Below are 57,671 nucleotides of genomic sequence, written 5' to 3' on the forward strand. Positions count from 1 at the left end.
CATTATTGATGTTGGAGGGGGCTATTATAAGCTTATTTCAAAAGTGAGCGGATTAGCCATGGATGTATCCGGAGCATCAACAGCCGATGGTGCAGCAGTTCAGCAGTGGACGGATAACGGGAGTGATGCTCAGAAATGGTTTTTTACAAAAGTGAACTAAAGAAATGCCGCCCCATATCAAATGGGGCTTTTTCTAATCGGTCTAATCGGTCTAATTTGTTTTAAATCGGCTAAAAGAATAGGGGTTAAGTTCAACTGAACAATTTTTATTTTCTGCTTGTTTCTTTTTCGGGTGAGGTGTGGTTTTAAAGGGCTGCTTTTCCGTTTTCTTCGTCTGATTTTGGCTCTGGTGATTCTCCAAGGGGTTAGCTTTAGGAATTGCTGATATAGGGATGAACCTGCGGAATCTTTATTCCAGCATTTATCATCTCCGGCAAAATGGATGATTTTGTTAGTGAAATCATGGTCCGGAATGTTTGTGTTGAACGAATTAAAACGGATATCAAGGGGGAGGTAATTCCCACCAAAAACTGCATTCAGAACATCCTGATCTGGCATGGTGACATCAGGAAAGGTACGTAGGAAGGTTAGCATTTCTTCGTACCAGTTGGTATTCTGGCGGATATTATGCAAAGAAAATAAAATCACTCCGGAATTAAAATAAAGATCAGGATTTAATCCCTTAGCGCTCACAATATGAGCAACCTCTCTAATTCCCTGGTCCCAAATTGCGGCCAAATACTTGTCATTCAGTTCAACCTGCCATAATTCAGTAATGTCCATATTCACTAATACATCGCAGTCCAGATAGATGATTTTGTCCACGGGTATTAGTGCAGGAAGAAGCAATCGATACATACATGCCTGCGTCCATACATTAATGGAGTTAACATTGGCTAGCACCTGAGTTAGATCATCGGGCATAGTGATTGAATAAAAGCTAAGGGTATGATTATGTTTTGTAGTTAATGCGCTAAGCCTGCGCTTATTAGTTTCACTTAAAGAAACATCATGTAAAATATGAATATGAATTGGGGAACTCGTATGATGAAAAATTGACGCTAGAACGACTCCGGCATGTTCAGCATATTTCCCATCCTTATCTTGAAAAGCCAAGGCGATATCGATCATTTGATTTATCCTCTCTTCACGTTTGTGTACGAATGTACCACAGTATACGTTCGCCTTGATCAGAGGACAGAGACATTAAACCCAGAATATTCACCCAATTTCATGTGAACACCAAAAAACCAAGTGCTGAATCTCAGCAACTTGGTCGGCTAAGGACTTCAATCTTTATTTTCGCAGCTTAATTTGATCTACGTGATGATTGTTGTCCTTATGCATTATAAGATCGGCACGATTTCGGGTGGGCAGAATATTTTGCTGCAAATTAACGTAGTTTATTTCTTTCCAGATCCGCTTTGAGATTTCAATAGATTCCTCTAGAGACAGCTGTGCATATTTTTTGAAATAAGATTGTTCATCTTGGAAGGCAGTATCTCTGAGTTTAATAAACCGATCAATGTACCATGTCTCGATATCGTTCACATCGGCATCCACATAAATAGAAAAATCAAAGAAATCAGATACAAAATAGTTAGGCATATTATGATTATTTGTAATCGCAGTCTGAAGAACATTTAAGCCCTCAACAATTAGAATATCCGGATTCTCAATCGTAATATATTCATCTGGCACAATATCATAAGTTAAGTGAGAGTATACAGGGCTTTGGACCCGCGGCACCCCAGACTTCACATCCGTTAAAAAAGAAATTAAACTACGTGTGTCGTAGCTTTCAGGAAAGCCCTTTTTCGTCATTATACCGCGCTTTTCCAGCTCTGCGTTGGGATGTAGAAACCCATCAGTCGTAACTAAATCCACTTTTGGATGGGAAGGTAATTGTGAGAGGAGTTTTTGTAGGAGTCTGGCCGTAGTGCTTTTACCAACAGCGACACTTCCCGCGATACCTATGATAAATGGACCTTTTTTTAGATCATTGTTTAGAAAGTGATTTATAGACTCATTAAATTTATGAGCAGATAGAAGTTGCAGATTTAGTAAATTGGACAGAGGAAGATAGACTTCGTTAACATCCTCGCTGGAGATTTTTTCATTAATACTTTGGACTTCCATAAGTTCTTCTTCTGATAATTGGATAGCGGTGAAATCGCTTAGTTTTTTCCAATCCTCACGTAAATAAAGTGTATATGCTGAATTATTCACCATTAAATTTTCCACATCCCTGAAGTTTTTAGAGATTTCTTATGCACTTAGGTATTATAACCGTTCATACAGCTTCATTCCATTCATTGTAATCGACATTATTATGGACATTAAGGAGATTGCATTTCAGTAAATGGGAAAATCAATTAAAATATAGAATATTAGGAAAAATGGGGTGGGGCAATGGGAGTTTTTCGAAAAGTTGAATTATTGAAGGATTACACACGCAAGGAAACGTTCCAAGATGAGTCAGAGGGAAGGAAAATAGTTATAAGTATTTATTATCCGGATACAGAGGGTTTATTAAATAAAACCGCATCTGCAATGAAATATATGGAGCTTTTCGGGCCCTGTGAACAACAGGCGAGAGAGCTTCTACAAGATATTGGTATGAACATGGAAATCATAAATACATTATCTACCTCAATCAGCGATCGGACCTTTCAAAGCAAATCTAAACGCTCCTATCCAGTCATCATCTACTCACCTGCATTAGGTTTAGATAGAGATATGTATATTTATAATATAGAAGCGCTGGCCAAGCAAGGTTTCATAGTGGTAACGGTCAGTGCTGCGTACGAAGCTATGTTTACTGTTTGCCCTAGTGGAGAATTTATTAATCAATCCGAAGCCATGAGGCAAATAAAAGCTGCGGATTATACCGATTTACATAACTTAATTTCCATTCGAAAAAAAGATATTCAATACGTTCTGGATCACCTGTCCACGCTTAATTCTATGGATAAAGATGTGAAGGGCTTATTTGATATGAATAAGATTGGTATTATCGGCCATTCCATCGGCGGTGCTACTGCATTAGATTTAACTATGGAAGACGATAGAATTAAAGCTGCTATTTTATTAGATGCAAGCATGCACTTATATATTGAGAATGAAGAGAAGAACAATACTGTGCCGCTTCTTGTATTAAGGCAAAAGGCCTCCACCTTAGAATCCTTAAGTAATATATTACAGGAGGAACTGGCAAATGATTTCATCAAAGGACAAGAGGCGCTTTTTCAGAATTGGAACGGATATAAATCTTTTCTGAAAATACGAAAGGCTACACATATGTCATTTAGCGATCTGCCCCTTTATGAGGAAGGAGAGACTTTAAAACAAAGAACCTGTGAAATTCATACTTGCCTAAATGAGCTTATAAGTAAGTTCCTTTTGGAGCATCTTTTAGATCAGGGGCAAGGTTATTCGGCATTAATTAGTAGGGTTCATAAAGATTTTTGTGAGATCCATGGTAGTGGAGAAGAAATTCTGTGAATTAGCAATAAACTCTCCTTTGTTTATACCGATAAACATATATAAGGGAGGGAATTATGAATGCATTCTGCTCAGTCTAATGAGAAAATATGTAATCATATTGAAAAATACATAGGTGTTATTGATAATGTTTTTAAAGAAATTATTTCAGGTGTTCTGTCGATAGATATTCTAATTCTTGATCCGACGCCTGAGCGGAACTTCTATACTTTAATTACCTCTGGAATGAGCGAATTACCGATGACGGTGCCAGAAGGTGCAGAAGAATATCAATATGCTGAACTAATGATTTGTCTCCCTCCTACCTGGAAGCTGTCGGATGAGGCTTTTAAGGATGAACGGAATTATTGGCCGATTCGAGCCCTGAAAACAATGGCTAGGTTTCCGCATGAATATAATACATGGCTTTATATGGGGCATACGCTTGTGAACGGTAATCCCGCCCAGCCTTATAGTGAGGATACAGGATTTCAAGGGATGTTCGTTTGGGTTCCAGATGTAAAAGATAAAGCCGGTTTCTTTAATTTAGAAATGAGCCATGAGAAAGTGGTGCACTTTTATACGTTAATTCCGCTCTATGGGGAGGAGTTAGATTATAAAATCAAGCATAGCGAGGAAGAGTTACTACACAAGTTAAATAAGATTGGGGTTACGGATGTTTTGGATCCTTCCCGTAAAAATAGTTGTAAGAAGTTATGGGGACTCTTTTAAATACAAGAAAAAACGGCTGAGAGCCGTTTTTTTATTTTTTGATTCCAAAAGCAATCCAGCGACCATCCACATCTTCAATCACAAATTCCTTGTTATTATAATCGGTGTTTGATAAAGAACGAACAATATGAACACCGGCGGCTTCGAACTCCTTCTCCAACTCTTCTTGCTGCTTCGTAATAAAATAGGCATCGTATCCATAACCGTACAACTCTCGATTGGGAATGACCTTTTGTCCATGGGATTGCGTAAGGATAATCTCTGTATCGTCACGATACAAACAAAGATGTGGTTCTTGTGTATCTAAATAGGGCACAGCTTTAAAACCTAAGTACTGGCTGTAGAAGGCAGCGGTTTGCTCAATATTCAACGTAGGGAAAATACTATGTGATTGTAAGAGCTTTTTGTCCACGAGTGAGGTCATCCTTTCAAAGAAAAAATATATATCCATATATTACCTTAAGATAGAAGTTCCAACAATACACGGAGTTTCCATTTAGCAGAAGATTATTCACGGTTGACATCATCGCTATTCTATAATAATATACATGCATGAGCATGCATTTATAAATATTTTATATAAGATGAACTTAGAAACTCATGTTCACTGGAAGCATTGATCATACTATACTTAGTTTTTTATAAAGAGGAGAGATATCATGAAGGACTTATTCACCCCGTATGAATTGAAGGATTTGAAGCTGAAGAACCGCGTGGTTATGCCTCCAATGTGTCAGTATTCAGTGTCTAACAAAGACGGAATTGCTACGGATTGGCATTATAATCATTACGTAAGCCGCGCTGTTGGCGGAACTGGATTAATTATTATTGAAATGACGGACGTGGAGCCTGATGGCCGGATTACTGATTTTGATCTTGGTATTTGGTCTGATGAGCAAATTCCTGCACTGGCTAGAATCGTTGAAGCTTGTCATTCTTATGGCGCTAAAGTAGGTATTCAAATTGCACACGCCGGACGTAAAGCAGAAGATGCAGCAGTTCCTGTATCCTCCTCTAACGTTCCTTTTGATGCTGACTCCAAAACACCACGTGCCTTAACAACTGAAGAAGTGAAAGCTATGGTTGAGAAATTCCGGTTGGGCGTGAAGCGGGCGATACAAGCGGGATTTGATGTTATCGAGCTTCATGGAGCGCATGGTTACCTTATTCATCAGTTCCATTCCCCTCTAACCAATCAAAGAACAGATGAATATGGCAAGGATTTAACACTGTTTGGTACAGAAGTCATTCGCGCAGCAAAAAGTGAAATGCCGGAAGGAATGCCATTGATTATGCGCATCTCCGCTCAAGAATATGTTGAGGGCGGGTACGGTATCAAAGAAAGCTTGGAATTTAGTAAAGCTTACAAAGAAGCAGGCGCAGATATTTTCCATATCAGTGCAGGTGGTGAAGGTCCTATCGCAGCTGCCGGGAAACCAGGGACGCATGCAGCTTATCAGGTTCCTTTGGCCAGAGAAATCAAATATGGCTTGAATGTTCCGGTTATTGCGGTTGGCAGATTGGATGAGCCTGTACTTGCTAATGCCGTGATTGGGAATGAGGAAGCTGATCTTGTTGCCGTGGGCCGGGGCATGTTGAGAAATCCATACTGGACGCTGGAAGCAGGGGTCGAGCTTCAGAAAGATGCGGGTATTCCCAGACAATATTCTTTCGGGTTTCCAAGAATTAATGGATAAAGATTAATTTAAATGGTGTGAAGTCTAAACAAAATAATTGTAAAGTGTGGAGGGGCCGGCTTCTTGGAGAAACGGTCTCTCTTCTTTTTTAAAATAAAATAAAGTATAAGTATCGAACCTATACTTTATGTATGGTTGTGGATTGTAGTACTATTATATAGAAGGAAAAAATCATGAAAAGCCATACACCCGGGAGATGAATAATAAAATGGGCGACATTCTTAACAATGAACTTATAACGAGTTGGTTGACGTTAACGCATATACAAATGAATGTGACGAATGAATTGGAAGCTAATCTACAAGCCAAACATGGCTTATCCTTAAAAGAATTTTATTTGCTGTTATTTTTGTCGGAAGCGCCGGAGAAGAAACTGAAATTGCAGAAACTCGAAGCTATGGTGGGTTTAAGCCAGAGTGCAGTTTCCCGACTGGTTAGTCGGTTTGAGGCCAAAGGCTGTGGCGCTTTAGAAAGAAAAGCGTGTGATGCTGATCGCAGAAGTATCTATACTGCCTTGACTGCCATTGGCGAAGACAAGCTCCTCCGTGCACAAGATACCTTTCAAGAGACCCTGCTTGCAGCTTTTCCAGAAAAAGATGTGAAAGAGCTTTTGGATCAAATGCTTCGCATGAAGCAACAGTCATGAATTCACAATAAAACCTCTGTTTTGGTAAATGGATCGAATCTCCATTTCCCATACAGAGGTTTTTTAGTGTGGGGCGCTATTTACATCCTACCTGTTCATTCCACTGTTGCTGGGAAAGCCGGTAATAATTATAGTCTTCATGTTCAATTGTAATCTCATCAAGAAGCTCGAAACCACATTTTTGAATGACTCTATTAGATGGGATATTGTGTTTCAGAGCAATGGCGTTTAATACATCGGTAGAGCTATTATCAAACAAATACTTAATTAATCCCTTGGCAGCTTGAGTAGTGTAGCCTTTACCGCGATGATCCTTGGATATGGCATACATAATCTCTCTGTTGGGAACGGGCAATTCATCCTTAATTCCTGTACAACACCAACCAATGAACTCACCGGACTCTTTTAAAATAATGCCTAAACGAAGACGAAGCTCTCCGATATCTCCGCCCGCTGAGATCGCTTGAAGAAACTGCTGGTTCTCTTTTATTTCATAGTTTATTAACCAGTCCAACCGTTGTTCTTTAGGAACATTCCAATCCGGCAAGAATTCAATAATTTCAGGCTGTAGAGTAAGTGCATGAAACTCCTCTAAATCCTCCACGCTATACTCCCGCAGAAAAATATCTTTACAATCAATCGTAAATAAATCACTAGAATTGGCCTTATCATTCGCAACCTCGCTCAACTTGTACCACTCCTTTATTAACTAACAGATATTTTACCATGAAACAAATGATTGATTTGGTAATATTTGATTATAAAAATTGTTTTCTTTTATTTCACATAAATATTAATTGGTTAATATATTAATTGACTATAAAATATGTTATTATGTTTCGTATAAACGGCAATGAACTAATTTGGTTAGGTTTTTAAGATTTCTACTATAAAGATAACAGGTGATCTTCTATGAAAAATGACAACGGTAACAAATTTATTAATGGTAGTCTAATTGCGCATTATAAGTTTGATAATCCAGAGGATGTAGGTCAAGATTTCTCGGGGAACGGCAATGATGGAACCGCTTCAGGTACGAAGCTGCCGGCTATTAAATCCGTAGCAGGTAGACAAGCTGTTGCGCTTGCTGGGGGAGAACATGGCACATCCTATATTTCATTACCTAACGATCTGCTTAAAGAGGTCAGTGACCATACAGGAATTACGATTTCGACCTGGATGTATGTAAGCAAAGCTTCAAGCTTATGGGAAAGAATTTTTGATTTTGGTAAAGGTGAAACAGGACCTTATCTTTTTGTAACCCGCAATTTACGGGGCACTTGTTTTGCAGGGGAAGACTTAATTGCAGATCCAGGGAAATCCTTTGCGACTGATGAATGGGTACACGTTTCCTTTGCAGTTACAGGCACAAAAGGTGGAACACTAAGCAGTGCAGGTCCTGTGATGTATGTAAATGGTGAAGTAGTTGCGGATGGAATGATCAGCCAAACCTCGAGTGGCACATATGCTAAGCTGCGCACATGGTTTGCTACTTTTGAAGACCAACTGAATTATAGCAATAATACAATCGGGAAATCCCAGTACGCGGCAGATGTTGATTTTGGCGGCTATATTTCGGACTTCCGTGTATATAAAGCAGGCTTAACTCAAGATGAAGTGATTGAAATTATGTGCGAATCTTTGACGGATGAAGATATCGTTAAGCTTGCAAAAGATAAATACTTAACCTTCCCAAGCTCGATTATTACCAAAGATATCGAATTGCCAGCTTCGCTGATGGGCGAGAAAGTTGACGTATCTTGGGTATCCAGCGATACCAAAGTCATTTCTAATGAAGGCGTTGTGAATAAAGGAGTTCAATCTGCTCAAGGCGTAACACTTACAGCACATTTGAAAAAGGGAGCTAGTACAGTAGAAAAGTGCTTCACTGTGTCTGTGCTTCCGGAAGATTTGCCACCTTACACCTTAACGATTGACGGCAATCAGGAGATTTTGGATGTTAGCCAAATTCTATATGGTTTATTCTATGAGGACATTAACAATGCAGCAGACGGTGGGATCTATGCAGAGCTAGTGCAGAATCGCTCCTTCGAATCTTTTGCTTTTGACAGCTATTCGCATGTATGTGGTGTACATGGTGCTTCCACTGGAAGAAATTATACACCTCTTCACGCATGGTCTGGGGATACAGACCAAATGACTGTCCATAATACAGGCGGATTAAACGATTTCTTCGGCATCGATGATAAAGATATGAATGCGCATTATGTGACGGTAGCGGATGGCGCGACGATTAATAATAGAGGTTTTGCCGATTCCAATCAGCACTGCTCGATGTTTATTCAGGAAGATGCCAAGTACAACTTCACGATTTGGGCGAAGGCAGAAGCAGCGGGCACAATTACCTTGCAATTGCTCGACAAAGACGGTAAAGCCATCAGCGATACTGCAGTTGTTGAAGTAAACGGTGACGGCAGCTGGAAGAAGTATGGTGTCGATTCAAAGCTTGTATTAACAGGATCTGAAACTGTGCTTGGTCAGCTGGCTTTAACCTTTAACGGTGAGATCTCCATTGATATGGTTTCCTTAATTCCTGATGACGTTTGGGGCGCTGGTGAAGAGGAACGTTCTGCTACAGCTCATGCTAACTATAAAGGAAATTCAAACTATAGATTGCGAAAAGACTTAGTGAATGCACTCGTTGATCTTCATCCTACCTTCCTGCGTTTCCCTGGGGGTTGTATTTCTGAAGGTTCTCACATTTGGGAGAACGTGTACGATTGGAAAGAGTCCGTCAACGATATCGAATTGCGCAAAGAGAACTATAACGTATGGGGCTACATGATGACCATGGGTCTTGGATATATGGAGTATTTCCAATTAGCCGAGGATTTGAACGCAACACCACTTCCGGTTATGGCCTGCGGCGTACTCTGTCAAGCTCGTTCGGATTATGCGAATCCAGCTGGCGGTGCGTTAAGAGATTATTATGTGAAGAACTTTACGGATCTGATTGATTTTGCGATTAGCATGGATTTTGACAATAATGAGTGGGCTGCATTGCGTAAAAAGATGGGCCATGAAGCAGCGTTTGATCTGCGTTATTTGGGTGTGGGGAATGAAAACTGGGGTACAGAGTTTTTCGCCAACTTCGAATATTTTAAAACAGTGATTGATGAGTATATGGTGAAGAACTATCCTGATCATGAATTGACTATTCTCTCTACCGTGGGTGCACAGGCAGATGATGATGCTTACCAGCAAGGTTGGAAATTCCTAAGCGGAAATTTACAGGGCTCGGAAAAAATCAGCTTTACGGATGGTACATCGAGCATCGAAGAGACTGTTACCTGGTACGAAAAACAAAAGAACTACATGGATACCATTGCGGATGAGCATTACTACCGTTCCAATGAATATTTGTTAGAGAATGCTGATCGTTACAACTACTATTACAGAGCCTATAAGGAAGACGGCAGCTTGGATGAGGCTGAAACTTCAAAGGTTTTTGTGGGTGAATATGCTTCCACAGATAAAAACACATTGGCAGGAGCTGTTGCTGAGGCGGCGATTATGTCCAGCTTCGAGAATAACTCTGATGTGATTAGATTGGCGGCAACGGCACCGTTGTTCAACAAGGTTCTGACAGATGGCACCTATAGATGGACACCGGATTGCATCTGGTTCGATGATGAAACCGTATGGTACACACCGAACTATTATGTTCAGCAGCTGTATGCTAAATACCTGGGAACCAAAGTGGTTGGCACCTCATTTTCGACTTATCGCAACGGGGAGAAGGTAGACCTCATTCCTCATGGAGGAATTGAAGTGGCTGCCGGGAAATCAGCTGTGATCGTGAAACGGGTGAAAGTGACTTCGAATGTAGATGGCAGTGTATGGTTGGATCAAGATTTCACGCAGCCGCTGGATGAAGCTTGGAAAGTGATTCCTGGCTCTGCCGGATATACGATGGATCCTTCCAAAGGTCTGGTATTGAAAGCGCAGAATGGCGGATTGAATGGATTGTATATCCTTAATGATGCGTGGACTAATTATAAAGTAGAGGTTGTAGCTGAAAAAGCTTCTGGCGAAGATGGCTTCTATGTAGGCGCAGGTCTGACAGAAATCTCACCGGAAAATAAAGATGTTATCGAATATGCAATTGGCTATAATGGCGATGCCACAGGAGTCAAGGTGTACAAGCAAGGGATTGAGGCTTATACTCTCGGCGATTATTCCTCTAGTACCGCTGCTGGTAACCTTAGAGCCAGTTGCTATGAAGAGCTTGCGGATCATACGGAATATACCATCACCGTTAATTATGGCGGAGCAGATGGCAAACATTTGATTTGCTCTTATACAGATGGCAAGGTAACAAGCAAAGTACTGGATTATAAGCTTGAGGCTTATAACAGAGAGGTATACAATTCCGTAACTAAAGATGATAAGCATCTCTATGTGAAGCTTGTAAATGCGGATGGTGTAGAAAAAGCAACGAAGCTTGATCTAAAAGGCTTAAAAGTAGCTGCTACGGGTAAACGGATTACCTTAACCGGAGACGCCTCGCTGGTTCACACACCTAATGTGAACAGAAAAAATGATGAGAAGGTTACACCAGTTGAAACGGAAATCGTAATTGATAAAGACACGGCAATTGTGAAGCTAGCTGCCAATTCCGTGAATGTGATTGTTCTGGATCTGATTTAATAGAGAATATGCTGTTCAACACGCGCCGATCTTTTTGTTCGGCGCGTGTTGTTGTTTAACAAGCCTCTAAATCGGTTGATGATTATATAGAGAGAACTGCCCACTTGCTTGATGAATCTCAGAATCTATCTTACACTGGTGAAAGTACAATCACCGACTGACCCTCCAGCCCGCGATCCTCCCAGATGTTTTATCCACAGTTGCCTTCATTACTCCAGAATACAGTGCATACCCTAGCCCCTAAAAAGGAGAACGATAAAATGATGAAATCATTCAAAACGGACTGGAAAGCAAATCTGAAAAATCCTCAAACGATTATGGCCTTGTTTACTTATCGTTATGGAAATTGGGTGTATTATCGAGTGAAGAATGGCATCGTGCGAAAACCTTTGTGGCTTTTGTATCGGATAATGGATGTGCTTTTTGTCCGTATTCTTGCGAATGGCGAGCTTCACGCTCAAGCTCAAATTGGTGACGCGCTTCATTTACCGCATGGTTTAAATGGGATTATCATTAGTCCTAAAGCGGTGCTTGGAAGCCATGCTACTATTTTTCATCAAGTGACTATTGGCGGGAGAAATAACTTAGGAGAGCCAGTGATTGGAGACAGAGCTTTTATTGGAGTAGGCTCCAAGATTCTTGGACCGGTTGTCATTGGTAACGATGTTAATATCGGGGCCATGTCTGTCGTGGTAAAGGATGTGCCGGATAACGCTTCGGCTGTAGGTATTCCTGCTAAAAATATATTGCGGAGTGAACCGAAACCAGAGAATACAAGATAAAGACGTTAGGTTCTAGTACATAGGGTACGCGTGCGCTTTATTTTAATATCTTACAGGGTATAATTAAAGCATCCAAGTAATCTTGTAATAACCTTCTAGAGATCGGAGTAATGAAATGAAATATAGCAATTTAGAAGAGTGTGTTAATGATTTAGAGAAACACGGACATTTAGTTCGTATTCATGAAGAAGTGGACCCTTATCTAGAGATGGCGGCGATTCACCTAAAGGTTTATGAGGCTGGTGGACCTGCATTATTATTTGAAAATGTAAAAGGCTCGAAGTTTCGGGCCGTATCTAACCTTTTTGGAACGATAGAGCGCAGTAAGTTTATCTTTCGGCGTACTTGGGACTCCACACATAACGTAATTGCCCTTCGCAACGATCCCGTAAAAGCACTCAAAAATCCATTTAAATATGTTGGTACCGGATTATCCGCGAGAAAAGCATTGCCTGTTAAAAAGCCAGGGGGTCTGCCAAGCGGTTTTCAGGAAATTAGTATCTCTGATCTTCCGCTAATCACACATTGGCCGGGAGATGGTGGTGCTTTTGTAACCTTGCCGCAGGTGTATTCAGAAGATCCGGACAAGCGGGGCATTATGAACTCCAATCTGGGAATGTACCGTGTGCAGCTGACTGGAAATGAGTATGAATTAAATAAAGAAGTGGGCATTCATTATCAAATTCATCGCGGCATTGGCGTACATCAGGAAAAAGCGAACCGCCAAGGACAACCGCTTAAAGTGAGTTGTTTTATCGGTGGACCACCCGCTCACTCTTTATCGGCGGTTATGCCTTTGCCTGAGGGAATGAGTGAGATGATCGTTGCAGGATTACTTTCAGGACGCCATTTCAGCTATAGCTATGTGGATGGTTATTGTATAAGCAATGATGCGGACTTTGTAATAACAGGTGAAATTCACCCTGGTGAGACGAAGCCGGAGGGGCCTTTTGGCGACCATTTAGGCTATTATAGCTTGGTTCACCCTTTCCCAGTAATGAGAGTACATAAAGTGTACGCCAGAAAAAATGCAATCTTTCCATTTACGGTTGTCGGCCGGCCGCCACAAGAGGATACCGCGTTTGGTGAGTTAATTCACGAGCTGACAGGTGGGGCTATCCGCCAAGAAATTCCGGGCGTCAAAGAAGTTCATGCAGTCGATGCTGCGGGTGTTCATCCCCTGCTGTTCGCCATTGGCAGTGAACGTTATACGCCTTATCAGCAAGTAAAGCAGCCAGCGGAAATTCTGACCATTGCTAACCGGATTTTAGGGACGGGTCAGCTTAGTTTAGCTAAGTTTTTGTTTATTACAGCAGAAGAGAATCAGCCTATCAGCACACATAATATCGAGGATTTCTTGACGTATATCTTAGAGCGGATTAATCTTCATAGAGATATTCATTTCTATACCAATACCACGATTGATACACTTGATTATTCCGGCACAGGATTAAACAGCGGAAGTAAAGTGATCTTCGCAGCAGTAGGGGATAAGAAAAGAGAGCTATGTACAGAGGTGCCAGGCCTGCTGAAAGAATTACAGGGATTTGAACATGCACGAATGGTGATGCCTGGTCTTGTTGCCCTTCAAGGCGCTAAATTCACAAGCTACGCTGAAGCAGCACTGGAAATGAACAAGCTTAGTGAAGCTATTCAGGAGCAAGGGTCACTTCCTTCTTGCCCAATGATTATTTTGTGTGATGATAGCGAGTTTTTGAGTGAAAAGATCGACAATTTCCTATGGGCGACGTTCACCCGAAGTAATCCATCTCATGATATCTATGGAGTGAACAGTTCTACTGAGTATAAACATTGGTCCTGTGACAACGTGATTATTGATGCTCGGGTAAAACCCCATCAAGCCCCGCCACTGATCCCGGACCCAACCGTTCAGAAGCATATCGAACGATTATTTGCGTCAGGTGGCAGTTTAAGCAGAGTTAAGATATAGAGAAACATTCATCGGCCTTCTTGGGAATCCAAGGAGGCCTATTTGCTGTTTGTGAAATGATTTTGCTCATATGAAATAAAAAAGGAATAGGGGTATTATGGGGTGTATGGTATATATTTACTATTAATATTGGGGAAGTGTTGTTCTGATGGAAATTATGGAAACCGAACGTTTATGGATTAGAAGGTTCTCAGCAGAGGATTGGAAAGACCTTCATGAATATTTGTCGCAAGAAAGTGTTGTGAAATATGAGCCCTATTCCGTGTTTAATGCAGATGAATCTCGCACTGAGGCGCTCAGACGGTCATCGGACCGTGCTTTTTGGGCAGTCTGTCTTAAATCTACGACAAAAATGATCGGCAACTTATATTTTCAAGCGAGCGAACCAAAGGTTTTTGGCGTTTGGGAATTTGGATATGTTTTTAACCCTGATTTTCAGGGAAGCGGGTATGCTACAGAGGCTTGTAATCAATTGTTAAACTATGGCTTTGATAATCTGAAAATGAGACGTGTGATTGCGAACTGTGATCCCGAAAATACACGCTCATGGAAACTGCTTGAACGATTGAAGCTTCGTCGAGAAGGACATTTTTTGCAGACGGGTTATTTTAAATATGATAGTAATGGAGAGCCAATCTGGCATGATACTTATTCCTATGGATTGCTCAGAAGCGAATGGTTAAGGATGAAGGAATAGCAAAACTGTTGTCGTGATCTCAAAAGCGGGTGTCCCCTCACTGATTCTTCTGTCCTAACTTCTTCCCAAATCGTAGGTTTTTATAACTATAGGCGAAGAAATTGAACGGTTTAGTGTATGATAAAATCTGTTTTTTAAATGTTCAGAGTGACACTTAGGTGGTAGTATCGTGTTGGATATGAGTGAAACTGGAATCATCTACCATCCAGCTGCCTGAGCAAAGAGGAGGGGATACGCGCACGAAGTGAACTTATATTTGAAGAACGAATGACAACGAAGCTTATTGTAAGCGTTTACTACAACGGGGCTAGATGCGTACTAAGTTCTTTCAATCATAAGAAAGCGGGTGAAGCACGGAAGATGAAGAGGAATAAGCTTGGAAATAAAATATTTATGGTGTTATTGTCGTGGATCTTCATTTGTTCATCAATACTTCCATCTACAACATTTGGGGGGCAACAGGCCAGTGCAGCTTCAGGCCCAATAACCTTGCAATATGATTTTGGAACAGCAACAAGTCCTGTTATGAGTGGTTATACAGGCGTGCATGAATCTGAATTATATACGAATGAGCTAGGGTATGGTTTAGATCAGGCGGTTGCTTCGAGGAATCGCTCGGGTGGAGACGATATGACCAACGATTTTGTATTGGGACTGTCCTATTCTTTTTTGGTGGATCTTCCTAATGGGGATTACGATGTGACTGTATACTCAGGAGATTTACTAGCGGGTACAAGTACAACCAAAACTACGATTACTTTGGAAGGTAGTACGGCTGGGTCGATAAGCAGCAAGCAAGCTGTAAATCAAGCTACCTACCGGACGACTGTTCAAGATGGTCAACTGACCGTCGGCATTACGGGTACAGGGGTTGGCGGATATTTAAATGGACTAATTATTCAGCAGATTGTACCAGGTCCATTGAAAGCCCCTGAGGGATTAGTGTTTCATAATATCACTCCCACTGAGGTATCTCTGGGGTGGAGCAGCGTGACAGAAGCAGTCTATTACAATATTTATCGAACGGTTCTTTCTAGTGGAACCCTTCAAGCCATAGGTCAAGCTGCTGCTAACAGCTACGTGGATTCAGATGTAAATGAAGGCAGTGGTTACATTTACAATGTGTCAGCTGTAAATGGAAAGGGTGAGGAGTCTGCTTTGAGCGCATCTGTGACCGTAGACAAAATTCCGGGGGTAGAGGTTCCCGCAGCACCAACCGGTCTTTCAATTGTCAGTGTCGGTGTAAGTTCTGTTCAACTGAATTGGAACAGTGTGGCTGGAGCTAGCCGCTATACGATCTTAAGGTCTGATTCAGCAGATGGAACATTCCATGAGATTGGTCAGTCAGAGAAGACGACATTTACGGATGCCTCAGCGGACACCTCAAAACAGCAATATTATGGGGTGAAGGCAGCCAATGACCAAGGCGAATCAGAGCTATCTAACAAGGTGGAAAGCGCCGTGTATACGCCTCCTGGAACTTTGCCAGAAGGGGATGTTTATTCCTTTGATTTTGGTCCGGGTGCTGTGGCTGAAGGTTATCTTAAGGTAGATGCAGGGGTATCTTATTCCTCTGAGGTTAAATATGGATTTACAGATATATCGAGAGTAACTGGGGTAGACCGAGGAACCTCAGATCCTTTGCGATCAGATTTTGTGGTTCCTAAGGATGCAACTTTTAATGTAGATTTACCGAATGGCGATTATACAGTGTCACTTATCGCTGGTGACAGCGCCGGAGATACAGAGATTGGCATCAAAGTCGAATCCATTCAAAAAGTTCAACAGACGAGCAAAACAGCAGGCCAGTATTTGGAAATGAGCTTTGACATTGCTTTAGTGGATGGACAAATGAACTTGGTGTTCTCTGGCACTAAGCCAAATATCAATGCACTGGTGATTACTAAGCAGCCAGACCGTCCTGCTAATGAATTGCCAACGGTTTATATTGCGGGTGATTCAACCGTGCAGACTTATGATCCTTATTGGATACCACAAGCAGGCTGGGGACAAATGATTCCTGATTTCTTTAGTGAGGAAGTAACGTTTAAGAATCACGCTATCGGAGGCCGCAGTTCTAAGTCATTTATTGTCGAGGGAAGGCTGGATGAAGTGCTGCGTAAGATCCAACCGGGTGATTATTTCCTGATCCAGTTTGGTCATAATGACGCAACGATTAGCGTTCCAGACCGATATGCTTCTCCAGCCGATTACAAAGTTTATTTAAAAACATATGTCAATGGAGCTAGGCAAAGAGGAGCAATTCCGATTCTGGTGACCCCCATGGGGCGCAGAGATTATAATGCTGCGAGCGAAAAATTCAATGTGAGCTTTCCAGAATATGTGCAGGCTATGAAAGAGGTAGCAAGTGAACTTGATGTTGATTTGGTCGATCTTAGCGCACTCAGTGTAGCTTTTTACAATTCTATCGGTTTTGCAGCTACACGCTCTGTATTCCTTCACCTCGATGCAGGGATATATGGTGCTTTCCCAAATGGCTCGACAGACGATACTCACTTTCAAGAATACGGAGCCATTCAAATGGCCCGTCTGCTGGCCAAAGGAATAGGGGAATTAAATATTCCACTCTCCAGCTTTGTGCAGGACATCAAACAGCCGGAAACGGTGCCTGTGAAGCCTGAAGGTCTTGTAGCTGGGAGTATCAGTAATGCAGGTGCAGTATTGAAATGGAATAAAGTAGAAGGTACAGATATCTATAAAATCTATCGTAAGCTAGCGGTAGAAGCCGAATCTGCTTATACATTAGCGGGAACTTCAACTGTCCCTTCATTGACATTAAGCGGGTTGGTTGAAGGTCAAAGCTACTCGGTAAGAGTGACTGCAGTGAACGGGCTAGGAGAGTCTGAGCCTTCAGATGAAGTGAAGCTGACTACGAAATCCGCTCAGTATCGTTATGATTTTGGACCTGTTGGTTCACCCGTTGCTGCGGGTTATACGGAAGTGAATGTGAATGTCCTGTATACCCCAGAACGTGGATATGGTTTGACCTCGAGTGCAGGGATGATTGATCGGGATCGGGGAAATGCGACGGACGATCTGCGCAGAGATTTTGTGATTTATTTTGGAGGATCGTATGAATTCAAAGTTGATTTACCCAATGGTTATTACTCTGTTAAGACCTATACAGGAGATTGGATTGGATCTGCCAAGACGAATGTAGCCATTGAAGGCAAAGATTACGGAACAGTCTCCTCAGGTAAGGAAAATATTGCTGAGAAGCTGTATAACCAGATTGCTGTCAAAGACGGGCAGATGAATCTTGTCTTTAGTGGCACAACCGCTCATCTCAATGGGCTGGAGATCACACCGTTATTATTAGCCCCAACGAATCTGAAACTGGGTAGCCTGGATTTAAACAGTGAGCCTATCACTGCTAATCTTTCTTGGGATAGTATGGAGGGTGCGCTGAAATACCGTGTATATCGTCAGGCTACGGTTGCGAATAGTGCAGAGCTGCTGGGCGAAACAACAGAGCCGCTCTACACAGATACCACTGCGGATATTGGTATGGAATATATCTATACGGTAACTTCGGTCGACAGCACGGGACTGGAATCTGTAGGCTCCAATGCGCTAAAAGTGTCTATGATTGACCCCTCCGTAGCAAAAGCAGCCGTACCTAGTGGTCTAGCGGTACAATCTACGAACAAAAATGATGTGACCTTTACTTGGAATGAGGTACCGGATGCACGGATGTTCAACATTTATCGTGCGAAATCCGCAGACAGTGAGTTCATCCTGATCGGCAAATCATTCGAAGCTTCGTACACAGACACGACCGTTCTGACTACCATTCCTTACTATTACAAAGTAGCCTCGGTAAATGCAGGCGGCATCTCTGATCTATCCGCTACGTTGGAAACCTCAGCGGTGACAACATTATACCGGAAGATGGAGGCGCTGGATCGTGCGCCTGTAGCGGTTAAGACAGATGAGGGTGTTTATATCAGCTGGCGGATGTTAGGTCTGGATCCGGAAACGATAGGATTCAATCTGTATCGTGGCGATAAGAAACTTAATGATTCGTTGATTACTCAAAACACGAACTATCTCGATACTAAAGGCACGGAGGATGCCAAATATAGAATCACATCAGTAATCAATGGAGTCGAGAAATCTGCTTCGGAACCATTCAGCGTATGGCAGAAGCAATATCTATCGATCCCTTTGCAAAAGCCAGCAGATGATTACACCAAGGATGGTCAACCGTATACGTATAGTGCGGGAGATGCAAGTGTAGGTGATTTGGACGGTGATGGTGTATATGAAATCATCATGCTGTGGTCACCTTCGAACAGCAAGGATAACTCTCAAGCTGGGTATACTGGACTTGTCTATATGGACGCTTATAAATTAGATGGAACTCGCTTATGGCGGATTAATTTAGGGCCTAATATTCGTGCCGGCGCACACTATTCTCCATTCCTGGTATATGATCTGGATAGTGATGGACGTGCCGAAATTATGATAAAAGACGGCAGATGGCACAGTGGATGGTCAAGGAAAAGTCATCGGCAATGCCAGTGCAGACTATCGTAACAGTTCGGGTTATGTGCTGCTGGGCAATGAATATTTAACGGTGTTCGAAGGGGCAACAGGCCGGGCATTGGATACCGTTGATTATGATCCGCCACGTGGAGATGTTGGCGCTTGGGGGGATACCTATGGTAACCGTGTAGACCGCTTTTTGGCAGCTGTAGCTTATTTAGACGGCGAGCAGCCAAGCGTGATTTTTAGCCGCGGTTATTATACTAGAACCGTACTTGCAGCTTACAATTATCGCGAGGGCAAGCTCGAGAAAGTATGGCGTTTCGATTCTAATGATGAAGGATATGGAGACTACGTTGGTCAAGGAAACCACAATCTTTCTGTAGGCGATGTGGACGGCGACGGCAAGGACGAAATAACCTTCGGCGCGATGGCAATCGACGATGACGGATTGCCGCTGTATAATACAAAGCTTGGCCATGGTGATGCAATTCATTTCGGAGACCTTGATCCTACCAGACCCGGGCTGGAAGTCTTTGATGTTCATGAGCATACCGATTCGAAGTATGGGATTGAAATGCGTGATGCAGCTACAGGAGAAATATTATGGGGTGTATTCACGGGGATTGACACTGGGCGGGGAATGTCAGCAGATATTGATCCGCGATATGCTGGCGAAGAGGTATGGGCTGCAACGATCACCAATGAGGAGCATATACCTGTTACGGGCCTATACAGTGCGCAAGGGGAACTAATCACTAAAAAACTGCCTTCCTCCACGAATTTTGGTATTTGGTGGGATGGTGATCTTTTACGTGAATTACTGGATGCGAATCGAGTGGATAAGTGGGACTATACCAATCAGACAACGGTTAACTTATTCACGGCTGTAGGTGCTTCTTCAAATAATGGCACCAAGGCGAATCCAAGCTTGCAGGCAGATCTGTTCGGGGATTGGCGTGAAGAAGTGATCTGGCGGGCAACGGACAGTTCTGAACTACAGATCTACACAACAACGGATATGACAGATTATCGTATTCGCACATTGATGCATGATCCGATCTACCGCCTGGCAGTAGCTTGGCAAAATGTAGGCTATAATCAACCTCCGCACCCTGGATTCTTTCTTGGTGAAGGGATGGAACAACCAGCGGCTCCAAAAATTCAATATGTAGGCTCACCGGGAGAAACTGAAGATACTACACCACCTACGATTTCTGGTTTACCTTCTGCTCAAATGAGTGAAACGGATGTATTGAAGGTGCAGGTCGTAGCGGAAGATCCAGAGTCTGGTATTCGCAGTCTGGATATTACTTTTGATGGTAAACCTGTCGTTTATGGAGATGAGATTCCACTCACAGGGCTTGCGGGAGCGCATACGTTCATCGCAACAGCCATTAATAACGCTGGACTTTCGACGACAGAACAAGTGATTGTGTTCGTAAGTGGACCTCAGAAGGCTACAGGTGTTCCGGGGCAATGGGTTCTATCCAATAATAATGGGCAGGATACAGGACTTTTGGACGGGGATTACCAAATCACAATGAATATGTGGTGGGGCAATAATGGTACGGTCTACAAGCTATATGAGAACGGTGCCTTAATCGACACGCAAACCTTACGTGATGATTCCCCAGCTGCACAGACTGCAGTGACTAATATTACCGGAAAAGAAAACGGAACCTACACCTATACGGCTGAGCTAACCAATTCTTTTGGCACAACGGTGTCTGCTGCTCATGTGGTTATCGTGAAGGATGCTGCACCAGCTAAGCCGGTGTTGTCCAATGACAACTGGGATGGTGATGGAGAGTATAAAGTGACTATGAATTTATGGTGGGGGATGAACGGCAAAGAGTATCGCTTGTATGAGAACGGAATACTGATCGATACTCAGACTTTAACAGCGGGTACCCCAAACGCACAAACGGCTTCTACTTCTATCACTAACCGTTCTCCAGGCATCTATGAATACCGGGCTGAACTGTTGAATGATCAAGGGGTAAATGAGAGTGCGATCATGAAAGTTACGGTAAAATAACTGAATATTTGTTAAAAAAGCGCCTAAGTCGGTAATATCCGGCTAGGCGCTTTTTTTAGATTATCTAAGATTTAAAGGATTCTGCAAGACTAATTCTCCTATCAGCCTCATATGAATCTAAACAACGAATGATAGGGGGGATTGTAAATATGGATTTGACGCATATGATCTCAAAGCTTGTGGTAGTTATACATGTTATAGCATCCATAGTGGGAATTGGACCAGCTTTTGTGCTGCCAATACTGACAAGCTCAGCCAAGACAGGCAGTCAGCTTCGTTTTGTATTTGGTCTTATGAAGAAAATAAACAGATTCCCTAAGACAGGTGGGATCACCCTGATCGTTACAGGTATTTTGTTAATGATCATAGATAAAATGGGCTTGTCGGTGTTGTGGTTAAATCTGTCGTTATTATTTTTTATCGTGATCGAAGTGATTATTATTGGAATGGTTGAGCCCCGATTGAAAAAGCTAACCCAGCTCGTAATGACCAGCGAAGGGGAAGAAATTCCTGATGGTTACACTACCGCTATGAACAAGATCGCTCCGCTAGAAGCGGCAGTTCATGTACTTACTATCGTCATTATTATATTAATGGTAGTAAAGCCGGTATAAGATCATAACGCCTATTCTCAATGATCTCTTCATAATCGCGGATGAGTCCATCAAAAATATTCTCCCAAGAGCGGCCGAGTGCCAGCTGTCGACCTTCATGCCCCATAGCAGCTAGCTTTTGAGGGTGCTCTACATATGCACAAATCTCACGAATAAAAGCATCCGGGCAGCGGGGCTCGACAATTACTCCTGTGCGGCCGGGTGTGACCAGATCCTTCACCCCACCTTCATTTACTGCGAGGACAGGCAGTCCTGAGGCCATAGCCTCTAAGACAACATTACCGAAGGTTTCTGTACTGGAAGGGAAGATGAACAGATCTGCGGAGGCATATAATTGGGCAAGCTCGTCACCATGTTTATAGCCTGTAAACGTGACATTATGCGGCGCCTGTGCCCGCATTTCCGGCAGAAGGGGACCGTCTCCAACGACCAGCCAATGAACCTGAGATTGCGTAGATTCGGGCAATTGCTGCATGGCGAGAGCAAGCGTCTGTATATCTTTTTCAGGGGCGATTCTTCCCACATATAGAAGCAGTAACGGTGCGGTAATTCCGTAGCGCTCACGGACCTCATGGCTGCGTTTTTTGGGGGTATACTGCTGGCAGTCGATGCCTCTGGACCATAGCTTCAGGCGATGAAAGCCTTGAGCTTGGAGGGAATCGAGGGTTTCGTAGGATGGTGCAAAGGTGGCATCACAGGAGCGGTGAAACCACTTCATGTATTTCCAATAGAGCGGAGCGATTTTTTTCATCCGGTAATATTCAAGATAGCGGTCAAAATGGGTATGATAGGAGGCGACATGGGGCAGATCATGTTTGCGCGCATAACGAAGGCCGCAGAGACCGATATTGAACGGAGTTGCCATATGAAGCAGATCGGGACGAAAAGCTTTCAGCTCTGATTGGATAGAGGACATATTGGGCAGTGCGAGTCTACATTCAGGGTATAAGAAAAAGGGGATGCTGGTAATGGGACGTATGGGATCGGCATAACTGTCTTCAGGAGCAGATTTTGGTGAGAAAAGCAGATGTTCAATACCGCGCTCTTTCAAATGGGTGGTTAATCGTTGAAGCGTACGTGAAACTCCGTTGGTTTGCGGAAGAAATGTGTCCGTGAATAAAGCAAGACGCATGGAACCCCTCCCAGGTACTCTTGATGCCCTGATCATAACAGGCGATTATTTGATGGAGGTCAAACGGATGTTAAACAGAATATAAAAATCCACTGCACCAGGTAAGATAAAGAGGTGTGCAGTGGATTTATTAGTTTTAATGGGATGAAGCCCTACAAGGATTCGTATATCTGTTGCAAAAAGGTAATGCTTTCTCCTAAATGTGACTCAGGAGTGCTTTCCAGGATTCCTTGAATATGAGGACGTTCATATTTCATATAACGAAGGATCGGCTCAAACTCTAGCCACCCTTGACCTACAGGGACTATTTTTATGGCTCCTTCTTGGACGATAAAGTCTTTTAAATGAATGACAGCAATTCGATTTCCTAGAAGCTTCAAAGCCTCCGTAATAATAGCTTCTTGATGCAAGTAATTTGTAGGCGACATTAGATTTGCGCAATCCAATATGACCTGAAGATTGTTAGAAGGGACTTCATCCAGAAGTCGGCGGGTTAAGGGCGCGGTGTACAGCGGATGATGAAGTCCTGCTTCGATTCCTACCGTCACACCAAAACGTTCGGCCTCCGCCACCATGGCCTTAACTGATGCCACCACCTCTTGGAAGGCTTCTTCTGTAAAATTATCTGTGGTATACCCAAGTCCCACACTTCCGGTTTCCGTACCTACCAGACTAGCGCCGAAATCCCGGGCCAAGCGCAGATGGGTATTAAATGCGGCTAACGCTTGCGCCCGTTTGTGAGGATCGGTGTCTACAATATTTACATAGCAGCCCAGAACCGCAATCTGAATACCTGCCTGTCTAAAGGCATTGCCATAATAGCTGGCTGTTCCAGGGCTTATAGCCGTCAGGCTAGGGGCACTATCAGGAAAAGATTTCTTAAGTGCGAACTGGATATGAGTGAAATGATAGGACTTAATCTTCTCAATTAACTCTTGCAATGGAACTTGTGTGAAATCATGTGCTCGAACACCTAGTTGAAGGGGAATGCTCATATGATCGATCGCTCCTATTAGTATTGTTGTTTGTGAGGTGCTAATTTGTCCCAGTCAAAGGTAACACCAGTGCCCGTTACTTCTGGCGCAACTGCCATCCCATTGTCTTTATTAATCACTAGCGGACGTGTAGTGTATTGATCGATAGGGAAGCTATGCATTTCGAGATAACCTGCATTTGGCATAGCTGCTAACAAACTAACGTGCAATTCCTGCATTCCATGTGTGGAAACGGAAAGGTTATAGGCTTGTGTTAAGTGAGCTACCTTTAACCAGCCCGTTATCCCGCCTATATTGGAAGCATCAGGTTGAGGAAAATCAACATGACCATATTGCAGCATGTGATGGAATTCGGTTAATGTGCGCAAGTTCTCTCCGCCTGCAACGGCCATTCCTGTTTCTTCAGCAATCCGTGCATAGCCGACATAATCTTCCGGAATCGTTGGTTCTTCTAAAAAGAGAATGTCGTATTTCAAAAATTCACGTGCGGCTTTTATCGCTTTTTCCACACTCCAGCTCATATTGGCATCGACCATAAAGGCTACATCCGGGCCGACCAATTGGCGTACCGCAGCCACTCGTTCCACATCTTCAGCTAATGTTTTTTGGCCTAGTTTAATTTTGACAGCCTGGAGGCCCATATCTAAGTATTTTTGATTGTTGCGCAGGAGCTTTTCTAATGGGAAGTTTAAATCAATCGCTCCACCATAACATTTGACCTCATTGCTTGCGCCACCCAGAAGTTTGTAGAGAGGTTCATCTGCTTTCTTTGCACGTAAATCCCATAACGCAATGTCACATGCCGCAATGGCGAAGCTAGCCAAGCCCCCGCGAGCAACATAATGTATTCCCCAGTTCATCTGCTCCCAGATACTTTCCACACAGCTGGCGTCTTTGCCAACTAAGATATGTGTTAATTCATTAGCAATTAGTGAGCAGATCGCTTTGCCGCCAAATCCGCCAGTATAGGTATAACCTACACCTTCACGACCGTCATCCGTTCTAATTTTGACAATGGGAACTTCAAAATGAGTATGCAAGCCATGTTTAGCATCCTCCATGATTTCTGGCAAAGGGATACGATAGTACTCCGTAATAACTTCTTTAATTAGAGACATCTTTGATCACTCCTTATAAAAGTTGTTGTAAGTTTGATAGAGATGAGGCTGTATTTTGTTTAAGAGCTTGAACCACAAGTTTAGCAATTTCCCGGGCACCTTCATCTGAGAAATGAGTATCATCCGTAACCCCATTTGGGTAATTGGGATGTGTTTTCGCTGGCAAATGCATGAATAACTTCTTGGATTCCTCTTCGCCTAATGAACGATAGAGCGCTTGCGAGGCTGGGAAAATATCAAGTAGCGGAGTGTGCGTTTCTTCAGCCACTTGTCTCATTACCTCGGGATAAGCACCTACAGCAAACGGGTCCAGCTCTCCATCGGCGTTAAAGCGGCGGCGACTTACAGAGGTTAACAGAACCGGAGTCCCCCCTAGCTGCCTAGCAGCATCTATATATTGAATGAGATTATGGCGATATTCGGTTTCAGGATCGGTGTAACGTAATGGATCCTCTTTTTTCTCATCGTTATGTCCAAATTGAATAAACAGGTAGTCGCCGGGTTGGAAGTCTTTTCTGATAGCATCGAGGCGGCCGTCTGTTATGAACGATTTGGTGCTTCGACCATTAATTGCACGATTCTGGATTTGAATAGAAGTCCGAAAATAACTTTGCAGGTATTCTCCCCAGCCGGTCATAGGTTTTTCTCCAGCGCCTTTAATGGCCGCAGTGGAATCGCCTGCAATAAATAGTTGTTGTCTCATAAGGTCTTCTTCTCCTTTAACGTATTGGCGTTCCCTTAACCAATTCTCAGCAAGGGAAAGCCATTGCTGGCAATGAGGGTGTTCTTTTGCAAGCCCTAAACCATGCCGCCCTTCTTCAAAGATATGTAATTCAAAAGGAATTCCCTGATTAGACAGGGCAGAGGCGAACAACAGACTATTCTCCACGGGAACGCTGGCATCGTTCGCTGTTGTCCAGATAAAGGTTGGAGGTGTGAGTGAATCCACCTGGGCTTCTGAGGAAAAGGAGTCAAGCTCCGCTTGTGATGGGTCGTCTCCAAGAAAATGTAGCCGGCTTCCCTTGTGCGAATGGGGCTCTTGGAAAGTGATTACAGGGTAACCTAATAGAAGAAGGTTTGGTTTCTCTGCTCTAGTGGTAGAAAAGATAGAAGCTAAGTGTCCTCCTGCCGAGAATCCAATCATCCCTACTTTGTCTGAGATCAAATTCCAAGCTTTGGGTGCTTCCCTAATCCATTTGAGAGCTTCCTCAACATCATTTAACAAAGAAGAGACGTTGAAATCTCCGACCTGATAATCTAGTACACCTGCATGAATACCTAGACTGTTTAGCCATTGAGCCACAGGTTCTCCTTCATGTTTGGCTAAGTGCTGATAACCTCCACCAGGCAATACCAATATAAAAGGACGGGGGTGATCCGTCTCGAGCGGATAGAGGGTGAGTAGTGAGGTTTCCTGAGAAATCGCATCTTGTTCTACACGGTTAGTATTTAGACGAAAGTTCAACATTGCGTTCAAATTCCTCCCTAAATGGTTATATGCACACGTTAACATATTTTCCGAAAAAAAGAGAGACTCTTTTTTTTTAGATTCGGCCTTGAACGATTTTTTTGTGATTTTTACATAGATTCGTCAAATGTTGGTTTGGATTTAGTGCCTGTGTTGTTATCCCGGTACTGTCCAGGGGTCATCCCTTCCTGTTTACGGAAAGATCGAATGAAATTTTGAGAATTGTTGTATCTTAATTTGGCTGCAATATCTTTGATCGGCATATCGGTTTCCTGCAGCCATTTTTTCGCCATTTTAAATCGGTACATCGTTAAATATTCGCTGAAATAGTATTGGGTCTCCTTACGGAAGACACTGCTGATATAGTTGGCGTTGTAATGCAGCCGTGAAGCGCATTCTTCCAAGGTTAGATCCGTATCATATTCATGTTGGATCAGATCAATGATTTTCTCAGAGATGTTTTGGTATTGGGCATTTTGCCTGCTGATAAAAATTTTGATCATCGGGTAAATGACCATGCTCCAGAACCAATCCTCAATCTCAGCCACGGTATGAAGGTCATGTAATTCCTCAAAAATAGAGCCATTAGCATGATAGATCTGATTTAAGCTAATGCCCGATTCCTGCATCATAATGAGCAAGTTATTGAGTAAGCGGGTCAACGGGATTTGATATTCCTGTGGTGAAAGCTCAAGGGCAAAGATAGATTTAAAAAGCAAATGAATCAGTTCCTTGGCTTTATCCGTTTCAGCCAGCTTGATCGCATCCATTAGATCGTTTTCTTTATGCGTAGGGTAGTTCAAGTTCAGATAATGTTTGCCGGAGTTAATGTTCTCATATTGAATAATAACGCCTTTGCCAAGCTTAATGCGATGCTTCAGTGCTTCAAGACCTTCTCTGTAGGCGATGGCTAGTTTATCGAAGGCGTTGAAGGGCAGGCTCAGCCCAATACTCACCTGCACCTTTAGATAATTATTTATTTCTTGCTGCAGCTTCTCCGTTAACGAATACAGTGTCTTATGAAAAGACTGGGTATCGCAGTCTGGACTGCCCAATAATACGACTACCGCATGGTCCATGATCACTGGAGCCAGCCGTTGTTCAGGACAGATTAACTCTTCGATCATATTGTGGGCAGCGAACAATAAGAGGCTGAGATCTTTTTTCTCATAGCTGGAATCCTCGGCATAATCAATAGACAACGTAATTACTGCCATGGTTTTCCATTCTTCAAGCTGGGTTTGGTAGCCGAATTGCCCTAATTCTTCGAGCAAATCACGTTTTTTAACATTGCCGTGGAAGGCATTGATCAGAAAAAATGTACGAACCTGCTGAAAGTGTTGCCGGACTTCTTTTTCCAGCTGTGATTTGGATTGGAACAAAGAATGAACTTGTTCTCCTATAATCTGAAATTCATTGCGATGTCTCGATTTAATATCCGGTTTGCGTTGGCCCATCTGATTAAGCAGTCTTTCGATAGGGGTGTACATACGTCTGGAACCGATCCATGCTAGAAGAATGGAGAACAAGAGCATAATGGTGCACACGATTATCGTAAACATCCCGATTTTATTGGACTCCTTCGTCAAGCTTTCCATAGAAGTAACCGATAGATAAACCCAGCCATTTAACTGAGAACGCATGAAAGTGACGGAGTAATTCTTTTTATTAATCACAGTCTTGAACTGTCCGGATTGTTTAGAAGGATCAGAGATTAAAGGGACTTCTTTAAATCCGCCTTGCTCTTTAGGTTTTCCGATTAAGCTGGTATCCGGATGGAGCAGGAAGCGGCCAGCTTGATCCAGAACGATAATGTCATCGAGTGGCTGCACATCTGAATTAATGAAATCCTGAAGACTGCAGACCGGAATATTAGCTAGGGCAAGCCCATATTTTTGCAGCTTATTGGTGGGAAGCTTTTTGATAAGACTGATGCTGTAATTGCAGCCAGTGACGTTAATGCTCTCCTCGCTATAAAATAAGGACGATGGATTCAAAATCCATGAAGTATCGTCAGCTATATTCATTAGATTAGAGAGTTGCGCGTGGTTTTTGTATTCATTCAGACGGTAGACGCCTGAATTTTTGATCATCCAGTTCTGCTGCTGATTGAGCAGGATGACATCCTCAAGTTTCGTATCGAAGGATTGCATATTGCGGATTTCGTTTCTTAAATCATTATATAAAATGAAATCGGTTTCATTTAAAGGGTTATTTAGTGCTTTTTTTAATACACTAGAGTTGATTACTTGGTTTAATGTTTGATTGACAGTTGTTAACTTATGTTCTACATTTGAGGTGATTTGTAATATAAGTTCCATTTTACTGTTGTTTACGTTCTTTTGGATCTCATTAGATGATGTGAAATAGGAAAAAGAACCGATGAATATCACCGGCAACGTGCTAATTACAAAGGCAAAAATCGTTAATTTACTTAAAAAGCTTAATGGTCTCACGGGACTCAGCACCTTTACTTATGTAGAAGTAGACACTTGTTCTTAGTGTATGAAACCTGGTGGAAAATAACAATAATCATCTCGTTCTGCAATAATCATTAACCCTAATTATGACTACAAAATGGAAAATCTTCAAGCTGTAGGGTGAAAATCCTTACAATACCTTAGGAGGCTGTAGAAATGTTTAGACAATTTTTGTGTAGAAGGGCAACGTTATGTTGCTGCTTATTTTTCATGCTTGTTTTCCCTATGTTAAGCGCTTGCAGTGATGGAAAGTCAGCTGGTTCTGTACTGCAAGAAGCTCGCCCGAGCATCTCCATCTTGGCACCCCTTCATTTTCCACAGCAGCCTTCAAAAAAGATTATGGCTGAGATTGAAAGATTAACAGGGGTGGAGCTTGATATCACGTGGGTGCCTGAGGGTGTTTATACCGATAAAATGAATACAGCGTTGACCACTAATTCCTTGGGAAAAGTCACCTTTGTGAAGTTCTCAGACTATAATCTGGTGAAAAACGCCATCCGTTCTGAAGCATTTTGGGAGATCGGCCCATATCTTCAGGAGTTCCCCAATCTTAAAGCACTGGACCCCGCTATTCTTAAGCAGACCGCTGTTGATGGTAAGATCTACGGCCTGTATACAGAACGCCCTTCCTCCAGACAGGGTGTCATAATACGTAAGGATTGGCTGGACACTCTTCATTTAAGCAATCCACAGACCTTAGATGACCTATATGAAGTAATGAGGCAATTTACATATAACGATCCGGATCAGAATGGCAAACAAGATACCCTTGGATTAGTCGATCGTAATGATCTTGTTTATGGTGTATTTAAGACACTAAGCTCTTATTTTGGCACACCAAATAATTGGAAGCTAGAGAATCATCAATTTGTTCCGGAATTCGTAACAGCGGAGTATATGAACACAATGAATTTTATGAAGAAATTATATGATGAAAAAATCATAAATCAGGACTTTGCTCTTACCAGTAAAGAGGTTCAACGCGATAAATTCATTAACGGTATCGCTGGTGTGTTTATTGGCAGCATGACTGATGTGCAGCGGTTGTCAATTGAAGCTCAAGCATACAATCCAAAGGCTGAACTTACGCTGATCAATCGTATCGAGGGGCCTGATGGATATAAAGTGTGGTCTATCCCCAATTACAACGGACTGTATCTCTTTTCCAAAAGGTCCATTGCCACAGAGGAGGAGCTTCGGCAGGTGCTTGGATTTTTTGATCGGACCATGGATAAAGATGTAGCCAATATAATGATGTATGGCTTTGAGGGGCGGCATTATAAGCTTGAAGGCGGCAAAATTATCCTTCCCGAGGAAACCTCACAACTGCGGGTACAGGAAGTGAATCCGCTATATGCTTTAATGATTGCGGACATTAGTAATAAAAACATTATGGAAGTGGCTCAGAAGGAGCAATTAACCTCTCTAGCAGATCAGCTGAGTAAAGATAATGAATCTTTTCTGGTTGATGACCCGACAGTTTCTCTTAGCTCATCTACTTTTGATGAGAAGAATATGGAGTTATCTACAATCATTGTGGATGCTACATATAACTATATATTAGGTAACATTACCGTCGAGGGATTCCAGCAAGAGGTTGAGAAATGGAGAGCTCGTGGAGGCAATCTTATTATTAAGGAATATGCTGAGGCTGAGTTTGGGACAGAAAAGTAAATAGGTTAAAAAGGTTTTGATCCACTGCGGATAATGCGGTGGATTTTTTTTGTGCTGCGATATCCCGATAATCATTTGCTCAGATCCCTTTCAGAAGGCGCCGTTATGGGGAAATGATTGTTTTCGTAACCTTGCCGACGATGTAACGTGGAACTCGTAACCAATACAAATTATGGAGGTCAAAATGGTATGAAGAAGAAATCCTTCACCATGTTGTTAACAGCACTGTTAACATTCAGCACATTGTTAGCTGGATGCGGTGGTAACAACAATAACAAAGAAGAAGCAGCAGCCCCAACTACAAGTGCAGAGAACACTACGAAGGTGGAAGAGACTGAAGCACCTAAAGAGGAACCTACAGAAATCAAAATCATGCTTCCATTGAATACATCAGAGACTCCGCCTGATACGATTAAGAATGAACTTGAGAAATTGACCAACACGAAGCTGACTTATCAATTTTTTCCGGCTGATACTTATGAAGAAAAACTGAATTCATCTTTTGCAACGGGTTCATTGCCGCAAGTAACATATTTGAAGAATCAGACAACCTTCATTCAGATGAAAGAAGCGATAAAAGACGGACAATTCTGGGAAATCGGTCCACTATTAAGCGAATTTCCGAATTTGAGCAAATTGAAACCAGAAATTCTTAATAACACGAAAGTAGATGACAAGCTTTATACCCTATATATCGGGCGTCCACTTGCACGCCAAGGGATCATTTACCGCAAAGACTGGGCAGATAAATTAGGACTTGCTGCACCAGCTAATGTAGATGAATTATTTGAAATGGCTAAAGCCTTCACAGAACAAGATCCAGACGGTAATGGAAAGAAAGATACTACCGGTATTATTGACCGTAATGAGTTGACCTATGGAGCTTTCAAAACTGTTTCGTCTTGGTTCGGAACACCGAATACCTGGGGTGAGAAGGATGGCAAATTAGCGCCTGAATTTACCTTCGATGAATATTTCGACACAATGGATTTTTTCAAAAAAGCTCGTGATGGCGGATACATTAATCAAGATTTCGCTGCCACCAGTAAAACGGATGCAGTAAATATGTTTAAGGCTGGAAAGGGTGGACTCTATATTGGGGGCTCCATGCAAGATATTGATTCCCTCAATAAAGATACTATTAAGAATAACCCTGACGCTGTTTTGGATGCGCATAGTATGGTTGCAAGTCCAGAGGGAAAATATGCTCAATGGATGATTCCAGGCTATAACAATGTTGTCTTGTTCCCGAAATCTGCTGTCAAGGATGAGGCAGAGCTGAAGAAGATTCTTGCTTTCTTTGATCAAATGATGACCCCAGAAGTAGCTAATTTGATGTATTGGGGAATTGAAGGTACTCACTATACCGTTGAAGACGGTAAAGCCAAAGCTACTGATGACAAAGAATTGATTGAACGTGAAGTAAAGGGATATAAGGACAGTGTTATCGGCGAAGCTGAAACCAATGGAATGTACGAGAACTATAACACGCTGCCAGGAAGAATTCATGCAGATCAATTGGTTCTTGAGAATGTCAAAGTTGGTGTAGCGGATCCAACAGCTGCTATGGATTCGGCTACCTATACAGAAAAAGGCGTAGAGCTTCAACAGATTATTACAGATGCAACCTATAAATATATTTATGGTCAGATTGACAAGGCTGGATTTGAGAAGGAAGTAGAGAACTGGAAGAGCCGTGGTGGAGATAAGATTATTGAAGAATACAACGCGTTATACAAAAAATAGTAACCCGTACTCGAATAGTTAAGCGACAAATTGTAGCTGAAAAGGTTGTTGATCTTGTTTCAACAACCTTTTCTATTCCTCACTGGGTTCAGAAATATCGTGTTTGAATAAAGAAGGAGAAAGGAAGAATATCATGCAGGAAGTCACCGCACAGCCCAGCTCAGCTCCTCAAATGAATCCTAAGCCTGAAATTTATAAAAGCAGCAGCGAACTGAAAAAGCGGCTGTGGAGAAATAAATGGCTCTACGTCATGCTAACTCCGGGAGTACTGTATTTTTTGATTTTTAAATATCTTCCAATGTACGGATTAATTATCTCATTTCAGGATTACAAACCCTATCAAGGGATCAACGGTAGTGACTGGGTAGGGATGAAACATTTCAGCAGGTTGTTCACAGAGCCGGATTTCTTAAATATATTAGTGAACACACTTATTCTTTTCGGATTAAATATTCTTATCTATTTCCCGATGCCGATTATTCTTGCCCTGATGTTAAATGAACTTCAAGGCAGCTTTTTCAAAAGAACCTTTCAGACGATCTTCTATTTGCCCCATTTTCTGTCATTGGTTATCATCGTCTCCATTTCTTATGTAATGGTCACGATGGATGGAGGGATTATCAACGAGCTGCTTGTCTATTTTGGCTTTGAACCAATCAATTTCCTGCTTAATCCAGGGTGGTTCAGGCCCATGTATATTATTCAGGTGATTTGGAGAGAAGCAGGTTGGGGAACGATTATTTATCTAGCTTCCATAGCTGCGATTGACCCAGGGCTTTATGAAGCATCGCGTATGGACGGAGCTGGAAGACTTAGACAAGTCTGGCATATCACTCTTCCAGCGATTAGAGGCGTAATTATTACATTATTTATTCTGAAAATTGGTTCCGTTCTTGATCTTGGATTTGAACATGTATATCTGCTACTTAACTCCATGAATCGAGAAGTTGCGGAAATTATCGATACGTATGTATATACTGCTGGTTTGAGACAGGGGCAGTTTAGTTACAGTACAGCTATTGGATTCTTTAAATCGATTGTAGGCTTTGTAATGGTGATGATGGTGAATAAATTATCCAAGAAAATGGGAGAAGAAGGCGTTTATTGATATTTTGTGGGAGGAATCGAAATGGTAGAAGATAAAACAATCAGTGGTAGAATCTTTTCTGCTATAAACTTTACGCTGCTTGCGATCATTGCTTTAATTACTGTGCTTCCCCTTGTTCACGTTGTAGCAGGCTCTTTCACAACGAGTGCAGAACTAGCTTCTAGCAAATTTGTACTGATTCCAAAGGTATGGAGTCTGGAAGCGTACAAGTTCATCTTTTCGACGAATACAATATTTAAAGCCATGGGTGTTTCCATTGGTGTCACGGCAATTGGTTCTATTTTTAGTTTGTTTATAACTTCTTTGATGGCCTACGCTCTTACCAGAAAAGATCTGGATGGTCGTAAAGTGGTTAACTTCATGGTTGTGTTCACCATGCTTTTTCATGGTGGGATGATTCCAACGTTCCTCGTGGTGAAGGAATTAGGACTAATTGACACGTACGCCTCACTGATTCTACCGTCAGCGATTAGTGCCTTTAATATGATCATTTTGAGAAACTTTTTCCAAAATATACCTGAAGGTTTGGAGGAATCGGCCAAAATTGATGGTTGTAATGATTTTGGAATATTATTTCGGATTGTATTGCCACTATCCTTACCTGCGTTAGCGACTATCGGATTGTTCTATGCGGTAACGTATTGGAATACCTACATGAATGCGATTCTGTATTTGAATGATAGTGCGAAATGGCCAATACAGGTTCTGCTCAGACAAATTGTCGTCCTTGCCAGCGGTATGGATCACAGCGCTACACTGGATGCTGCTGTTCCACCGCCAGATCAATCAATTAAAATGGCTGTTATCGTTGTAGCTACCTTACCAATAGTTTGTGTGTATCCGTTCCTGCAAAAGCATTTTGCCAAAGGTGCCATGTTGGGTTCTATGAAGGGCTAGCAAGAAAGAGAGAGACTATACTTAGGGGAGGAGCTTCGAGATGACTGTACAGATACCTACAACGCCGATAGAGTGGGCAAAAAAAGCTTGCGATTCACTAATGGATACTTACAGGGCGGGAGAGCTTCCCCCCGCGCATCGATGGCACTATCATCAGGGTGTATTTCTGTGTGGCATGGAGCTTTTGTGGAATGCTTATCAAGAAGACCGTTATATCAACTATATTCAGGAATATGTAGATGATTTGGTGGATGAATACGGGAACTTTTATTTTGCACGTGATGAGCTGGATGCGGTTCAAGCAGGACAGCTACTATTCACTCTTTATGAACGGACAGGCAAACTTAAGTATCGTATTGCAGCAGAGAAGCTAAGGAATTTACTGCTCACACTAAATAAAACCTCTGAGGGCGGGTATTGGCACAAGGATAAGTACGCCAACCAAATGTGGTTGGATGGACTTTATATGGCAGGCGTATTCTCCTTGAAATATGCGAATGTCTACGATGAACCAAGCTTGCGTGAAACGGTCCTTCATCAGGAAATGTTAATGCGCAAGCATATGAAGGATGAGACAACGGGTTTGTTATACCATGCCTGGGATGAGAGCCGGCGGATGCCTTGGTCGAATCCGGAGACGGGTTGTTCACCGGAGTTCTGGAGCCGATCATTAGGATGGTATGGTCTCGCCTTATCGCAATTTCTGGATCTGTTACCTTCCCATGATTCAGCCCGGACAGAGCTTTCTACTACGCTGAGAGATTTTGTGGATGCACTTATTCGTTACCAAGATCAAAAAAGTGGACTTTGGTATCAAGTCGTAGATAAGGGACATGAGCCAGATAATTGGCTGGAGACTTCAGGGTCATGTTTGTTCGTCTATACGATTGCCAAAGCCGTGAAGCATGGCGTTGTAAGTGATGTGACTATCGCTACAGCTGCCGCTAAAAAAGGATATGAAGGGTTAACCAAAGTAATCCAGTGGGATGAGCATAACCGATTAGTTCTGCCGGACATTTGTATCGGTACCTCAGCTGGAGATTACGAGAGTTACGTGACTCGGCCTAAGGTTAAAAATGATCTGCATGGTGTGGGCGCATTGGTGATGGCTTGTGTTGAAATACAGTCAATGCTTCAAGAGTGAATCGCTCCGTATCCTTACTAAACAATGACTTGATTCTCTGAGATTTCGGAGAATCAAGTCGTATTATTTTATGTGCAAAGAATCCTTAAATCGGCTGAACCTATTTTTAGTTTTTGAGCTCTTAAATTTATAAATATTTTGGGGGTTGGGATGAAGAAATCACAGTGGGCAATTCAAACGGCAGACTCTATTATGGCGCGGACACCGAAGCTTTATGAAGATAAAGGCTACAAAGGAAGCTGGACCTACGATTATGGCGTGGTATTGAACGGTTTTGAATGGCTTTGGAAGCAGACCGGTGATTCGAAGTATCTGCAGTTCATTCAAGATAATATGGACTACTTTATTCAGGAAGATGGCAGTGTCAAGGGCTACCACCTAGAGGAGTATAATATCGATCATATTAACAACGGAAAATTATTATTGACTCTATATAAAGAAACGAAGCAAGAAAAATACAAAAAAGCGGCTGCTTTACTTAGAAAGCAACTTGAGACCCATCCGCGAACCTCGGAAGGTGCTTTTTGGCATAAAAATATATATCCCTATCAGATTTGGTTAGATGGACTTTATATGGGCGCTCCTTTTTATTTAGCCTACTTGCTAGCTTTTGAAGAAGGGCAGGGACTTGAGGATGTAATCAAACAATTTATCTTGTGTGAGAAGCATACGAAAGATCCGGTAACAGGTCTGCTATATCATGCATGGGATGAGCAGCGTATTCAACCTTGGTGCGACCCTGAAACAGGACTTTCGCCTAACTTTTGGGCCCGTTCACTTGGCTGGTATCTCATGGCTTTAGTTGATGTTCTGGAATTGCTGCCTAGTGAGCACTCAGATTATCCAGAGCTGGTACGAATACTAAATGATACCTTAACTGCGGTGAAGACATATCAGGATAAGGAATCCGGGGTCTGGTATCAAGTGATGAATCTAGGGGAACGCAAAGGAAATTATCTTGAGGCCTCTGCTTCAAGTATGATCGTGTATGCCATGGCTAAAGGTATCCGATTAGGCGTGTTAAACGCTGGATGGTACGAAACATTAGATCTGGCTCAACAAGGACTTATCTCGGAGTTTGTACTAGAAACCAAAGAAGAATGGGTCAATTTAAATAAGAATTGCCAAGTAGCCGGATTAGGTGGAGTGGACCAACGTGACGGTACTTTCGCTTATTACATTAGCGAGCCTATTGTCACTAACGACCAAAAAGGTGTGGGTGCTTTCCTACAGGCTTGTGTGGAATATGAACAATTAAGAGGCTGGATCTGATATAGAACAGGGGGGATATGAATGTTGATCTACAATATTGAGGATTTTGGAGCGCTTAAGAATAGTAAAAAGTTAGCGACGGAAGCGATAACGCGTGCGATTGAAGCGGCAAATAAAGCCGGTGGAGGAACCGTTTATGTACCGGCTGGTACGTTCTTAACCGGTGCAATTCATATGAAAAGCAATATCGAATTGAATTTAAATCCTGGTGCCATTCTTTCATTCAGTACGAACCCGGAGGATTACCCTGCAGTGGAATGCAGATGGGAAGGAGTGAAGCAGCAGGTTCATTCACCTTGTATTTATGGAAGAGAGTTAGTTAATGTATCAATCACTGGCAGCGGAAGGATTAACGGAAATGGTGAACTCTGGTGGGATAAGTTTCGGAACCGCCGGGAAGAGCTTCAGTATCCCCGGCCGACTCTAATCGGCTTGGACAGCTGTCAGCGGGTAACCCTTAAAGATATCGCGCTGGTCAATTCTCCAAGCTGGACCGTTAATCCGATAGGCTGTTACAATGTGACTATTGATAATATTTCCATTCTGAACCCGGCGGACTCTCCGAATACAGATGGCATTAATCCAGAGTCTTGCACCAATGTGCGAATTAGCAATTGCAATATTGATGTCGGTGATGACTGCATTGCGATCAAGGCAGGAACTGAGGATACTAAAGAACGAGTTCCTTGTGAGAATATCACGATCACCAACTGCACTATGGTACATGGACACGGGGGTGTCGTACTCGGTAGTGAAATGAGTGGAGATATTCGTAATGTCACGATTAGTAATTGTGTGTTTAAACAAACCGATCGTGGAATCCGGATGAAATCAAGAAGGGGACGCGGGGGAACGATTGAAGATATTCGGATCAGCAATATTGTAATGGAGGATGTTATTTGTCCGTTTACTCTAAATCTATATTATTTCTGTGGACCACGCGGGAAAGAAAAATATGTGTGGGATAAAAATCCTTATCCGATTACAGAGGAAACGCCGTGTTTTAGACGCATTCATTTTGCCAATATTACCGCACGTAATGTTCATGCCGCAGCGGGTTTCTTATACGGGCTTGCGGAGCAGTATGTATCCGAGATTACGTTTACCAATGTGGACATCTCCATGGCGACGAATGCAATTCCCGGCCATCCAGACATGATGACAGGGATCGAAAACATGAATAATCGCGGGTTTTTCCTCGGGAATGCAAGAGATGTTCAATTTCATCAGGTGACGATTGAGAACCATGAAGGGCCTGCTTTTTACATTGAAAATGGAGAAGCTGTAGAGATCATAAATTGTCGATCAAAAAACACGAAGAAGCCGGAAAAATTAGTAGAACAAGCTACAGTGTCACCTGAAGAACAGAATGTCAGTCCATAAGAGAGAGTCATCAATTTATTGAGAGGAAAAGAATCCACTATGCTTGTTGTAGGAAAAGAATCCTTTTGCGCTTATCACACGATTCAAGAGGCGGTAGATTCACTAGAGCAGGGGCCATCCGGTCAAGCGGATACGCTTTATATTTTGTCAGGGGTCTATAAAGAGGCAGTGCGGATTTATCGTTCTAATCTTACGATCATAGGGATTGGCTACGTGGAGATTGTTATGAATCGTTACGCGAAAGAGCGTGATGAAGCGGGCGAAGAAATCAATACATTCTCTACACCAACGTTATTTCTGGGCGGGAGCCATCTGGTCTTGGAGAATCTGGTGATTACCAATAATGCAGGGCAGGGTGAAAATATCGGGCAGGCCGTAGCTGTGTATGCTAATTGTGATCAAACCGTATTCAGAAATTGTACTTTAAAAGGGTATCAGGACACGTTGTTCACAGGACCTTTGCCACCTGCACCCAAAGAGCGATCTACATTTGGAGGTATACCACTGAGAGAACACCATGCCCAATATCGGCAGTTGTATCAGCATTGCTATATAGAGGGAACAGTGGACTTTATATTTGGTGGGGCTACAGCATATTTTGACAGATGTGAAATTCGCAGCTTGTGTCATAGTGAGAATCAAGCAGGTTATATTACGGCTGCCTCCACACCTGAGGGACAATCGTATGGTTATATTTTTAAAAATTGCTTTTTAACAGCAGCTACTGATATTGCTCCGGTGTTTCTGGGCCGTCCTTGGCGTGAGTATGCTAAAACCGTATTTGTAGATTGCCAGTTGGGTGCACATATACATCCACTTGGCTGGGATAACTGGGACAACACCGCTAATGAACAAACCGTTAGTTATCAGGAATATGGCGTGAAGGATGCAATTCCCCTGAGTAAGCAACGTGTGTTTTGGGCAGATTGCTTTGAAGATGGCGACGAGACGCTGGATAAAGAGTTTGTTTTTGCTGGAACGGATTTTTGGAAATAGATACTTTAATTAATGCGTACACAAATAAAAAACGGTAGTCTAGACAGAAGCATAAAGTCTTAGACTGCCGTTTTATTTATGTGTTGTATCACTTTATTTTTAATATGATCTTTCCTTTAGCTCTGCCCGATTCGGAATACTCCATCGCTTTCTGCGCCTCTACAAAAGGAAACACTTGATCAATAACAGGTTTTATTTGTCCGGATTCAATAAGCTCTGAAATGATTTCTAATTGACTGCCACTTGGTTTCATGAACAGAAAGCTGTATTTAACCTTGTACTTTGCCTCTAATTTGCTCAGCTTCCGGGTAATCAAGCGAAAAATATTAGTTTTTATGAACCCAGCTCCATACTCTTTTCCGAAGCGTGCATTAGGCAACCCTGAAACCGATACAATTTGTCCTCCTTGTTTGACTGTTTTAAAAGCTTTTTCTAATGTTTCACCGCCAATGGTATCGAATACTCCATCATAATTTTGTAAAATCTTATCAAATGCTTCGGTTTTATAATTGATAATTTGATCGGCTCCAAGTGACTTGACCAATTCTGCTCCAGCATCGCTTGTAGTAGTAGCCACGTATATCCCCATCGTTTTGGCAAGTTGGATAGCAAAGGTGCCAACACCGCCCGCTCCCGCTTGAATCAATACCTTTTGTCCTGCCGTTAGCTGTAATATATCATGTAAAGCTTGATAAGAAGTAAGCCCGACTAATGGGATGGATGCAGCTTCCTCAAAGGAAAGATTGTGAGGTTTGAGAGCTATATCCTCTTCATGTACGGAGATATATTCTGCGAAGGTTCCGATTCTATCTTTTCTGGGCCGTCCGTAAATCTCATCACCTATCTTGAATTTTTTAACATTCTTTCCTACTTGGATGACAATCCCTGAAAAATCATTTCCTAAAACTAGGGGCATGTTGTATTTCAACAGCGTACGTACTTTGCCATCCCGCACTTTGAAATCGATAGGATTAATACTTGCTGCGTGGATCTCTGCCAATACATCGTAATCACCCACTGCGGGTGTTGGGATGTCGGCTAGTTGAAGAGGGTAATTCCCGTATTTTTTTATGATCATTGCTTTCATCCTAAAAACTCCAATTCATTAATTATTCATTTTTGCTGATCCAGAAAAATAACTCATCTCAACAGGGGAGATGTTTTTTGATTTCGATTTGTCCTCGCTTTTATCTGAGCAGTCTCGGCGATATTTCCTTTGTTCCAGCTTCATATCAATAAAATCGACAACCTGCTGCAGCGACAAGATTTGGCTGACGATGTTTTCTCGATGGTTCCTTAAATGCTCCACCAGTTCAGGATAATCTGCGGGATCAGCGTCAGCGGAGACCGCCAAAAATGGTTGCATTTCCTGCAAGGGCATGCCTGTTTTCTTGAGGCAGGATAGCAGCAGGATTGTATCTATGTCTTCCTGCCGGTAAACGCGATGCCCGTTGTCCTTCCGGTCTGCCCGGGGAAGCAGCGCGATCTTTTCGTAATAGCGGATCGTATCCTCGGATATTCCGGTTTGCACGGCGGTTTCTTTTATCGTAAACGTTTGCTCTGCCTTCATACTGTACCTCCTGGAGATTGCTTTGTGTGTGAATTATACAACTTGGAGCTGACTCCAAGTCAAGACCTTATCTCTGGGACAAAATCTTTTTATTACGCCTTGACTTGGAGTCGACTCCAATTAATAAAATGTGCGTTATAAGAGGAAGATATCCCGAATTCAGGAGGAGATTTACAATGAGCACACAGCAACGTGAAAATATCGCATTGATTACAGGCGCTAACGCCGGGATTGGATTGGAATTAACTCGAAAACTGCTAGCGGAGGATTGGCAGGTGGTTGCTTTGAACCGTTCCGGTTTTCCAGCCGATGATGAGAACATCCAAAAAGCCATCAAAAACGGCTGGCTTCGTATTTATAAAACAACCGATCTCGCGGATTTTGCCAGCTTGAGAGGGACACTGGAAGAGATCAAAGGCAAGGAGCAGCGGATCGATATTTTGTTCAACAATGCCGGCGGGAGCTTCCCTGAACTGAGCTATTCGACACAGGGGCGCGAAAAGCACTATGAGTTGATGACCATTGTGCCGTATATTATTTTAATGGAATTGAAGGATAGCCTACAAAAAGGACGCTTAAAAACGGTGATCAACACCTCATCCTCAGCGCTTAAATTTACAAAAGAGTTTACGATTGAAATCCTGGAGCGTCCCACCACCTTCCGCAAGCTGCTTGGTCCTTACGCCACCTCAAAGCTGGCATTATCGTTATGGACACAGGCGGCTGCGCCGCAGCTTGCTAACGAGGGCATCATGATTCGCAGTGTTGATCCGGGTAGCAATAACACGCTGCGAAAAGGAAAAAATTCTGGACTGCCTCTAATAGTTAAACCGTTGATGAAGCTGTTTTTCTCTCCGCCTACCCACGGCGCCGACCAATTGTATGAGGGTGCTCTGGGAGAACACCGTGAGGAGACGGGGGTATTTCTTCGGAAAGGTCAGGTTGCGGATTTGAAATTTAAGGATCAAGCCCGGAATGTTTTGGAAAGGATTAATGATATTTACGAAAATGAGTATCTTCGTTATTAATCAGATCTTTAGTTGTCTCTAATTATTTTTTGTAATTCCTCCAAACGTATGAGATAATAGAGTTTTTCCGTTGATTCTATTTTTCATGGCATGGTAGAGATGCCTGATCAAATATTGGAGGTAGGCTTGTTGGCGAAACAGTATCCTTTTGAATATGATCGGACCAAACCTTTTATGGAGCAAGTAGGGGAATGGGTCGGAGATGTATTCTATGAAATTCTTCCTGAGGCTGGATTTGAAGTACGTGATGAACAGATATATATGGCCTTTCAGGTAGAGCGGGCTTTTGCCGAGAAAAAGACGATTTTTGCTGAGGCAGGGGTCGGAACAGGCAAGACATTAGTGTATTTGTTGTATAGCATTTGTTACGCGCGTTATATGGGCAAACCTGCGATTATTGCATGTGCGGACGAGTCCTTGATTGAGCAGCTTGTGAAACCGGAAGGCGATATCGCCAAGCTTGCGAAGCATCTGAACATGAATATTGATGCTAGACTAGCGAAATCTCCGGATAAATATATGTGTCTGAAAAAGCTGGATCAGGCTCGGAACCATGATGATGAAAGCTTACCACTGGAGAGCTTGTACAGTACATTACCTGATTTTGTACATTCACATGCACCGATGCAGCAATTCCATGCTTATGGAGACCGCAGAGATTACCCTGATCTGAATGACGAACAATGGAACAAGATTAACTGGGATACGTTTCAGGACTGCTTTACTTGCGATATGCGTCACCGCTGCGGGCAGACCTTGTCCCGTGATCATTACCGGAAATCAAGTGATCTGATCATTTGTTCCCACGATTATTACATGGAGCATATTTGGACCTATGAAGCGCGTAAGCGGGAAGGGCAAATCCCTTTGCTTCCGGATCACTGTGCGGTTGTTTTCGATGAAGGACATTTATTAGAATCAGCGGCCATGAAGGCGCTTGGCTATAAGATGAAGCATGTCGTCTTTGAAGAATTGATTTCTCGCCTGCTACAGAATGAAATCCGTGAAACGCTGGCGGTTCTGATTGATGAAGCGATCATGCAAAGTGAGCAAATGTTCAAAGCGATTCGCCGTCAATGCCGAAACATACCGGGATCAGATCGGAAAAGCATTGCGCTGAATGCTTCATTGATTCGTGAGGTACACCGGATGCGGAGTGTAATTGCTGCTATCGAAGAAGAATTAGTATTCGAGAGCGGACTCTACACGATTGATGAATACCAACTGCGAATTGTGGAGGAACGTTTGGAGACCATAGAGATCGCTTTGCGATTGTTTGAGGATTCAGGGGCTCTAATCTGCTGGGCGACAGAAGAAAGCGATGGTCTAACGCTGTCGGTCATGCCACGAAATGTCAAAGAGGTACTTCAAGACAGCCTGTTCACGCAAAAAATGCCAATCGTATTCTCATCGGCTACATTGTCTGTGGATAAATCATTCCAATACTTGAAGGACAGTCTTGGGATACAAGATTTTTTATCCTTCTCTGTAGACTCACCTTATGACTATGAGCACCAGATGAATGTCTATGTGCCAGAGCTTCAGAGTGGGGATTTTGCTGAGAAAATGGAAATTTCCCTGAAGCTTATTCAGCGGACTGAAGGTAGAGCGCTGCTACTGTTCCGTACTCGTGAAGAGCTTCTGCAATTCAAGCAGCTTAACTCATTACGACCGGAAAGCAGTTCATATTCATTTTTATATGAAGGGGATCAAGAAATCAGCTATTTGATTTCAGCGTTCCAACGGGATGAGCATAGCGTGTTATGTGCGGTCACCTTATGGGAGGGGCTAGACATCCCTGGACCTTCATTATCTAATGTGATCATATGGTCGCTGCCGTATCCTCCGCTTGATCCAGTGTTTATGGCAAAACGGGCGGAAACCTCCACTCCCTTTGAAGATGTGGATTTGCCTTACATGCTGTTAAGACTCAAACAAGGGATGGGGCGGCTGATTCGAACCGGTACAGATCAAGGAATTGTAACTGTACTTGCGGAAGAGGAAGGGCAACATCCGGTACACGAATATATAACTTCTGTACTTCCAAAAGGGACTCGACTACAGAAGCTGGAAGCTTAAATATCACTAACGATTATAATTGCTCCTTTGGTGAGGCAGATGCTACGGCATTTATGTTTCACGCGAAGGAGCTTTTTTGTCTAAAATTAAGCATAAGTATTCCTAATCTTACGGATAGGATATTGGTATTTAACTTCCGGGCGGTGTCGTATTATTGTTGAGTCATGGGATGTATTTATACAGCATCATCTAGAGATTCATCAAGGAGTGTATACGACATGGGTCAATCAGAAGGTTTGTATCAACCAGATCACAACAAAAAGGTTGGGTTTGCATTAGGGATAGGGCTAACGTTAGTTATCGCATTATTGGCGAAATTTTTAGCGGGTTTTCCATTCCTATCTATTATGGGGCAATTGGTCATTGCTATCTTAATCGGGATTATTTGGCGAGCTACGATAGGAGTGCCAAATAGCATCACACATGGCACCGATTTTTCCAGTAAAAAACTGCTTCGTCTTGGGATTATCTTGCTCGGTATGCGGCTTAATCTAAAGGATATCGTTGCGGCAGGACCTCGGGTATTTCTTTTGGCAGTCATCGTCATTATATTTGCGATCTCCGTTGTATACGGACTGGCTCGACTGTTCAAAGTAGATAAGCGCCTCAGTATCTTAACTGCCTGCGGAACTGCGATTTGCGGTGCGGCAGCTGTGGTTGCCATCGCTCCACAGATAAAAGCCAAAGATGACGAAACTGCTATTGGTGCAGCTATAGTAGCTATATTAGGCACAATATTTACACTGCTGTACACATTTTTATATCCTTTTCTCGGCTTATCAGATTTAGGTTATGGGGTATTCTCAGGAGCGACTTTACATGAAATTGCTCACGTTATCGCGGCTGCGGATGCTGGTGGAAATGCTGCCGTTGATATGGCGGTCATCGTTAAATTGACCCGGGTGGCTTTACTTGTGCCGGTGGCTATTTTAATTGGGATTTGGTCCAATCGTGAAGAAAGAAAAGTGCAAGGTGGAGCGGCTAAAGCTTCGTGGAGAAGCATTCCAATCCCTTGGTTTATTCTAGGATTTCTAGTTGTCAGTGGTGTGAATTCGTTAGGAATCGTCTCCGCATCAGTAGCCAATGGGATCGTTACGATTGCTTATATGTTAATCGCTATGGCGATGGCAGGGCTTGGATTAAACGTTGATTTGGCGGCATTTAGACGGCTTGGAATGAAGTCTTTTGCTGCGGGACTTATAGGTTCGGTCATGTTATCTTTAGTTGGATTTATGTTAGTTCACTTACTTGCGCTAGCGTAGTTAGCATGTACACCCTGAGTATGAAATGAGTTACTTCATATCCAAACAGCATCCTTCTCTTTATCATTTAGTGTGGTAGGATATGCATGAAATGAATGGAGGGACTTCAAGTGAAGTATTGCATAGGTGAATTTGCTTCCATTCTCGGGGTAACTGCGGATACGCTGAGATTATACGAGAAACATGATATTGTTAGGCCTACAAAAGATAACAGCAATAATTATAGATATTTTAATGATTTAGATGCAAGGGATCTGTTAATGAGCAGATGGTATCGCAGTATGGAAATTCCATTGCCCGAAGTGGCACTTCTGATGAAGGATTCCTCTATTGAGCAAGTTATGGGATTGATGCAGCAGTCTCAGCAGAGTTTAGAAGAAGAGATTAAGCAAAAGACGATGCTGCTAAACAAGATGAATGAAATTCATAAAGAGCTTAAGGAAATAGAGTCCTCATTATATATATGTAAACTTAAACAACTGCCAGGCATGTACAGGCTTAAGCAAACGGATAAAAATGCATTATTAAAAAATGATATCGTAAAAAGCCTCGTCAACACTTGGATGGATAGGCTTCCTTATGCGTTTTATTCTTTTAAGATTGAGGACGCGGGGGTGTTATCCGGTGATAATAACTTTGACTATAGCTGGGGGCTTACCTTACCCGAGGAGGAAGTGCAGAAATTTGCAATGGATATCGATGAATATGTAGAGTATATTAGCCCGAGTACCTGTATCTCTGCTATCATGTTATCTACGGATGGACATTATATCACGAAGAAATCTTTGCAGTTTATGATAGATTACATCGAAGCAAATGGTTATACCATAGCGGGTGATGTGGTGGGTAAATTAATGCTTACTGAAAAAATAGAAGGCAATAACCGCTCATATTTGGAAGTGAATATTCCAATTGTATAAGTTTATTTTTATAAACACCTGCTCTAAGAGCGGGTGTTTTTTCTTTTTGGACAAGAATTGGACATTGACCTTGGTGCTGCACCAATGTTTATACTTCGGTATATAGCTTGGCAACGTTCGGTAGATATGTATAGATATGAATGTGAAAAATATCACGTTCTTGGCGAGCTATAAGATATTAGATACTGGGGGAGAAGAGAATGCGCAACAGAAATTTCACCAAGAAAATGCTCATGTTAACTTTTTGTATGGTGCTGATCGTTTCCATGCTGAGCGGATGCAAAGGAAATGGGGAGTCGGCAAATTCGTCATCATCATCTTTTAAAGCCGGTACATTCGCAGGGGAAGCGGAAGGCAAAGAGGGCGTGATTAAAGTAGAAGTCACTATGGATGAGCCAGATAAAATTAAAGATATTAAGATCGTCAGCCAGTCAGAAACGGGTGGTCTAGGCGATAATGCACTTGAAAAAATAAAAGAACAAATTCTGGAAGGACAAACCTTGGCAGTAGATGCTGTTAGTGGTGCGAGTCTTTCCAGTGAAGCAATGCTCGCGGCAGTTGAAGATGCCGTAACCAAAGGTGGAGGAAATCTGGAAGTCTTCAAAGCCGGTGGCGTGCAAAAAGCAGGTGAAGGTAAAACGGAAAAGCTTGAATCAGACGTAGTGGTAGTAGGCGCCGGTGCATCTGGTGTGTCCGCAGCGGTAACCGCTGCTGATAAAGGTGCCAAGGTTATTATTATCGAAAAAACAGGAGTTATCGGGGGAGCAAGTAATCTATCCTGGGCCGGTAAGTTCTATAATTCTTCCGCAGCTACTGACAATAATCTTAAAGTAAATGTGGAAAAAGAAATTGCCGATTGGATTGTCAACAATCACTGGAGAGTTGACGCTGCAGCGATTAGACAATACGTAACGAAATCCGGCGAAACTTATGATTGGTTAGCAGAAAAAGGGTATAAAACCAGCTTCCTAAACTTCTTCGGAGAGCAGCTGCATGTACTGCCAGCTTATGAAACCCGGGAAGAGACCCTTCGGAAAATGTTGGCTGAATCGGTTGAACAAAAGGGTGGACAAGTGATCACCGAAACCACTGCCAAAAAGCTGATTACCAATGAAGCAGGAGAAGTTACAGGTATTGTGGCTGAGAAATCGGACGGGACTACTCTTGAAATCACAGCAAAAAGTGTCGTAATGGCAACAGGTGGTTATGCTGCAAATTCGGAAATGGTTAAAGAAGCTTTTGGTTTTGAAGGGGTTAACGGAGGACTAGGTCAGAATGTTGGGGAAGGTCTGAAGATGGCTTGGGAAGCAGGAGCCAAGGTTCCTGATAACTTCGGTGGACAAATGCTGCACCAAACATTAGCCAGAGCAACACAAGGACTAAAAACACAATATGAGCCTTTTGAAGCAAGTTATCCGCTGATGTTGACGTATCTGCCTAACTTCATGAATGTCGGTTCTTCCGGAGCACGTTTCAGAGATGAAGCAGCTACATTAACATCGGTCGCAGCAGCTAATACGAGTGCATTTAATGGTGCTTATCATATGGTTATCGTATCAAAATCTCAATTGGCTGCTCTTCAGTCCAAGGGGATGAAAGGTGTTAACGCACCAAGCCTGCCAGGAATGCCACCAGAATTTTATGCCGAATTTGCAGATCAATTCACGTTAGAGAATCCATGGGTAAATGCAGAAAAGGTGTTTGATTCTATGGTAGAAAACGGAGATGGCTACAAAGGAAATACAATCGAAGAATTAGCAACAAATGCAGGTATGGATGTAGATGTGTTTGTAGAAAATTACAATAGTTATAAAGAAGCTACAAAAACTGGTGTGGATACTGAATTTGGTAAAGCTGCTGATTATTTAGAGCCAATGGGCGAAGAAGGACCGTATTATGCCATCGTCGCTGAAATCAACAACTTGGGTTCTGTGGGTGGCTTGCTGGTAAACACTAAGTTCCAAGTGCTAAATGAGAAACGTACACCAGTAAAAGGATTGTTTGCTGTAGGGCTTGAATCGGAAGGCGTATTATTCAACGATACCTATGTGGGCAATGGGGTCGGAATTGGTTATTCCTTTACCTCAGGTCGTCTAGGTGGAGAGAGCGCGGCAAACAGTGCTTTGAAAGCTAATTAACGACAATTTCCCGGAAAATAATTCAATCTTTTTAAAGCCGCAGAGTAAACAACTCTGCGGCTTTTTTTGCTGGAGATTAGAGCCAATCTTCTTTTAGCAAAGATTTAAGAAGCTCTACATTTGTTACTCCCAGCTTGGCAGCGATCTGCTGCTCTAATTCAATTTTGGTGATCATCATTCTGTTATTGCATTCTATACCCTTTGGAGTGAGGACAATATTTTTGTCACGCTGATTTCCTTCGACTTCAACGGCTTCAACATAACCACGGGATAACATGCCTTGAATGCTTTTATGCGTGCCCTGTCTTGAAATGTGAATTATTCTACTGATTTCTGAGATCGATAACATTTCTCGGGCCTCAAGAACTGCAAGAATGTGGGATTCGGTCTTATTGATTTGATCCGGGTCTTTGTCTGTCACTATTTTACGTAAAGCTAGATGCTTCTCACTGAGTAAATCAATCAGGTTCATTTTTTGCAGCTGCTTATTCATTAGAACACTCCTAAATGATGGCTCGTTTATCCCAGTATAAGTCATTTGCGATTATTGTCAACTTGGTTGACTTGATTTGAGAATTTGTGTTATTGTAATCCAAGTTGACAATACAGAGATAAAAGGAGCTTGAAGATGGGAAAAAACAAAAAAGAAGCATTTTTATTTACGTTCATCATGTGTTTTTTGATGGTACTGGGGATGAGTATTTACAATGTAGCACTAATGGAGGGTTGGTCAGGCACGTTAGTTAAGGATGTGATCGTCGGCTACTTGCCTGCATTTATAGTTGCACTCATTCTAGATGTATTTGTTGTAGGCAAGGTTGCGAAGGGGATCGCGCATAAGCTGGTTAAAGAAAATGATCCGATGATCAAAAAAATCATGTTCATATCCTTTTTTATGGTGACCGGAATGGTATTGTTCATGTCCTTCTATGGCGCAGTTCTCCATGTTGGATTTTCTGCTGAGCTACCAAGAGCTTATCTGTCTGCCATAGGTAAAAATTTTATTTTTGCACTTCCACTGCAAATCATTTTAGTTGGGCCGCTTACACGATTTATTTTTGTGAAAATTACTCCAGCTGTGTCTGCGTAGGGAATAAATCAATAGAAGCAATGTACAACAAAACGCTCTCCGTCTGCCGAATAAGCAGAAGAGAGCGTTTTTTTTAGATGAGAAACGTTTATCTATGGCTCGCTCGTTTACGCAAGCGCGTGAACTCTCTTTTTTACAGGTTCGAGTAGATTTAGGGCATACTCATTTCCGCTACCTTTGGGACTATCGTTGCGGATATGCTCCTCCAGACATAATCTGGAATTGTGATCCGCTTGATAATCAGGATGATTATCCAGATACCCCATTAGGGCTTGCCATGAGCCGTAGATATCATCAGTGCTTTCTGTCAGAGCATAGAGGCCGCCGTCGAGCCGCATTTCCTTTAGATGAGCTGGTATCTTCACATTTTCCGGAATTGAGGCACAGAATCCATATCCGTAAGGTTTATTCTCACCACTTGGGTGCGGGTTAGTATTGCCGCCAAACAGCCGTGCTGTGCCTAATAGTTGACTAGCTTCCAGCCATTCATTAACTGGGATCATAGCTTCATCTTCTGGTGAGGTACTAACCGCAACATTGTAGGCAAATCTCATAGCTGGAAGAGTAACGAATCTTACATGAATAGGGGTAGAGTGATTAATAGTTGGCATAGATATAACCTCCTCAGTTTCAGTCATACCATCCGATGGACTGCATGACTTTTCGTTTAGTTCAGATAATAATTGATTTGTAATGGGTTCCTCGAGATGGGCGGATATCCACTGTAAAAAGAGATGGATTTCACCTTCTCTATTTGTTAGTTCTGTTTTTTGATTGTGAATAGAAGCCGCTTGCTGGCTGAGCGCTTCGTACATGGACTGAACGGACATATTTTTAAGCACGGTTCCAATATCCTTGATGCTAATATCCAGCTTTCTTAATAATGAGGTAACCCGAATGGCGAGTATTGCTTTCTCATCATAAATCCGCCAGCCAGAGCTGCTATCCCGCTTACTTTCAAACAATCCTTGTGCTTCCCAGTGACGCAGAGTCCGACTCGTCAGTCCGAATTGCGCAGAAAGCTTATCAATGGTAACAAATCCGCTCATAGACAACTCCCATTTCATAGTTTGATAAGGCGCCTTATGTGGATTATTTTAGCATTTAACGTTACGTCAATTGCAAGGAGAATTAATGATTGGGTATTCGAGATAATTTACATTTCTCATACAAAACATTGTCCAGTATTTAACGTCCAGCTTCTACAATCAAGATATTGGTAGAATGTACCTATTGCAATATGAGGCTTTATACGGAGGATGATATTGTTGAAAGCTAGGTCTATGCATCTAACTATGAAATGGAAGTTGATTTTGAGTTTTTCCGCCGTTGTTCTTTTCTTTTTGGGAGTAGCGTTTTATCAAAACCATAAAATCAGCCAAGTGGAGATTTCTATGGAAACGCAAAAAGCTGAGATGGAAAAAAGAATTACCGTGTCTATAATTACGCAACTGCTGCAGGAAATGAATGCGGTAGAATCTTCGTTAGCGGGTTCGAGTGATTTGGAATTCGTCCAACCTTTTAAGGACAAGCAAACAAAGCTGACTAAAGAGTTGGCGACGGTGAATTTTGCGGCAGGTTCGCCGGCATTTAAAGAGTTAGAACAATTACATAGTCAGATTGGGGAATATACGGGATATTTTGACGAATTGGTAAAGACCATAGAAGACGAGCAGCTTGATCCCATGAGTGTGCTGGAACAAATCGATGAATTACATACGAAAGCTACAGCGTTGAGTGAAGTCATGCTAGTGACTAATGAACAATTGTATACGGCAGCAGCAGAGAATGCAGAAAAAGCACAGGAGTATTCTTTTGATCTGCTTAATCTGACCACCTCTATAGTTGCTTACGCAGCTGTGCTAGTGTTTATTTTCACATTAGTGATTGCGGTTATGCTCATACGTTCCTTCCTGAATCCTATTCATAAACTGCAAGTGGCTCTGCGAAAAATTGCCGAAGGAGATTTGCGTCAGCAGATTAATTCACCTTACAACGATGAGTTGGGCAGTTTGAGTCATCATTTTGATCATATGGTGGAGCGGGTCCGGGAAATGCTTCAGCATACCCAGTCAGTAGCCTCTTCGCTGGCAACTTATTCGCATTCTTTTCAAGAATCTTCATCTATAACGGCGCATACGAATCAAGATATCGTAAGCACTATACAGGAAATCTCGGTAGGCGCAGAACAGCAGGCAGGACAATCTGAGCAGAGCGCTGGCCTGATTCAGGAGCTGGAACGTGAAGTGAATGAGATCACGGAGTATACCGAGGTTATGCTGGCTACCAGTCAAACGGCTAATCACAATACTCGCAAAGGATCTGAATCCGTCATCGCCCTCCGGGAGGTGTCTGAGCATTCGCGAGAATCTGTTAATAAAGTATATCTGGCTTTAACCAAACTGAGTGATCAATCAAAGGACATCTCGCGCATCACTAAATCCATAACAGATATATCTAATCAGACCAATATCCTCTCACTTAACGCAGCAATTGAAGCAGCCCGGGCAGGTGCCTACGGAAAAGGGTTCGCTGTCATCGCTGATGAAGTAAGACAATTATCTGTGCAGACCAAAGAGTCCTCCGTACATATCAGTCAGATTATTAGCGAGCTGCAATCCGGGATGGATGAATTCCAGCAATATATGCTGGTGACCAAAGGAAATCTTGAGGAACAGGATCATAAAGTGGCCGAAACGTTGTCCTCTTTTGAAGCGATTGATCATTCTATTGTGGAGATTAGTAAACAGATTGGGCAAATTCACGACAAAGTGGATATGACTCAGACTATGAACCGTAGACTCGCGGAATCTGTTCATGCCGTCGCGGCCATCGCCGAGGAAACTGCGGCAGGGGTACAAGAGGTGAACGCCTCCAGCGTACAGCAGGATCATGCTATCCGTGATATAGCCCGTCAAGCCATTGAGATTAATGAAATTTCGCAGAATTTATTCAAAGAAATCAACATTTTTAAGATTGATTCGGATGGGGACGATGGGGTCAGATATGAAGGTGACAGGGATACAAAGCATGCTGGCAATCCAGAAGCCGGGGACACATTAGGAGACGTATTAGGAGATGATACATTAGGTGCTGGTGATCCTCCAGATGATAGCGGTACTCCAAATGATGGTGGTACACCAAATGCAGACGGTTCTAAAGAGGGGGCTTATCTGACAATCTCTGCTTAGCTCAGCGGGAAATGGCATTCGTAGCGTAAGGTGGAGTAGAGAATAGAGAATAGAGAATAGAGAAGGGAGCAGGGAGTAGGGAGTAGGGAGTAGGGAGTAGGGAGTAGGGAGTAGGGAGTAGGGAGTAGGGAGTAGGGAGTAGGGAGTAGAGAGCAGGGAGAAGGGAGAAGGGAGAAGGGAGAAGGGAGAAGGGAGAAGGGAGAAGGGAGAAGGGAGAAGGGAGAAGGGAGTAGAGAGTAGTGAGTAGTGAGTAGTGAGTAGTGAGTAGTGAGTAGGGAGTAGGGAGAAGGGAGTAGTGAGTAGGGAGTAGGGAGTAGGGAGAAGGGAGTAGTGAGTAGGGAGTAGGGAGTAGGGTCTAGAGATTAGAGTTTATAGAATAGAGTTTAGAGATGAGAGGCTAAAGTTTAGCGCTTAGTGAGGTTCTACCTGCCGTTTTGATTTTAAGTGTATTTTATACAACTAAAAAAGTTTGTATTTAGCTTGATTAGGGTTTAGTTGTATTTAGTGCAGTTATTTCGAGGCGAAATGACGATAACGGTGGTTTGGTGGGGATATAATTGCATGAAATACAACTAAAACCAGGTGGGAGTACACATACCTGAAAATAGTTGTATAGAGTGCAATTAAATCAACGTATAATTGTGTTTGGTTACATGAAGAAGCTGGCTCATTCGTGGGAGTTGTCCACGAAAAGCCAGCTTTTTATCGTAGTAACATAGTTAGTAATTAGTCCTCGTACGTTTGATTTAGGGTGCTAACTAACTCTGGGAGCCAGTCGCTTAGAGTGAGAAACTTGTATCCCTCCGATTGAGCTTTAGCTGTATCCATAAACCAGGATTGTGTGATCCCGAATGGAGAATTATGCGCATCCGCTGTTTCGCTTTGAATGACGGCTTGTTTTCCGGTCTCTTTTTCAATCAGCGAGATAAGGTCTTTAATACTAACCTTACCGTCTGAGCAAGCGTTGAGAGGACCCGTCACCGTCGAGTTGCCGAGCCAATACAGAAAATCAGCAGCTTCGTCCGAACGGATAAAACAGATATTTGCATCTGGATTCGGAATCCCGATGGGCAGTTCGTTACGTACATGTTCAATATGAAAATGGAGTCTTCGTGTATAATCGTCAGTTCCCAGAACAATCGGAAAGCGGACAGCGGCTACCGGGAACGTAGCTTGTTGGATAAGGACAGCTTCCGCAAGTCTTTTCCCCTCCTGATAGGTGAAATCCTTTCGTCCTCCATAACGAATTGGGTACGTTTCAGGATCGAATATCTCTTCCGTCAGTGCTTGCTCACTGAAATCATAGACAGATAAACTTGAAGTCAGTATGTAACGTGTGGTTTTGCCGTCAAAAATACGGCGTGCCTGATCCGCTTCATCAGGTGAAAAACAAATATTATCGTAAACTACATCCCAACTCGTATCACCTAATGCTTGAGCGAAGGCCTCCGGTTGAGACCGATCTACCTGTATCCGGTGAACGAGATTGCCAAAAGGATCGCTTGTTTCCCCGCGCGTTAATATGGTTACTTCGTTCTTAGAATCCTCAAGCAGACGCTCGACCAAACGTTTTCCAAAAAAGCGTGTGCCGCCTAAAATAAGAATCTTCCTCATCAACCTCACTCCTTGATTGCTATTAATGGTTATTAAAACGACTGTTTATTGGTTTATATAAAGCTTCTGACTCATTGTAGATAAGCAGCGGGATCAGCCAGATCAGCAGCAATGTATTGAGTTTTGAGTGATACAAATTGGACTAAAGGGAAAGAGTTAGTTTGATTGTACCTCGTGCAATAGAATTCGTATTAGAGTGGAGAAAATTTGATCCTATTGCACTCTATACAATCAATGGATGAGCAAGTGGCATTAAACTAACTTTTCACTAGAATCTATTGCAGAGAGTGCAGCAGATTCAATTTTTGCTGCCAGGACGGCGGATTCTGTTGCACAATATGCAACGTTTGTAGCTAGTTACCACAAACCGCCCAAACGCTAATTACACATTAAGCGCACTACTCGCAAATATATCTACTCGTTTTTAACGTAACGAGACACTTAGCTGCCCGAGATCCAGCTTAACGAAAAACTACGCCACCATACACATTCCTGGCGTGGTATAGTTCCAGCTGTTTGAACTGAATCCACCAGCTTGGAAGGTCTGGAAGCCTTGTAAGCTTTGGCTCGATACCGCCATTACAGGTTCCTGGCTTTCGTCCGCAAATACAAGCTCGATCAGCTCGGCAATTTCCCCATGTTCATACGCGGCTGCAAGGCGGCTCAAGACGATCTGCATGGCTGTGTCCTGTGGTAAGGAAGGACCATCGGCCTGAAGCAGCTCTTGTCTTACGAGAGGGAGGGCTTGCCGGGCTCGGTGCAGAGCGGCTTTTATTGCCCCTTCTGTGGTATCGAGAATGTCGGCAGCTTCCATTGCAGAGTGTCCCAATACATCTCGAAGCAGGAACACCGCCTGTTGCAGCGGAGACAAATGACCCTGTAGTGCTTGAAAAGCAGCTTCGATCTCAAATGAACCATACTCCGCAGAGGCCTCAGTGGGGGACTGATCCAGCTCCAACACTCGTGACAAGGTGGCTTTTCGCCGCATGATATCAATCCATGTGTTTCGGGCAATCCGAAAAAGCAATGCCTCAGGATTTGGGTGATTTGTAGAACGGGTATGATGAGTAGAATTTGTAGGAATCGTAGAATGCATTGCAGATTTTGTAGACGGTGCAGTCTTAGATGGCGTTACAGCCTTAGCAGACGTTGCAGTATTAGCAGACGTTGCAGTCTTAGATGGCGTTACAGCCTTTGCAGCCGTTGCAGCCGTAGAAACCGTATAGTTCATTTGATTAGTTTGATTAGTTTGATTAGTTTCAAGTTTTTGATTAGCTCCATTAGCTCTATTAGCTCTATTAGCTTCATTAGCTTTATCATTTTCAATGGTTTCTTTATTTTGTTTAACTTCATTCATTGGACTGTTCCCATTATTTGCGCTCGTTGAGTCCGAAGTCTTCATATAACCTAGGGCCTTGACCCATGTATCCTGAGCTAAATCATCGGCATCCCACGGGGATTGTGTCAATGCAAGACAATATCGCTTCAGAGCTATCTGCAAAGACCTGGTGTTACTTTCATCCGGCGCATCTCCGGTGCTAAGCTTCTCAAGGATGATCACTCTGCATAACTCCTTTTCCAGTAAGGTGATTTCGATTACTTCTAATAATAAACGAATGAGCAGGAAATTAAGATACGCAATTTTAAAAAATAAAAATTCTCACGCCTAACGTATCCTATCCCCATACTAATCCGTTTACAGGGTAGATTTCAAAACTCTAAAACAGATGGAGGTCGAATACGGATGGCGTACGTTCCTTATGTAGTCGAACAAACGAATCAAGGTGAAAGATCTTACGATATTTATTCGCGGCTGTTGAAGGACCGGATAGTGTTCGTAGGTGCGGAAATTGAGGATCAGCTGGCTAACAGTATTGTTGCCCAGTTATTGTTTTTATCAGCAGAAGATCCGGATAAAGATATACACATGTATATTAATTGTCCAGGTGGCTCTATCACCGCAGGCTTCAGTATTTATGACACGATGCAGCTTATTAAACCGCCGGTGAATACCATTTGTACAGGAATGGCGGCTTCTTTTGGTTCTTTGTTGTTATTGGCTGGGGCCAAAGGGAAACGTTATGCCTTGCCGAATAGCGAGATTATGATTCATCAGCCGCATGGTGGGGCGCAGGGGCAAGCTAGTGACATTGCGATCAGTGCCAAACGTATTTTGAAGGCAAGGGAAGTGCTTGTGCAAATTACAGCGGACCGAACTGGGCAGACGGTAGAGAAGGTACTGCAAGATATGGATCGAGATTATTTCATGTCAGCCGATGAGGCGGTTGAATACGGAATTATCGATAAGGTCATCACAAATCTCTAAGACGAAGGAGTGAAGAAGGCTATGCTGGAGGTTTTGCAGGGAAAAGAGGTAACAATCTATTTTGTGGATGGCTCCAACGCTACAAAAGGAGTGCTGGAAACGGTAAGTGAAAAGTTCGTCAAATATCGGACGGATTTTGAAGAGTTTTATATTCCAATCAGCTCGATCTGTTCTATCTCTCTAGATACCAAAACGCGTGAACGAGCCAAAGTAGGATTCACACAATAACATCAACAACATCATCTGTATAAAAATGGGTTAGGAGCTCCACAGCTCCTAACCCGTACTTTCCCGAATAGCCAAATAATGAGCCACATTTGCATGATGCGGCACAACGGTCTCCCCTTTAATCAGCTTGATTAAGGTTCGAGTGGCGGTCATCCCAATCTCCGTTCCTGAGTATTCAACCGAGGAAAGCTTAGGTCGAACGATAGAGGCAATGAAGCTGTTATCAAATCCGAACACGGCAACATCAGCTGGCACCCGTAGACCGTTATCGGTTAAATGATTCATGGCTCCAACTGCCATCCAATCTGTAGAGCAAAACACCGCAGTAGGTAACTCTCCGCTATCCATAATTCGGCGCATGGCGTCGCTCCCATCTTCGACGGCCATCGCACTTTCTACTACCCATTCTTTCCTTAAGGTTATGCCTGCATCCATAAGGGCTTGTAGATAGCCTTTATACCGATCCCCACCCACCGCATTATCTCCCGAGCCGCGAATCATAGCGATTTTGCGATGACCTTTTTGAATCAGATAAGTAACAGCTTCATAAGAGGCAGTTATATTGTCCAGATGAACGGAAGGAATCGTATCCACCTGCGATTGTTGCCCGACAAGCACGCAAGGTGTATTTGAGCTGCGGATGATCTCCAAATGTTCATGGTTTGGAATAGAACCCACAAATATATTTCCTTCTGTCCCCATCCGCTGGAACATCTTCAAATAATGTTGTTCACTTTCTGCACTGCCGTCCGTTAATCCGACCATAATGTCGTATCCATACAAATCCGCGAGATCGCGAATGCCAACATTGAAGTCATCCAGTACAGTGTTGCTATTCTGCGGAATGATCACACCGATCAGCTGTGTATTAGCTTTGTCCGTTTCAAGGCCGATGACATTCGAACGGTAGTTGGTTTGTTTAATAGCTTCCAGTACTCGTTTACGGACATCATCGTTAACTGGTTTGCTGTTATTGATTACCCTGGACA

At 42.7% G+C, this 57,671-nt stretch carries 43 protein-coding genes and 2 pseudogenes (2 of these 45 cut by a window edge); 28 read left to right on the forward strand and 17 right to left on the reverse strand.

Annotated features, from left to right (window positions below; translation table 11 throughout):
• On the forward strand, nucleotides 1–160 hold the final stretch of the coding sequence (locus MHH50_RS09795; RefSeq protein ID WP_076191206.1) for an RICIN domain-containing protein. The gene continues 1,079 nt to the left of window position 1, outside the view; only the last 160 of its 1,239 coding nucleotides appear in the window; the start codon falls outside the window, past its left edge; it ends in the stop codon at nucleotides 158–160.
• A gap of 17 nt (nucleotides 161–177) precedes the next feature.
• Here the strand turns inward: MHH50_RS09795 and MHH50_RS09800 are convergent, their stop codons facing one another.
• Together MHH50_RS09800 and coaA are read right to left on the reverse strand one after the other, a co-directional pair.
• Nucleotides 178–1,131: a glycosyltransferase family 8 protein gene (locus MHH50_RS09800; RefSeq protein WP_076124952.1), complete on the reverse strand. Its 954-nt coding sequence runs from the start codon at nucleotides 1,129–1,131 to the stop codon at nucleotides 178–180.
• Between the two features lie 165 nt (nucleotides 1,132–1,296).
• Entirely contained in the window at nucleotides 1,297–2,232 is a 936-nt protein-coding gene (gene coaA / locus MHH50_RS09805; protein WP_076124954.1) for a type I pantothenate kinase, read from the reverse strand.
• Between the two features lie 180 nt (nucleotides 2,233–2,412).
• Here coaA and MHH50_RS09810 point away from each other — a divergent pair, with 180 nt between their 5' ends.
• Nucleotides 2,413–3,504: a hypothetical protein gene (locus MHH50_RS09810; protein ID WP_340034245.1), complete on the forward strand. Its 1,092-nt coding sequence runs from the start codon at nucleotides 2,413–2,415 to the stop codon at nucleotides 3,502–3,504.
• A 60-nt stretch (nucleotides 3,505–3,564) separates the two neighbouring features.
• On the forward strand, nucleotides 3,565–4,215 hold the full coding sequence (locus MHH50_RS09815; RefSeq protein WP_076124958.1) for a suppressor of fused domain protein: 651 nt from the start codon (nucleotides 3,565–3,567) through the stop codon (nucleotides 4,213–4,215).
• A gap of 31 nt (nucleotides 4,216–4,246) precedes the next feature.
• Here MHH50_RS09815 and MHH50_RS09820 read toward each other — a convergent pair whose 3' ends face one another.
• On the reverse strand, nucleotides 4,247–4,627 hold the full coding sequence (locus tag MHH50_RS09820; RefSeq protein WP_076098496.1) for a VOC family protein: 381 nt from the start codon (nucleotides 4,625–4,627) through the stop codon (nucleotides 4,247–4,249).
• A 247-nt stretch (nucleotides 4,628–4,874) separates the two neighbouring features.
• Between MHH50_RS09820 and MHH50_RS09825 the strand changes: the two genes are divergently transcribed.
• Both MHH50_RS09825 and MHH50_RS09830 read left to right on the forward strand, forming a co-directional pair.
• Nucleotides 4,875–5,912, forward strand: a complete 1,038-nt coding sequence (locus MHH50_RS09825) for an NADH:flavin oxidoreductase/NADH oxidase (protein WP_076124961.1) — start codon at nucleotides 4,875–4,877, stop codon at nucleotides 5,910–5,912.
• A 208-nt stretch (nucleotides 5,913–6,120) separates the two neighbouring features.
• Complete coding sequence (locus MHH50_RS09830) at nucleotides 6,121–6,558, forward strand: helix-turn-helix domain-containing protein (protein WP_081386204.1); 438 nt, start codon at nucleotides 6,121–6,123, stop codon at nucleotides 6,556–6,558.
• Nucleotides 6,559–6,634: 76 nt separating this feature from the next.
• On the opposite strand, the gene MHH50_RS09835 is transcribed toward MHH50_RS09830, so the two are convergent.
• Nucleotides 6,635–7,246 carry a GNAT family N-acetyltransferase gene (locus tag MHH50_RS09835; RefSeq protein WP_076278591.1) on the reverse strand — a complete coding sequence of 204 codons (612 nt, stop codon included), beginning with the start codon at nucleotides 7,244–7,246 and terminating at the stop codon, nucleotides 6,635–6,637.
• 224 nt (nucleotides 7,247–7,470) lie between these two features.
• Between MHH50_RS09835 and MHH50_RS09840 the strand changes: the two genes are divergently transcribed.
• The 6 genes and pseudogenes from MHH50_RS09840 to MHH50_RS09865 all read left to right on the forward strand — a co-directional run bounded on the left by MHH50_RS09840 (nucleotide 7,471) and on the right by MHH50_RS09865 (nucleotide 21,823).
• Nucleotides 7,471–11,229 carry an alpha-L-arabinofuranosidase C-terminal domain-containing protein gene (locus tag MHH50_RS09840; RefSeq protein WP_340034246.1) on the forward strand — a complete coding sequence of 1,253 codons (3,759 nt, stop codon included), beginning with the start codon at nucleotides 7,471–7,473 and terminating at the stop codon, nucleotides 11,227–11,229.
• 260 nt (nucleotides 11,230–11,489) lie between these two features.
• Entirely contained in the window at nucleotides 11,490–12,011 is a 522-nt protein-coding gene (locus MHH50_RS09845; RefSeq protein WP_036679239.1) for a serine acetyltransferase, read from the forward strand.
• Between the two features lie 115 nt (nucleotides 12,012–12,126).
• Nucleotides 12,127–13,962, forward strand: coding sequence for a UbiD family decarboxylase (locus MHH50_RS09850; RefSeq protein WP_340034247.1), 1,836 nt, complete (start codon nucleotides 12,127–12,129; stop codon nucleotides 13,960–13,962).
• A gap of 148 nt (nucleotides 13,963–14,110) precedes the next feature.
• Nucleotides 14,111–14,659 (forward strand): GNAT family protein, encoded by a 549-nt coding sequence (locus MHH50_RS09855; protein ID WP_175618910.1) that lies wholly within the window; start codon nucleotides 14,111–14,113, stop codon nucleotides 14,657–14,659.
• A gap of 360 nt (nucleotides 14,660–15,019) precedes the next feature.
• Nucleotides 15,020–21,209 (forward strand): annotated as a pseudogene (locus MHH50_RS09860) (SGNH/GDSL hydrolase family protein).
• 149 nt (nucleotides 21,210–21,358) lie between these two features.
• On the forward strand, nucleotides 21,359–21,823 hold the full coding sequence (locus MHH50_RS09865) for a DUF2269 family protein (protein WP_232061246.1): 465 nt from the start codon (nucleotides 21,359–21,361) through the stop codon (nucleotides 21,821–21,823).
• On the opposite strand, the gene MHH50_RS09870 is transcribed toward MHH50_RS09865, so the two are convergent.
• From MHH50_RS09870 to MHH50_RS09890, 5 genes are all read right to left on the reverse strand, one after another.
• Nucleotides 21,795–22,955 (reverse strand): glycosyltransferase family 1 protein, encoded by a 1,161-nt coding sequence (locus tag MHH50_RS09870; RefSeq protein ID WP_340034248.1) that lies wholly within the window; start codon nucleotides 22,953–22,955, stop codon nucleotides 21,795–21,797. The two genes, MHH50_RS09865 and MHH50_RS09870, sit on opposite strands and share 29 nt — an antisense overlap.
• 152 nt (nucleotides 22,956–23,107) lie before the next feature.
• Nucleotides 23,108–23,950 (reverse strand): sugar phosphate isomerase/epimerase, encoded by an 843-nt coding sequence (locus MHH50_RS09875; protein ID WP_076301282.1) that lies wholly within the window; start codon nucleotides 23,948–23,950, stop codon nucleotides 23,108–23,110.
• Nucleotides 23,951–23,967: 17 nt separating this feature from the next.
• Nucleotides 23,968–25,068: a mandelate racemase/muconate lactonizing enzyme family protein gene (locus MHH50_RS09880; RefSeq protein ID WP_340034249.1), complete on the reverse strand. Its 1,101-nt coding sequence runs from the start codon at nucleotides 25,066–25,068 to the stop codon at nucleotides 23,968–23,970.
• A gap of 13 nt (nucleotides 25,069–25,081) precedes the next feature.
• Nucleotides 25,082–26,536, reverse strand: coding sequence for a GDSL-type esterase/lipase family protein (locus MHH50_RS09885; protein WP_076184309.1), 1,455 nt, complete (start codon nucleotides 26,534–26,536; stop codon nucleotides 25,082–25,084).
• A gap of 110 nt (nucleotides 26,537–26,646) precedes the next feature.
• Nucleotides 26,647–28,992: a helix-turn-helix domain-containing protein gene (locus tag MHH50_RS09890; RefSeq protein WP_038569731.1), complete on the reverse strand. Its 2,346-nt coding sequence runs from the start codon at nucleotides 28,990–28,992 to the stop codon at nucleotides 26,647–26,649.
• 180 nt (nucleotides 28,993–29,172) lie between these two features.
• Here MHH50_RS09890 and MHH50_RS09895 point away from each other — a divergent pair, with 180 nt between their 5' ends.
• The 8 genes from MHH50_RS09895 to MHH50_RS09930 all read left to right on the forward strand — a co-directional run bounded on the left by MHH50_RS09895 (nucleotide 29,173) and on the right by MHH50_RS09930 (nucleotide 39,236).
• Nucleotides 29,173–30,690 carry an extracellular solute-binding protein gene (locus MHH50_RS09895; RefSeq protein ID WP_340034250.1) on the forward strand — a complete coding sequence of 506 codons (1,518 nt, stop codon included), beginning with the start codon at nucleotides 29,173–29,175 and terminating at the stop codon, nucleotides 30,688–30,690.
• Between the two features lie 189 nt (nucleotides 30,691–30,879).
• Nucleotides 30,880–32,436 carry an extracellular solute-binding protein gene (locus MHH50_RS09900; RefSeq protein ID WP_340034251.1) on the forward strand — a complete coding sequence of 519 codons (1,557 nt, stop codon included), beginning with the start codon at nucleotides 30,880–30,882 and terminating at the stop codon, nucleotides 32,434–32,436.
• 133 nt (nucleotides 32,437–32,569) lie between these two features.
• Nucleotides 32,570–33,544 carry a sugar ABC transporter permease gene (locus MHH50_RS09905; protein WP_036679252.1) on the forward strand — a complete coding sequence of 325 codons (975 nt, stop codon included), beginning with the start codon at nucleotides 32,570–32,572 and terminating at the stop codon, nucleotides 33,542–33,544.
• Nucleotides 33,545–33,565: 21 nt separating this feature from the next.
• Nucleotides 33,566–34,441, forward strand: coding sequence for a carbohydrate ABC transporter permease (locus tag MHH50_RS09910; protein ID WP_036679255.1), 876 nt, complete (start codon nucleotides 33,566–33,568; stop codon nucleotides 34,439–34,441).
• Between the two features lie 40 nt (nucleotides 34,442–34,481).
• Nucleotides 34,482–35,585: a glycoside hydrolase family 88 protein gene (locus MHH50_RS09915; RefSeq protein WP_076124980.1), complete on the forward strand. Its 1,104-nt coding sequence runs from the start codon at nucleotides 34,482–34,484 to the stop codon at nucleotides 35,583–35,585.
• 150 nt (nucleotides 35,586–35,735) lie between these two features.
• The gene (locus tag MHH50_RS09920; protein ID WP_340034252.1) at nucleotides 35,736–36,857 is read left to right on the forward strand and encodes a glycoside hydrolase family 88 protein; all 1,122 of its coding nucleotides are present in this window, start codon (nucleotides 35,736–35,738) and stop codon (nucleotides 36,855–36,857) included.
• 21 nt (nucleotides 36,858–36,878) lie between these two features.
• Complete coding sequence (locus MHH50_RS09925) at nucleotides 36,879–38,240, forward strand: glycoside hydrolase family 28 protein (RefSeq protein ID WP_076304403.1); 1,362 nt, start codon at nucleotides 36,879–36,881, stop codon at nucleotides 38,238–38,240.
• A 39-nt stretch (nucleotides 38,241–38,279) separates the two neighbouring features.
• Nucleotides 38,280–39,236: a pectinesterase family protein gene (locus MHH50_RS09930; RefSeq protein ID WP_340034601.1), complete on the forward strand. Its 957-nt coding sequence runs from the start codon at nucleotides 38,280–38,282 to the stop codon at nucleotides 39,234–39,236.
• A gap of 88 nt (nucleotides 39,237–39,324) precedes the next feature.
• Here MHH50_RS09930 and MHH50_RS09935 read toward each other — a convergent pair whose 3' ends face one another.
• Nucleotides 39,325–40,323, reverse strand: a complete 999-nt coding sequence (locus MHH50_RS09935) for an NADP-dependent oxidoreductase (protein WP_340034253.1) — start codon at nucleotides 40,321–40,323, stop codon at nucleotides 39,325–39,327.
• 18 nt (nucleotides 40,324–40,341) lie between these two features.
• Complete coding sequence (locus MHH50_RS09940) at nucleotides 40,342–40,806, reverse strand: MerR family transcriptional regulator (protein WP_340034254.1); 465 nt, start codon at nucleotides 40,804–40,806, stop codon at nucleotides 40,342–40,344.
• Nucleotides 40,807–40,982: 176 nt separating this feature from the next.
• Between MHH50_RS09940 and MHH50_RS09945 the strand changes: the two genes are divergently transcribed.
• From MHH50_RS09945 to MHH50_RS09965, 5 genes are all read left to right on the forward strand, one after another.
• Nucleotides 40,983–41,834: an SDR family NAD(P)-dependent oxidoreductase gene (locus MHH50_RS09945; RefSeq protein WP_340034255.1), complete on the forward strand. Its 852-nt coding sequence runs from the start codon at nucleotides 40,983–40,985 to the stop codon at nucleotides 41,832–41,834.
• Nucleotides 41,835–41,933: 99 nt separating this feature from the next.
• Entirely contained in the window at nucleotides 41,934–43,913 is a 1,980-nt protein-coding gene (locus tag MHH50_RS09950; RefSeq protein ID WP_076184363.1) for an ATP-dependent DNA helicase, read from the forward strand.
• A 218-nt stretch (nucleotides 43,914–44,131) separates the two neighbouring features.
• A complete protein-coding gene (locus MHH50_RS09955) occupies nucleotides 44,132–45,175 on the forward strand; it encodes a YeiH family protein (protein WP_340034256.1) in 1,044 nt (347 codons plus the stop codon).
• 110 nt (nucleotides 45,176–45,285) lie between these two features.
• Complete coding sequence (locus MHH50_RS09960) at nucleotides 45,286–46,095, forward strand: MerR family transcriptional regulator (RefSeq protein ID WP_076124994.1); 810 nt, start codon at nucleotides 45,286–45,288, stop codon at nucleotides 46,093–46,095.
• 200 nt (nucleotides 46,096–46,295) lie between these two features.
• The gene (locus MHH50_RS09965) at nucleotides 46,296–48,233 is read left to right on the forward strand and encodes an FAD-dependent oxidoreductase (protein ID WP_340034257.1); all 1,938 of its coding nucleotides are present in this window, start codon (nucleotides 46,296–46,298) and stop codon (nucleotides 48,231–48,233) included.
• 76 nt (nucleotides 48,234–48,309) lie between these two features.
• On the opposite strand, the gene MHH50_RS09970 is transcribed toward MHH50_RS09965, so the two are convergent.
• Nucleotides 48,310–48,726, reverse strand: coding sequence for a helix-turn-helix domain-containing protein (locus MHH50_RS09970; RefSeq protein WP_038569750.1), 417 nt, complete (start codon nucleotides 48,724–48,726; stop codon nucleotides 48,310–48,312).
• Between the two features lie 135 nt (nucleotides 48,727–48,861).
• Here MHH50_RS09970 and MHH50_RS09975 point away from each other — a divergent pair, with 135 nt between their 5' ends.
• Nucleotides 48,862–49,323, forward strand: a complete 462-nt coding sequence (locus tag MHH50_RS09975; RefSeq protein WP_340034258.1) for a DUF2798 domain-containing protein — start codon at nucleotides 48,862–48,864, stop codon at nucleotides 49,321–49,323.
• 107 nt (nucleotides 49,324–49,430) lie between these two features.
• Here MHH50_RS09975 and MHH50_RS09980 read toward each other — a convergent pair whose 3' ends face one another.
• Nucleotides 49,431–50,372 (reverse strand): MerR family transcriptional regulator, encoded by a 942-nt coding sequence (locus tag MHH50_RS09980; protein WP_076276388.1) that lies wholly within the window; start codon nucleotides 50,370–50,372, stop codon nucleotides 49,431–49,433.
• Between the two features lie 246 nt (nucleotides 50,373–50,618).
• On the opposite strand from MHH50_RS09980, the gene MHH50_RS09985 reads away from it, so the two are divergent.
• Complete coding sequence (locus MHH50_RS09985) at nucleotides 50,619–52,514, forward strand: methyl-accepting chemotaxis protein (RefSeq protein WP_340034259.1); 1,896 nt, start codon at nucleotides 50,619–50,621, stop codon at nucleotides 52,512–52,514.
• A gap of 726 nt (nucleotides 52,515–53,240) precedes the next feature.
• Here the strand turns inward: MHH50_RS09985 and MHH50_RS09990 are convergent.
• From MHH50_RS09990 to MHH50_RS10000, 3 genes and pseudogenes are all read right to left on the reverse strand, one after another.
• Nucleotides 53,241–54,128 (reverse strand): NAD-dependent epimerase/dehydratase family protein, encoded by an 888-nt coding sequence (locus MHH50_RS09990; protein ID WP_340034260.1) that lies wholly within the window; start codon nucleotides 54,126–54,128, stop codon nucleotides 53,241–53,243.
• A gap of 472 nt (nucleotides 54,129–54,600) precedes the next feature.
• Nucleotides 54,601–55,530, reverse strand: coding sequence for an RNA polymerase sigma factor (locus MHH50_RS09995; RefSeq protein ID WP_340034602.1), 930 nt, complete (start codon nucleotides 55,528–55,530; stop codon nucleotides 54,601–54,603).
• Nucleotides 55,528–55,629: pseudogene (locus MHH50_RS10000) on the reverse strand (sigma factor); the annotation flags it as partial. The gene MHH50_RS09995 and the pseudogene MHH50_RS10000, both read right to left, overlap by 3 nt.
• 243 nt (nucleotides 55,630–55,872) lie before the next feature.
• On the opposite strand from MHH50_RS10000, the gene clpP reads away from it, so the two are divergent.
• Together clpP and MHH50_RS10010 are read left to right on the forward strand one after the other, a co-directional pair.
• A complete protein-coding gene (gene clpP, locus MHH50_RS10005) occupies nucleotides 55,873–56,454 on the forward strand; it encodes an ATP-dependent Clp endopeptidase proteolytic subunit ClpP (RefSeq protein WP_036679301.1) in 582 nt (193 codons plus the stop codon).
• Between the two features lie 21 nt (nucleotides 56,455–56,475).
• Complete coding sequence (locus tag MHH50_RS10010) at nucleotides 56,476–56,682, forward strand: hypothetical protein (protein ID WP_076125006.1); 207 nt, start codon at nucleotides 56,476–56,478, stop codon at nucleotides 56,680–56,682.
• Between the two features lie 48 nt (nucleotides 56,683–56,730).
• Here the strand turns inward: MHH50_RS10010 and MHH50_RS10015 are convergent, their stop codons facing one another.
• Nucleotides 56,731–57,671, reverse strand: the 3' portion of a protein-coding gene (locus MHH50_RS10015; RefSeq protein WP_256717185.1) for a LacI family DNA-binding transcriptional regulator. It continues 55 nt past the right edge of the window; 941 of the gene's 996 nt are visible here — the last part of the coding sequence; its start codon lies beyond the right edge, outside the window; the stop codon is at nucleotides 56,731–56,733.

Origin of the sequence: Paenibacillus sp. FSL H3-0302 (genome assembly GCF_037982245.1) — a bacterium.
GTDB classification, from domain to species: domain Bacteria; phylum Bacillota; class Bacilli; order Paenibacillales; family Paenibacillaceae; genus Paenibacillus_AQ; species Paenibacillus_AQ odorifer.

Bases quoted from the DNA above. Each gene is read 5' to 3' on its own strand.
- MHH50_RS09885 (WP_076184309.1), bottom strand. From the start codon at position 26,536: ATGTTGAACTTTCGTCTAAATACTAACCGTGTAGAACAAGATGCGATT.
- MHH50_RS09985 (WP_340034259.1), top strand. From the start codon at position 50,619: ATGAAATGGAAGTTGATTTTGAGTTTTTCCGCCGTTGTTCTTTTCTTT.
- MHH50_RS09915 (WP_076124980.1), top strand. From the start codon at position 34,482: ATGACTGTACAGATACCTACAACGCCGATAGAGTGGGCAAAAAAAGCT.
- MHH50_RS09935 (WP_340034253.1), bottom strand. From the start codon at position 40,323: ATGAAAGCAATGATCATAAAAAAATACGGGAATTACCCTCTTCAACTA.
- MHH50_RS09845 (WP_036679239.1), top strand. From the start codon at position 11,490: ATGATGAAATCATTCAAAACGGACTGGAAAGCAAATCTGAAAAATCCT.
- MHH50_RS09950 (WP_076184363.1), top strand. From the start codon at position 41,934: ATGCCTGATCAAATATTGGAGGTAGGCTTGTTGGCGAAACAGTATCCT.
- MHH50_RS09800 (WP_076124952.1), bottom strand. From the start codon at position 1,131: ATGATCGATATCGCCTTGGCTTTTCAAGATAAGGATGGGAAATATGCT.
- MHH50_RS09830 (WP_081386204.1), top strand. From the start codon at position 6,121: ATGGGCGACATTCTTAACAATGAACTTATAACGAGTTGGTTGACGTTA.
- MHH50_RS09975 (WP_340034258.1), top strand. From the start codon at position 48,862: ATGGGAAAAAACAAAAAAGAAGCATTTTTATTTACGTTCATCATGTGT.
- MHH50_RS09900 (WP_340034251.1), top strand. From the start codon at position 30,880: ATGAAGAAGAAATCCTTCACCATGTTGTTAACAGCACTGTTAACATTC.
- MHH50_RS09825 (WP_076124961.1), top strand. From the start codon at position 4,875: ATGAAGGACTTATTCACCCCGTATGAATTGAAGGATTTGAAGCTGAAG.
- MHH50_RS09840 (WP_340034246.1), top strand. From the start codon at position 7,471: ATGAAAAATGACAACGGTAACAAATTTATTAATGGTAGTCTAATTGCG.
- MHH50_RS09850 (WP_340034247.1), top strand. From the start codon at position 12,127: ATGAAATATAGCAATTTAGAAGAGTGTGTTAATGATTTAGAGAAACAC.
- MHH50_RS09945 (WP_340034255.1), top strand. From the start codon at position 40,983: ATGAGCACACAGCAACGTGAAAATATCGCATTGATTACAGGCGCTAAC.
- MHH50_RS09925 (WP_076304403.1), top strand. From the start codon at position 36,879: ATGTTGATCTACAATATTGAGGATTTTGGAGCGCTTAAGAATAGTAAA.
- clpP (WP_036679301.1), top strand. From the start codon at position 55,873: ATGGCGTACGTTCCTTATGTAGTCGAACAAACGAATCAAGGTGAAAGA.
- MHH50_RS09895 (WP_340034250.1), top strand. From the start codon at position 29,173: ATGTTTAGACAATTTTTGTGTAGAAGGGCAACGTTATGTTGCTGCTTA.
- MHH50_RS09995 (WP_340034602.1), bottom strand. From the start codon at position 55,530: ATGAAGACTTCGGACTCAACGAGCGCAAATAATGGGAACAGTCCAATG.
- MHH50_RS09980 (WP_076276388.1), bottom strand. From the start codon at position 50,372: ATGAGCGGATTTGTTACCATTGATAAGCTTTCTGCGCAATTCGGACTG.
- MHH50_RS09810 (WP_340034245.1), top strand. From the start codon at position 2,413: ATGGGAGTTTTTCGAAAAGTTGAATTATTGAAGGATTACACACGCAAG.
- MHH50_RS09920 (WP_340034252.1), top strand. From the start codon at position 35,736: ATGAAGAAATCACAGTGGGCAATTCAAACGGCAGACTCTATTATGGCG.
- MHH50_RS09910 (WP_036679255.1), top strand. From the start codon at position 33,566: ATGGTAGAAGATAAAACAATCAGTGGTAGAATCTTTTCTGCTATAAAC.
- MHH50_RS09970 (WP_038569750.1), bottom strand. From the start codon at position 48,726: ATGAATAAGCAGCTGCAAAAAATGAACCTGATTGATTTACTCAGTGAG.
- MHH50_RS09815 (WP_076124958.1), top strand. From the start codon at position 3,565: ATGCATTCTGCTCAGTCTAATGAGAAAATATGTAATCATATTGAAAAA.
- MHH50_RS09855 (WP_175618910.1), top strand. From the start codon at position 14,111: ATGGAAATTATGGAAACCGAACGTTTATGGATTAGAAGGTTCTCAGCA.
- MHH50_RS09990 (WP_340034260.1), bottom strand. From the start codon at position 54,128: ATGAGGAAGATTCTTATTTTAGGCGGCACACGCTTTTTTGGAAAACGT.
- MHH50_RS09865 (WP_232061246.1), top strand. From the start codon at position 21,359: ATGGATTTGACGCATATGATCTCAAAGCTTGTGGTAGTTATACATGTT.
- MHH50_RS09880 (WP_340034249.1), bottom strand. From the start codon at position 25,068: ATGTCTCTAATTAAAGAAGTTATTACGGAGTACTATCGTATCCCTTTG.
- MHH50_RS09905 (WP_036679252.1), top strand. From the start codon at position 32,570: ATGCAGGAAGTCACCGCACAGCCCAGCTCAGCTCCTCAAATGAATCCT.
- MHH50_RS09965 (WP_340034257.1), top strand. From the start codon at position 46,296: ATGCGCAACAGAAATTTCACCAAGAAAATGCTCATGTTAACTTTTTGT.
- MHH50_RS09930 (WP_340034601.1), top strand. From the start codon at position 38,280: ATGCTTGTTGTAGGAAAAGAATCCTTTTGCGCTTATCACACGATTCAA.
- MHH50_RS09875 (WP_076301282.1), bottom strand. From the start codon at position 23,950: ATGAGCATTCCCCTTCAACTAGGTGTTCGAGCACATGATTTCACACAA.
- coaA (WP_076124954.1), bottom strand. From the start codon at position 2,232: ATGGTGAATAATTCAGCATATACACTTTATTTACGTGAGGATTGGAAA.
- MHH50_RS09955 (WP_340034256.1), top strand. From the start codon at position 44,132: ATGGGTCAATCAGAAGGTTTGTATCAACCAGATCACAACAAAAAGGTT.
- MHH50_RS09870 (WP_340034248.1), bottom strand. From the start codon at position 22,955: ATGCGTCTTGCTTTATTCACGGACACATTTCTTCCGCAAACCAACGGA.
- MHH50_RS09940 (WP_340034254.1), bottom strand. From the start codon at position 40,806: ATGAAGGCAGAGCAAACGTTTACGATAAAAGAAACCGCCGTGCAAACC.
- MHH50_RS10010 (WP_076125006.1), top strand. From the start codon at position 56,476: ATGCTGGAGGTTTTGCAGGGAAAAGAGGTAACAATCTATTTTGTGGAT.